Genomic DNA, 55269 nt, shown 5'->3' on the forward strand with positions numbered 1-55269 from the left:
CGCCGCCCAGCACCACGCGCACGTGACACCAGCCGCTGAAGGCCAGGCGGAAGTGATAGAGCCGGTGATCCAGCGGTTGCCCGGCGACCGTGATGGCGATGCCCTTGAGCTCGGTGAAGTCGGAGAGCCCCCGCAACCCAGGGCCGTGGGTCTGCGGGAACATCACCTCCTTGTCCGGCCCGTGCGCGGCTCGCCAGCCCTTGACCCGGCGCTGCAGGGTACGCAGCAGGCTGTCCGGATACTGACCGGGGAACTGCTCCTGAAGCCACTCCAGCAGCGTCAGTGCCTGAAGATCCGGGGTGGCCGCTAACTGCGGAACGAGCACTTCGCCCCATACGTCAGCGAAGGGGTCTGGCCGGGTCCGCCATTGGCGAGGTGCCGGCGGTTCGGGGGATTCGGCACGGCGTTCGAGGCGGCGGGCGGTGCTGACCGAGAGACCGGCCTTGGCGGCAGCGACATCTTGGGTCTGGCCTTGCTGACGTTGCGACATGTAGAGCGTGACCTGTTGGCTGGTGACCGCCATACCGGCTCCCTGGTGGGTCGGGACAAGCAGTCAAGCTTAGGGCAACCGGTCAGAATAGTTGTCGTCCACCGGCCAGAGTAATTGTCGCTCTATACTCCCGGGATTGGGTGTTCTGTGAAGGCGAGCACAGGCTCTTCCTTCTGTCAGAGGTAAAGTGCTGCAGACACGTCAAGATCTCGTCTGAAGCTAACCTCTACGATCCAGCCTACGAGGAATACTTCGAAAAGCTGGTGAAGCGGCAGATGGCCTCCAACGCGATTCCCAAGTTGAACCGCATCTGGAGAGCGCAGAAAGGGAAGTGTCCAGTGTGCGATCAGCCCATCACGACCGAGACCAAGTGGGATGTACACCACAAGGTCTGGAAGAGTCTTGGGGGCAGTGACGCACTGGACAACTTGGTGCTATTGCACGAGAATTGCCACAATCTGATTCACTCACGTGGTTTTACGTCGTGGGAGAAAGGAATTGTGGACCTTGGTCGCCGGTCTGGTCAGAGTTGACCAGGCTTCGTGACTGCTTGAGCCGGATGCAGGGAAACTTGCACGTCCGGTTCTGAGGGGGGGACCTAGCCGCGAGGCTACGTCCCTACCCGACTTAAGACGAGGGTTCGATTCCCTTCACCCGCTCCAGGCATCATCCAACTAGTTGATCATCCAGATTTTTCCTACCTTTCATACGGCCCTGGTCAAGCGCGTGGCCGAGATGTGCGAACGTTACGAGCGCCCCGTGGCGACCTGGCAGCAGGCCCGCGAGATTCTCCAGCTCGACATGCCCTGAACCACGACCGGGTTTCGCGAACACGGCCGCCCGGCCCATCCCGGGCAGCCTGGCAATGAGTCACTCCATGGCACTGTTTCTACTCGTCTTCGCCGTCTGCCTGCTGGTCTTCGGCGGCATGATCGCCATCCTGTTGTTCTCCCGCACGCCCCGCTACCGCACCGAGCCCCGCCATCTGCTCGACCTGTTCGACAAGGCACTGGAGGACCGTGTCGACGAGGGCGAATGGAACGCCATCATCGACTACCCGATTCGCCATGACGACTACCTGGACGGCGTACGCCGGCGGGCCCGTCGACTGATGGAGGAGCACGGCCGCCACTGGCGCAAGGCACAGGGCAGGCCGCTGCTCGACAGCACCGGGCGGGAGGAACTCGCCGCGCTGCGCAAGCACCTCGCCGCCCATGCCGACCTGCAGGAGCGCCGGCGCCATGAGACATGAGTTCCGCCACCGCTTCGGCTAGAATGTGGGCTCATGCCGACACCGTCCGGGACGGGGACCGCCATGCCCAGCTTCATCCGCCAGATTCCCCTCGACACCGCCACCCAGCACCACGACCACGACTTTCACCAGGTCGTGATCGGGCTGCGTGGCCAGGCGGAATTCGAGATCGAGGGGCTGGGCGGCTCGATCACGGCGCTGTCGGGCTGCATCGTGCCGGCCAACCACGTGCATTACTACGCCGGCACCGGCGACAATCGCCAGCTGATCCTCGACCTGCCCGCCCAGGCCCCGTCGCTGACCGGCTTCCACCACGAGCTGGCACGACTGTTCGACGCTCCGCGCTTCTTCACCCTGGATGATCCGCTCAGGCGCTATCTCGACTTCCTGCTCCACGAACTGGCCGTTTCCCCGGCCTCGGCGACCGCCACCCAGGGCGACCGCCTGGCCGCCACCCTGCTGGGCTGCCTGCACGCCCGCCTGGCCGGTGGAGCCGAGCCCGACCACCACCGGCTGGACCTGAAACACCTCGACCGCTTCATCGAGCGTCACCTCTCGAGCCGCCTGAGCGTGGGTGACCTGGCCCGCGAGGCCTGCCTGAGCGAGGCCCACTTCCGCCACTGCTTCCGACAGCAGACGGGGCTCAGCCCCTGGCAGTACGTGCGACGCAAGCGCCTCGCATCGGCACGGCGGCTGCTGGCCGAGAGCCGGCTGCCGCTCTCCGAGGTCGCCGCCCTCACCGGTTTCGCCAACCAGAGCGCCCTCTCCAACGCCTGTCGCGAAGCCTTCGGCCAGTCACCCAGCATGCTGCGACGGGTCGGGCATCCCGCGTCGTCGCGGACTGCGGCGCTCGCCGGACATTAGACCAAGGTCGCATTCCGGGGCGCCCACGCACCGATAACCGCAGAATCGACAAGAATCTCCGCGGAATCGGCAAGCAGCCATGCCCATCGCCTCCTAAAGTCAGGGTAAAGCCGTTTTACCTGGCGCATCACGCCTGCCACGAATCCGGCCCACCGCGTCAGACGACTCCACCAGGAATTCTTTCATGCTCAATTCCAACAACATGCTGAATGCCACCACCTGGCAGCAGGATCTCGACACCCTCTTCGCCCGCATCAGCGACCACTACGTGGTCGACGAGGACGCCTTCGTCGGCGAGCTGATCGACACCCTCAGCGCCAACCCCGAGGACTTCCGTCGCATCGCCGGCAAGACCGCCGAGCTGGTACGCGAGGTCCGGGAGATGGATACCGCCGTCGACACCATCGACGAGTTGCTCCAGCAGTACAGCCTCGATAACCACGAGGGGCTGATGCTGATGTGCCTCGCCGAGGCGATGCTGCGCATCCCCGACAAGGCCACCGCCGATGCCCTGATCGAGGACAAGCTGGGCCCGGCCGACTGGAAGGCCCACCTCGGCCAGAGCGAGTCCTGGATGGTCAACGCCTCCACCTGGGGCCTGCTGATGACCGGCCGGGTGGTGACCCTGGACAAGCCGAAGGACGGCAAGCCCTCGAGCTTCATCAACAGGCTGGTCAATCGCATGGGCGAGCCGGTGATCCGCCGCGCCATGGTCGAGGCCATGAAGATCATGGGCAGGCAGTTCGTACTGGGCCGCGACATCGACGAGGCGCTCAAGCGCTCCAAGCCGCTGTTCGACAAGGGCTACACCTACTCCTACGATATGCTCGGCGAGGCCGCCCGCACCCGCCGCGACGCCAAGCGCTACTTCGACGACTATGCCCGGGCCATCGAGCGGGTCGGCAAGACCAGCCGCTCGCTGTCCGCCAAGACGCCCACCCCCTCGATCTCGATCAAGCTCTCGGCGCTCCATCCGCGCTACGAGTTCGGCCGTCGCGAGCAGGTGCTCGAGGAGCTGGTCGGCAGCGTGCTCGAGCTGGCCGGCCTGGCGCGGGAGCTGGGCGTGGCGGTGACCATCGATGCCGAGGAGGTCGACCGCCTGGAGCTGTCCCTGGAGGTGTTCCGCGCCGTCTACGAGAGCAGCATCTGCCGGGGCTGGGGCAAGTTCGGCCTGGTGGTGCAGGCCTATTCCAAGCGCGCCCTGCCGGTGCTGCACTACCTCAACCGCCTGGCCGAGTATCAGGGCGACGAGATCCCGCTGCGCCTGGTCAAGGGTGCCTACTGGGACAGCGAGATCAAGGAGTCGCAGCAACTCGGCGTGGACGGCTACCCGGTCTACACCCGCAAGGCCGCCACCGACGTGGCCTACCTGGTCTGCGCACGCTTCCTGCTCTCCGACGCAACGCGTGGGCGAATCTTCCCGCAGTTCGCCACTCACAACGCCCATACCATCAGCGCCATCCTGGAGCAGGCCAACGAGGTCTCGCGCGCCTTCGAGTTCCAGCGCCTGCATGGCATGGGCGAGGCGCTCTACGACGCCGCCCTGAAGCGCGCTCCCCGGGGCACCTACTGCCGCATCTACGCGCCGGTCGGCGCCCACAAGGACCTGCTGCCCTACCTGGTGCGTCGCCTGCTGGAGAACGGCGCCAACTCCTCCTTCGTCCACCAGCTGGTCGACCCCAAGGTGCCGGTGGAATCGCTGTGCGTGCACCCGGTGGAGACCCTCAAGCAGCACAAGACCTATGCCAACAACAGGATTCCCTTGCCCAAGGACATCTATGGCCCTGACCGTCGGAACTCGAAGGGAGTGAACCTGAACATCAACAGCCAGTACCAGCCGCTGATGGACGCCATGGCCAAGCACATGGACACCCGGTACGAGGCCCGCCCCCTGCTGGCCTTCGACGTGGCCACCGACCCGGCCCTGGTCCACGAGGTCACCAGTCCCCATGATCGCCGCCAGACCGTCGGCAGCGTGCTGTGGACCAGCAAGGAGCAGGCACAGCAGGCCCTGGACGCCGCCTGGGCAGCCTTCCCCCGCTGGGACGAGACCCCGGTGGCCGAGCGGGCGGCCATCCTGCGCCGCTTCGCCGACCTGATGGAGGAACACCTGGCCGAGCTGATGGCGCTGTGCTCCCGCGAGGGCGGCAAGCTGCTCACCGACGGCGTCGACGAGATCCGCGAGGCGGTGGACTTCTGCCGCTACTACGCGACCCGCGCCGAGGAACTGTTCGCCAACCCGACCCGCCTGCCCGGGCCGACCGGCGAGTCCAACGACCTGGTGATGGGCGGCAAGGGCGTGTTCGCGGCGATCAGCCCCTGGAACTTCCCGGTGGCGATCTTCTGCGGCCAACTGGTCGCCACCGCGGTGGCCGGCAACACCGTGCTGGCCAAGCCCGCCGAGCAGACCTCGATCGTCGCCCACCGCGTCGTCGAGCTGCTCTTTGAAGCCGGCATGCCGCGCGACGTGGTCCAGCTGCTGCCCGGCGACGGCCCCACCGTGGGCAGCGTGCTGACCTCCGACCCGCGCATCACCGGCGTGGTGTTCACCGGCGGCACCGACACCGCCCAGATCATCAACCGCGCCCTGGCGGCACGGGAGAACGCCCCGCTGCCGACCCTGATCGCCGAGACCGGCGGCATGAACGCCATGATCGTCGACTCCACCGCCCTGCCCGAGCAGGTGGTGGCCGACGTCATCCAGTCCGCCTTCCAGAGTGCCGGCCAGCGCTGCTCGGCGCTGCGCGTGCTCTACCTGCAGGACGATGTCGCCGACCGGGTGATCGAGATCCTCGAGGGCGCCATGGATGAGCTGCATGTCGGCGACCCCCGCGAGCTGGGCACCGACGTCGGCCCGGTCATCGACGAGGATGCCCGCAAGGGCCTCATGGCGCATATCGAGAAGCTCAAGGGCGAAGGCCGCCTGCTGGCCGAGACACGGCTCGATCCGGCCCACACCGCCCACGGTACCTTCATCGCGCCCACGGCCTTCCGCATCGACGGCATCGATGCCCTGGAGCGGGAGCAGTTCGGTCCGGTCCTGCACATCGTGCGCTACAAGGCCAGCGAGATCGACAAGGTGATCGACTCGATCAACGGCCGTGGCTACGGGTTGACGTTCGGCGTGCACAGCCGCAACGAATCCTTTGCCGAGCTGATAGCGCAGAAGATTCGGGCTGGCAATGTCTATGTCAACCGCAATATCATCGGCGCCGTCGTCGGGGTCCAGCCCTTCGGTGGCCAGGGCCTCTCCGGCACAGGTCCCAAGGCGGGTGGTCCTCACTACCTGCTGCGGTTTGCCACGGAAAAGACGGTGACCGTCAACACCGCTGCCCTGGGCGGCAACGCGTCACTGCTCGCGCTGGGAGACGAGTGATCCCCACTCGTCATCAACGACAACAAGGCTGAAGGAACCTCCCCCATGGTTGATAACAACGCCACCATCGGCTTCACGTTCGCGCTCTACCTGATCGTGATGCTCGCCATCGGCGTTCTGGACTCCATGCGTGCCAACAACCTGTCGGAGCTACGTCCGGCCTAATAATCTGGAGAAGTTTTTATGGCTATTGGTGTTTGGATCAGTCTTTTTGCTTACTTTGCGCTCATGATCGCCATCGGCTTTTATGCCATGCGCAAATCTACGTCTACGTCTGAAGATTACATGCTGGGTGGCCGAGCCCTCAGCCCGCAAGTGGCGGCCCTGTCGGCCGGTGCTTCGGACATGAGCGGCTGGTTGCTGCTGGGTTTGCCCGGGGCACTGTTTGCATCTGGCTTGGGTCAGGCCTGGATCGGTATCGGTCTGCTCGTGGGTGCGTTCTTCAACTGGACTCTGGTCGCACCACGCCTTCGCGAACAGACGGTACACTATGGTAATGCGATAACCATTCCAGAATTCCTGGCAAACCGGTTCCCGACTCGGGCCATGTCACTGAGAACGGTATCCGCTATCGTCATAGTCGTCTTTTTCGCGGTTTACACGGCGTCAGGCCTGGTGGCAGGCGGCAAGTTGTTCGAAAGCGCGTTTTCCGGAGTTATCAACATTGGTGGCCTGAGCGACTACGCTGCGGGCATCATCATCACACTCGGCGTGGTACTTGCCTATACGGTTGTCGGCGGCTTCCTGGCCGTGAGCATGACGGACTTCGTGCAAGGCTGCATCATGATGCTGGCCTTGGTGATCATGCCGGCGGTTGTGCTCTTTGGCGAAGGTGGTGGCGGTTTCGCCCAGGCATCACAGACCCTGAATGAAGTCGATCCTACGCTACTATCGTGGACGGAGGGACTGACCTTTATCGGCTGGCTGTCTGCGGTGACCTGGGGGCTGGGTTATTTCGGGCAGCCGCACATCATCGTGCGCTTCATGGCCATCCGGACGCTGAAGGATGTCCCTGTGGCCCGTAACATCGGTATGAGCTGGATGCTCATCTCCCTGATCGGTGCGATCTCTCTGGGTGTGTTCGGCCGGGCCTATGCGATCCGCAATGGTATGGATGTCCAGGATCCGGAAACGATCTTTATCATCCTGGCGGATCTGCTGTTCCATCCGCTGATCACCGGCTTCCTCTATGCTGCCCTGCTTGCTGCGATCATGAGCACCATTTCCAGCCAGCTTCTGGTGTCGTCTTCATCACTGACCGAGGACTTCTATCGCCTGTTCCTGCGTAAAGAGGCTACGGAGAAGGAGACCGTCGGCGTAGGCCGGATCAGTGTCGTCCTGGTGGGTTTGGTTGCAGCCGTCATTGCGTCTGATCCGGACTCTCAGGTCCTGGGGCTGGTCAGTAACGCCTGGGCAGGCTTTGGTGCGGCATTCGGCCCGCTAATCATCCTGTCGCTGATGTGGTCGCGCACGAACGGTGCTGGCGCAATCGCGGGCATGGTTGTGGGTGCCGTCACCGTGATGATCTGGATTTCACTGGGCTGGAACGGAGAGTTCATGGGGGGGGCCGGTGTGTACGAGATCATTCCTGGCTTCATCGCTTCCTTCATTGCCATCCTGGTGGTGAGCAGTGTTACCGCAGATGCCGGTGAATATCAGCAAATCCATCGCTAAATGAGTGCACAAACCGGTTAGAACGAGGCCGCCCACCGGGCGGCCTCATGCGTTATCGGGCCCCTCAGGCGGTCAGGGATCGCACCGCCAGCAGCAGGGCGAAGCTCCCCAGCGCCGCCAGGTTCCAGGGCGGCGAGACGGCGCGCCGCAGCCAGCGCCGGCGCGACGGCGGTTCCAGCGGCCCGATGAACCCCGCCCCCAGCGCCCAGGCCCCCAGCAGGACCGCCGGCAGTCGCAGCGGCCACGCCAGCCCCTGGATCAACGACGGCTGCAGCAGCAGCCAGACGGCCAGCGCCGCCGCCAGCAGTAGTGCCCCCAGGGTCCAGCCGTTCCCTTGCGGTGATATCGCGACGCGCATGCTCGCCCCTCCCGGCTCGCCAAGCCCTCCCCTCCTAGTCAAGACGATTCCGGCCGAACTGGCGAGTCACACCTGCTGCAGTGCAGAAATATTTGTACAAGTTTTGCAACACCTCATTATCCTATCGCCGCCGCCCTGAGGGAGAACATCGGTGATACACTCGCTATATCAGGATCGCCACGGCCATAACAATTTTTTACAAGACTTTTAGAAACAGCGTTTCCTATAATGGGAACGTCCAATGCCCGCCGGGCTATCCGGTGAGAAGTTTCTGGCTCGAACTAATGGAGGAATCCCCTCATGAGCAAGACCAAACTGATCTCTGCCGTCGCCATCGCTGCCGGCTGCGCCTTCGCCAGCCAGGCCGCCCTGGCCTATAGCGCCGGTGACATCTTCGTCCGTGGCGGCATCGGCAAGTCCGACACCCGCTCCGACAACGGCGTCGTCGACAGCATCAGCAGCGGCGAGCGCGGCTTCACCTACGGTGCCGGCTACCTGTTCCACGACAAGATCGGCGTCGAGCTCAACGGTTCCGAGAAGATCGAGCATGACTTCTCCGCCGGCGACCTGTCCGGCAGCTTCGACCGCATGCCGGTCAACCTGCTGGTCAACTACTACCCGCTGGGTGGCCTCGACTCCCGTGTCCAGCCCTACGTCGGCGCCGGCCTCAACTACACTCGCTTCTCCGGCGAGCCGGAAGGCATCGACGCCCGCCGCAACTACGGTGCCGTGGGTCAGGTGGGTATCGATCTGGCCGTGACCGACAACTTCATGCTCAACGGCTTCGCCAACTACGCCGACGTCGAATCCCGCCTGTCGGTGGACGGCGAGCGCATCGGCAAAGCCAAGGTCGACCCGATGACCATCGGCGGCGGCGTGACCCTGCGCTTCTGAGCGCACCGCCCGTCATGACGAGGCCCGCCAAAATTGGCGGGCCTCGTGGCGTTTCCGGGTAGCGACACGACGTCAGCGGGGCGCATGCCGCGACAACCCCAGTTGCCCCAGGGCGTGGTCGTCGAGGCCGGCCACGGCCTCCACCGCCGCCAGGCGGCGGTGGTAGTCGGGGGTCAGGAAGGGCTCGCCGGCCAGCAGGTGCTCGAGGTACTCCCGGGCCGGCCGCAGCGCCTCGGCGGTGGTGCCCTGCGCGGCGATATAGACCCAGGCCTCGATGGCACCCTCGCGGGTCGTCACCGGCAGGCGATGGCGATCGTACTCGCGAGGATAGCCCTCGAAGGGATCCATCAGCCGGATCTGTTCCGGGTGCTCGAGCTCGAACAGCGCCCCCTCGACCCGCGCCCCCGTCACCGGTGCCACGTTGGCATGGGCGATGCCCACGACCTTCGAGGCCTTGTCGAAGCGCAGGGCATGGTCGTGCAGGACCCCGGCGAGCACGCGGCGAGTATCGCCGATGCGCGCCGCGACCCGGGCCGGGTTCATGTTGCTGCCATAGGCGAAGTAGTAAGGCATGTCAGGTTCGGCTCCCGGTACTAGTTTTCGGTGACGAGGCGATCGATCTCCTCGACCACCTTGCGCATCAGCAACCGCTCGCTGGTCCGGGCCCCCTGCTGGGCCAGGTAGGCGTCCACCGCCGGCGCCACCTCGCACTTCGCCGGCAGGGGCGCGGCCTCCTCGACCAGGGCGTCCAGGCGAACGATGAACACGAAGCGCAGCCACTGGGGCAGCGCCATGGTGTCCACGCAGAAGGGTTGCACGCTCTCGAAGGCCTCGGGGTCGGGGCGCTCCATGCTCCACAGGTTGGTGGCCCTCATGGTGGCCTCGAGCTCCCGCAGTGCCTGCTCGAGCTCCTCGTGAACGGTCATGGGGTGTCCCTCCGGTATGTCTGTCCCTTCATTATCTCGCGCCCACCCGGTGAGGGCCAACCGGGATCAGAGGCCCCCCCGAAGCCGATGCTCGACCCACTCGGGCCCCAGGGAGGAGGTCGGTTCGTCGAACAGGATCACCTCGACCCGGGCCACGGCCAATAACCGCTGATTATGCCTGCCATAGGCCAGCGGTGCAGGAAGTTCATTCACAGAATCCCTGAACGTCCCTGTGGATAATCGTTGGAAAGGTGTGTCATACGCCGGTAAGCCGGGCCTTCGCCACCGCTGATCAGGAATTGACCAGCGCGGTCCCGCCGCCCTGCTCGCTGCGGGCTGACAGGACGCAGGCGCCACGGTAGAGTGCACGGTCCGAGAGGAGGGAGCATGCAACCGATTCACAGCCTTCATGATTTCTTCGTGCGCAGCGGCGCCGAGGTGTACCTCTACCACCTGGGGCGACGCGTCGAGCCCTGCCCCCTGGCGACCCTGGCCGCCTTCGAGGCCGATGAGCTCGCCTGGCCAACCCCCTGGCGGGGCGAGGCGCGCCTCGGCCTGGTGTTCCGCCTGGGTGACGTGCGAGATCCGCTGATCTGGTTCCTGGCGCTGCCCCTCGACGAACAGGGCCGGTTGGTGCCGGCACCGCGAGACGCCTTCGTCCAGCGCCTGCTCGAGACCCTGGGCCGCAGCGTCTCGGCCGTGGGCCGCGGGGATGGCGCCGAGGTCGACAACCTGATGCAGGACAACCCGCTGGCCTTCACGCCCGCCCTGCCCTTCCAGGCCATGCTGCACGCCCGGGCCAGCCTCGACCTGGGCCTGCCAGCCAGCCAGCACCTGGAGCCGGTGGAGGCCTATCTGAGCGGCCAGCAGGCGCTCGACTGGCAGGCGCTCGGCCTGCAGGGCCTGGCCGACTTCGCCGTGCGCATGGACGAGGAGGCGAGCCGAAGCCTGGCCGCTCGCCTCCCCGAGCTGCCCGGCCAGGTACTCGTCTCGCTGTGCTACTGTCTCGAACATGTGACCATCGACGACGACCTCGCCCGGGCACTGCGCCAGCGCGGGGAGGCGGCCGCCTCCGCCGGTGACATCGAAGGCTTCTGTGCCTGCGTGCGCGCCATGGGCGGCGCCTCGGCGACAATCGCCGGCCCCTGGTTCGACGCACTGCTCGACGACCCGGACGCCTGCGGCCCCGACCTGCTGGCGGCCATCGCCGGCCGTGGCTGGACGCACCTCGAGCACGGCGAGCGCCTGCCGCGCTTCCTCACGCGCCTCGCGGAGCAGCGGGAGGTCGACTTCGCCGCCCTGGTACGCGACCTGGCGCTGGTGCCACGGCTGCGCCTGCCGGTACTGATGACGCTGCGCGAGGCCGAGGTTGACAGCGCCATCGGTCGTCGACTGGCCGGGCTGTCACGCTGAGCGCAGAGACCTGGGAGCGAGACGATGAAAGAACTGCCCTACACGCCCAAGGCGGTGATCGGCCGTCGCGAGATGATCACCCTGCCGGAGCTGCACCTGACCCTGTGTGCCAAGGCCGACACCGGGGCTCGTACGTCGGCGCTGCATGCCGAGGACATCGAGTCCTATGAAGAGGACGACCACCTCTGGGTCAGCTTCACCACCCGCAGTGCCGGCCCCGGAACCCCGGCGCACGTCTATCGCCTGCACCTGCATGACCGGCGCCTCGTGACCAGCTCCAACGGCCAGGCCGAGTGGCGCTACGTGATCCGCACACCGATGCGCCTGGGCGATCTCGAGTACCCGGTGGAGCTGACCCTGTCCGACCGGCGCAACATGCGCCACCCCATGCTGCTGGGACGCCGCGCCCTGCGCCGCCTCCTGGTGGCCCCCGGCGCCGCCTTCCTGCACGGCGAACCCTGACCCCCCGGCAATCGACCCGGAGTCCTGCATGCATATCGCGCTGCTGTCACGCAACCGCAACCTCTACTCCACCCGCCGACTGGTGGAAGCGGCCGAGCAACGGGGCCATACCGCTCGGGTGGTGGACACCCTGCGCTGCTACATGAACATCGCCTCGCATCGGCCCTCGATGCACTACAAGGGGCAGGAGATCGAACCGTTCGGCGCGGTGATCCCGCGCATCGGCTCCTCGGTAACCTTCTACGGCTGCGCGGTGCTGCGCCAGTTCGAGATGATGGGCACCTATGTGCTCAACGACTCGGTGGCCATCACCCGCTCCCGGGACAAGCTGCGCTCGCTGCAGCTGCTCTCGCGCAAGGGGCTGGGCCTGCCGATCACCGGCTTCGCCCACTCGCCGGACGACATTCCCGACCTGATCACCATGGTCAAGGGGGCCCCCCTGGTGATCAAGCTGCTGGAGGGCACCCAGGGCATCGGCGTGGTGCTGGCCGAGACCAACCAGGCGGCCGAGAGCGTGATCCAGGCCTTCATGGGCATGAAGGCCAACATCATGGTCCAGGAGTACATCAAGGAGGCCAGAGGGGCCGACATCCGCTGCTTCGTGATCGGCGACAAGGTGGTGGCATCGATGAAGCGTCAGGCGGCCGATGGCGAGTTCCGCTCCAACCTGCACCGCGGCGGCACCGCCAGCGTGATCCGCATCACCCCGGAGGAGCGTTCCACGGCGATCCGTGCCGCCAAGGCCATGGGGCTGCGGGTGGCGGGCGTCGACCTGTTGCGCTCCAACCACGGCCCGGTGATCATGGAGGTGAATTCCTCGCCGGGCCTACAGGGCATCGAGGACGCCACCGGCAAGGACATCGCCGGCCTGATCATCGAGCACATCGAGAAGAACGCCGCCACCCCGCGCAAGGCCCCCCCTAAACCCAAGGGTTAATTGCGGGAAAAGCGCCCGAACTTGTAAAAAGGGGAAATTAATCGCTCCCGGGGGTAGCAAAACAGTGTTTCCCCCGCCACAATCGCCGTCACCGGAGGAGGTGACCGCTCATGTTTCTCGACAATCGCCAAGTGGCGATGGACAGCGCCCTCGAGGCGCTGGCCGACAGCATCGACTACTTTCAGGACAATCTGGAGCGCCTGCGCCCATCCCTGCGCGACGCCCTCAAGCCCCACTACGAAGCCAGGGCGAAGTCGATGCACGAGTTGCAGGAGCTGGCCCGCAAGCACCTCGCCCTGCTGCCTCGGGATGCCGATGTCGAGCGAGACGACTACATGTGGCTGTGGAGTCGGCTGAAGAGCTTCGTCGGCAACGACAGCCAGGTGCTGATCGGCGAGCTGCTCGAACAGGAGCGGGTACTGATGCAGGCGCTCTCCACCCTCTTCACCCATCCCCTGCCCGAGCCAATCGAGCCGGTGATCGAGGAGTGTTTGAAGGGCTGCCGGGCACTGATCCGCGAGCTCTACGCCTCCCAGCAGCGTCAGCGCCGCTGACCGCCGGCCACCTACTCCTCGACGGCGGCTCCGTCCAGCACCCACGCCTCCCAGGAGCGGGGCGCGATCTCCAGCGGCTCCAGCGGGCCGAGGAAGTAGGGCTCTCGGCCCCAGACGTAGAGATCCCCCAGGGTCGCCACCCGGGCGATCCATTCCCGCGCCTGCAGCCGCCAGACTCCCCTCACCGGCCGCGACGGCACCGCACAGCCGGTCACCTCGAGCCCCAGGGTGTCGGCAATGTACAGCGCCCGCGGCAGATGCCACGCCTGGGTGATCAACAGCGCCCTCTCCACGCCGAACACGTCACGCGCCCGGGTCAGGGTGTCGAAGGTACTGAAGCCCGCATAGTCCAGGGTCATGTCCTCGTCGCGGACATGGCGCCCACGCAGGTCGCGCCACATGGTCACGGGCTCGTTGTAGAAACGGGTGCGATTGTCGCCGGAGAGCAGCAGGTGGTCGACCCGGTCGAGGCGAATCAGGCGTGCCGAGGCGCTCATGCGGGCATCGAAGTGAGGGTTGCGGACGCCGCTGCGGGTCCAGTGGGAGGTGCCGAAGACGATGCCGACCCGCTCCGCACCGCACAGCGGCAGTTCGTGCTCGATGCGCGCCTGGGTCTTGCCGAGCACCCAGAGGTTGCCGGCCACGAACAGCAGTGTCGCCAGGAGCAGCAACGCCCCCAGCGACATCAGCAACACCTTGAAGAACCTCAACAGCAGCGCGTGCATCGAACTCCCCGGCCGGAAACAGAGATACCGCAAGCACAGATTCATGTCGCGAGCGAAGAGAGGCTGGCCGTCGCCGGAGCAGAGCAACCGGAGTTGACTGGCGGCTCAATGAGGATGGCGAGCACCGCCGACGGTCAGCTTTTCACGAAGGGCTCGAGCGCAGCAATGAATCGGGCTTGCGGTTAGAACATGCCCAGTTCCAGCTTGGCTTCGTCGCTCATCATCTCACGGCTCCAGGGTGGGTCGAAGACGATCTCGGTGTGCACCTTGCTGATCTGCGGGGCGCCGAGAATCTTGTTGCGGGCATCGGCGGCGATCACGTCGCCCATGCCACAGCCCGGTGCGGTCAGGGTCATGCGGATGGTGACGATGCGCTCGCCGGTGATCAGCCGCTCGATGCGACAGCCGTAGACCAGGCCAAGGTCGACGATGTTGACCGGGATCTCCGGATCGAAGCAGGTGCGCAACTGGTCCCAGACGAACTGCTCGATCTCGTCGTCGGAGGCCGTCTCGGGCAGGGTCGGGCGCGGCAAGGCCTCGAGCCCCAGGGCATCCAGGTTGGCCCCCTCGATCAGGTAGAGCCGCCCCTCGAAGCCAACGCTGACCGAGCTGCCCTTGGCCTGCATCACGCTGACGAGGCTGTCCTCGACCAGGGTCACGGTCTTGCCGAAGGGAATGGAGATCGCCTCCACGTCGCGCTGCAGCGGCAGCGTCTGGCCCTTCTCGAGGCTGGCAATCTGCTCGATAGTGCTCATGGGGCTCCTTAGCGCACCATGCCGATGACCCGCTCCAGGGCCTCGGCGAAGACATCGACTTCTTCCAGGGTGTTATAGGCGGCGAACGAGGCCCGGCAGGTGGCATCGACGCCGAAGTGCGTCAGCAGCGGCTGGGCACAGTGGTGGCCGGTGCGGATCGCCACGCCGAGCTGATCGATCAGCAGGCCGATGTCCTGGGAGTGAGCCCCGTCGACCACGAACGACAGCACGCCGGCCTTGCCCGGTGCGGTGCCGAGGATGCGCAGGCCGTCGATGCGCAAGACACGTGCGGTGGCGTGCGCCAGCAGGCGCTGCTCCCAGGCGCCGATGGCCTCGAGGCCCAGGGCGTCGACCCACTTCAGCGCGGCGCCCAGGGCGATCACCTCGGCGATGGCCGGGGTGCCGGCCTCGAACTTGTGGGGAATCGCGGCGAAGGTGGTGGGCGTCTCGAAGGAGACGCTCCGGATCATCTCGCCACCGCCCTGCCAGGGTGGCATTGCCTCGAGCAGCCCGGCCTTGCCGTAGAGCACGCCCGCCCCGGTTGGCCCGTAGACTTTGTGCCCCGAGAAGGCATAGAAATCGGCATCGATATCGCGCACGTCCACCTTCTGGTGGGGCGCCGCCTGGGCACCGTCGACCAGGATCAGGGCCCCCTCGGCGTGGGCGATCGCCGCCATCTCGCGCACCGGGTTGACGGTACCGAAGGCATTGGAGACATGGTTCACCGCCACCAGTCGGGTGCGTGCGGTGAAAAGCCGACGGTAGGCGTCGAGGTCCAGCACGCCCCGCTCGTCCACCGGAATCACCTTGATCACGATGCCGAGCTCACTGGCCAGCAGCTGCCAGGGCACGATGTTGGAATGGTGCTCGAGCAGCGACACCAGCACCTCGTCGCCCGGCGTCAGGTTGGCCCGGCCCCAGGCGCCTGCCACCAGGTTGATCGCCTCGGTGGTGCCGCGGGTGAAGACGATCTCGCGGCTCTCGGCGGCGTTGAGGAAGGCCCGCACGGTCTCTCGGGTGCCCTCGAAGGCGGCGGTGGCCTCGTCGGCGAGGGTGTGCAGCCCGCGGTGGATGTTGGCGTTGTAGCGGCCGTAGTAGTCGTCGAATACCTCGATCACCTGCCGCGGGGTCTGGCTGGTGGCGGCGTTGTCGAGATACACCAGCGGCCTGCCGTGTACCTGGCGCGCCAGGATCGGGAAATCCGCGCGGACCGCTGTCACGTCGAGGGACGGAACATCAAGTGTGGTGCTGGTGGCCAGGTCAGTCATGGCTGCTTCCCCTCCTCATTGCTCGCCGAGTGCCACGGCGGTTTCCACCAGGCCGGCCAGGTTGAAGCGTTCGGGCAGCTTGCCGGCCACGGCCAGCTCGACCCGTTCGGACACGGCATCGAGATCCACCTGCTCCATCACCTCGCCGGCGAAGGCCAGGGTCAGCAGGCCGCGGGCGGTCTGCTCGTCGATGCCGCGGGTGCGCAGGGCGTAGATCGCCTCCTCGTCGAGCTGGCCGGTGGTGGCGCCGTGGGAGCACTTGACGTCGTCGGCATAGATCTCGAGTTCGGGCTTGGTGTCGATCTCGGCGCGGTCGGAGAGCAGCAGGTTGGCGTTGTTCTGGTACGCCTCGATCTTCTGGCTGTCGCGCTTGACGATCACCTTGCCGTTGAACACGCCATGGGCGCGGTCGTCGAGAATGCCCTTGTAGTTCTCGTCGGAGAAGGTGTAGGGCGCGTTGTGGTTGACCAGGGTGTGGTTGTCCACGTGCTGGCGCCCCTGGCCGTAGAAGAGGCCGTTGAAGTGGGTCTCCGCCCCCTGACCGTTGAGGTCCGCCACCAGGTCGGTGCGCACCAGGCCGCCGCCCAGGTTCAGGTTGAACGAGGTGAAGCGGCTGTCGCGGGCCTGCTCCACCTGGATGCTGGCCACGTGCAGGTCGCCGAGCGGCGCCTCCTGCAGCTTGTAGTGGGTCAGGATGGCCCCGCGATCCAGCATGATCTCCTCCACCAGGTTGGTGAAGTTGGTCGCGGCCTCCTCGCCCACATGGTGCTCGATCACCGTGGCCTGGCTGCGCCCGCCCGCCTCGACCAGGATGCGCGGGTGGCTCATCACCGGCGCCTCGCCGGCCCGGGAGAGGAACTGCAGGATGATCGGCTTCTCGACCACGGTGCCCGGCGCCAGGCGCAGTACCGCACCCTCCTCCATGAAGGCGGTGTTGAGCGCCGAGAAGGGCGAGAACTCGACCCCGGTGAGCCGCCCCAGCGGACCGCCCACGGCCTCGTGGTTCTCGACCAGCGCCTGCGACAGCGGCAGCAGCTGCACGCCGGCGGGCAGGTCGTCGAGCCGGGAGAGCGCCGCGGAGAAGACCCCGTCGACGAAGGTCAGGCGGTGCGCCTCGATGGGCAGCGTCAGGGCCGCCGCCGAGGCCTGGGAAAACTCGCCTTCGGTGGCCAGGGCGAAGTCGCCCCGGGCGATGGCGCGCACGTCGGTGTACTTCCACTGCTCGACGCGGCGATGGGGAAAGCCCATGGCCTCGAAGCGGGCGGCGCCGGCCTGGCGCCGGGCGGCGATCCAGGTCGGTTCGGGCCCTCGTGAAGCGGCGCGCTCGGCCAGGCGGTCGAGGAAGCGCGTCACATCGTTCTGAACATCGCTCATGCGGCGGTTTCCTCCAGCAGCCATTCGTAGCCGCGGGCCTCGAGCTCGCGGGCCAGCCCGGCATCGCCGCTCTTGACGATGCGGCCGTCGACCAGCACGTGGACCTTGTCGGGCACCACGAAGTCCAGCAGGCGCTGGTAGTGGGTCACCAGCAGGATGCCGCGATCCTCGGCGCGCAGGCTGTTGACGCCGTCGGCGACCACGCGCATGGCGTCGATATCGAGGCCGGAGTCGATCTCGTCGAGCATCGCCAGCCGCGGCTGCAGCACCAGCATCTGCAGGATCTCGTTGCGCTTCTTCTCGCCGCCGGAGAACCCCTCGTTGACGGCACGCTGCAGGAAGCTGGTGTCCATCTTCATGAAGGCGACCTTCTCCTTGATCAGCTTCATGAACTCCGGCGCCGGGATCTCCCCCTCGCCGCGGGCCGCACGCTGGGCGTTGAGCGCCGCCTTGAGCAGGTAGATGTTCTTGACCCCGGGGATCTCCACCGGGTACTGGAAGCCCAGCAGCAGCCCGGCCTGGGCCCGCTCCTCGATCTCCATCTCCAGGACGTCCCGGCCCTCGAAGGTGATGGAGCCGGCGGTCACCTCATAGCCGTCCTTGCCGGCGATCACCGCGGACAGGGTCGACTTGCCGGCCCCGTTGGGGCCCATGATGGCGTGGACTTCCCCGGCGTTGACGGTCAGGCTGAGGCCCTTGAGGATTTCGGAACCCTCGACCGTGACGTGCAGATCCTTGACTTCGAGCATGTTGATTACCTTTGATCCAGTTTGCGCCGCCCGCGCGGCGCCGATACGTTCGGTGGTTTCCGCGGCGGCCTAGCCAACCGCCCCTTCGAGGGTGACATTCAGCAGCGCCTCGGCCTCGACGGCGAACTCCATCGGCAGCTCCTGGAAGACGTCCTTGCAGAAGCCGTTGACGATCATGCTGACCGCATCCTCCTCGGAGATACCGCGGCTCTGGCAGTAGAACAGCTGGTCCTCGCCGATCTTGGAGGTGGTCGCCTCGTGCTCGACGGTGGCGCTGCTGTTGCCGATCTCCTGATAGGGGAAGGTGTGGGCGCCGCACCGGTCGCCGATCAGCAGGGAGTCGCACTGGGTGAAGTTGCGCGCGTTCTTCGCCCGCGGCCCCACCTTGACCAACCCCCGATAGGACTGGTTGGCGCGTCCGGCGGAGATGCCCTTGGAGACGATGTAGGAGCGGGTGCCCTCGCCGATATGAATCATCTTGGTGCCGGTGTCGGCCTGCTGGCGGCCGTTGGTCACCGCCACGGAGTAGAACTCGCCGATGCTGTCGCGGCCGCGCAGCACGCAGGACGGATACTTCCAGGTGATGGCGGAGCCGGTCTCGACCTGGGTCCAGCTGATGCGCGAGCGGTCGCCGCGGCAGTCGCCACGCTTGGTGACGAAGTTGTAGATGCCGCCCTTGCCGTCCTCGTCGCCGGGGTACCAGTTCTGCACCGTGGAGTACTTGATGTAGGCGTCCTCCAGGGCCACCAGCTCGACCACCGCGGCGTGGAGCTGGTTCTCGTCGCGCATCGGCGCGGTGCAGCCCTCCAGGTACGACACCTGGGCGCGGCTCTCGCAGATGATCAGGGTGCGCTCGAACTGGCCGGTGTTGGCGGCGTTGATGCGGAAGTAGGTCGAGAGCTCCATGGGGCAGGTCACGCCCTCGGGCACGAACACGAAGGAGCCGTCGGTGAACACCGCCGAATTGAGCGCCGCGAAGTAGTTGTCCCCCTGGGGCACCACGGTGCCCAGGTACTGCTTGACCAGCTCCGGGTACTCGCGAATCGCCTCGGAGATCGAGCAGAAGATCACCCCCGCCTCGTGCAGCTTCTCCTTGAAGGTGGTGGCCACCGAGACGGAGTCGAACACCGCGTCAACCGCTACCCCGGCCAGCGCCGCCCGCTCGTGCAGCGGAATGCCCAGCTTCTCGTAGGTCTCGAGCAGCTTGGGGTCGACCTCGTCGAGGCTCTGGGGACGGTCCTCCGGCCGCTTGGGCGCGCTGTAGTAGGAGATCGCCTGGTAGTCGATGGCCGGGTAGTCCAGGTGCGCCCAGGAGGGCGGCGTCATCTTCAGCCACTGATGGTAGGCCTTGAGGCGCCACTCGAGCATCCACTCCGGCTCGCCCTTCTTGTTCGAGATGAAGGCGATGGTGCTCTCGTCGAGACCGGGCGGTACCGTGTCGCTCTCGATGTCGGTCACGAACCCTTCCTTGTAGTCGCGACGGACGAGCTGTTCCATTTCCTGACTTGCCATGATGCTTCCCCTCCCGGGCGGTTGGGTCGGCGAGCCGTGCTCGCCTCGGGTAATGAATCCGGTTCGGTGGGCTCAGGCCGTGTCGGCGGCCAGGCTCACGCTCTGTATGGGTAGCTGCACCGGCAGCTTGAGCGGCGCGGTATCGGCCAGGTGGGCCAGCGTCACGCTGTCGAGCAGGGTGCGCACCCCCAGTGAAACGCGCTGCCAGTTGTCGGCGACCCCGCAGGTGGCGGCGAGATCACAGTCGCCCTCGGCGTGGCTGCATTCGGTCATCGCTACCGGCCCCTCGATGGCGGTGATGATGTCGATGGCGGTGATCTTTGATGCCGGCCGCGCCAGGGAGTACCCCCCCTGGGCGCCGCGGTGCGATTCCAGCAATCCCGCCTTGACCAGCATCTTCAGGGTCTTGCTGACCGTGGGATGCGGCAGCTGCACCGCCTCGGCGAGCTCCGCCGCCGCATGCGACTGGTCGGGGTGCCTGGCGATATGCGCCATCACCACCGCGGCATAGTCGGTCAGCCGTGAAAGCTTGAGCATGCCTGACTCCTCAGGGCGCAGGTCTGAACGGACCCGCGATCGATTGGGGACCATTTTAGTCCTGTATGATTTCGATGTGAAGCCCCCCGACCACTTCTCGTGCGCAAGCGGCAGGATGCCGGCATGATCAGCGCCGATCCCATCAAAAACGCCAATCATTCTCATTTGCCACCGCTATCGATCCCCCACCACACATGGATCGGAACCATCCATTCCACGCACTGCAGATCGTCATCCATTGCCAAAACAAATAGATAACCGGCTCTGCTAAGCTTGTGGCATTCGAACGGGTCAAGTCGATGGGCGTGGCGGAGGGCATCACCAACCTCTCGCACGCCGCTATCGCCCGCGCTCGCTGATCCGCGCGTTGATGGCCGGCTACCGGTAATGGGTTAACCTGAAGCCAGTACGGCACGCATCCTGCCCCAGCCATGGAGCCTCCCATGACCGATGTCCCGCACAACGCCCCCGGCCAGCACTGGAGCGCCAATGGCTATGCCCAGCACGCCGACTTCGTACCGGCCCTGGGGAGCGCCGTGGCCGAACTGCTGGCACCACGACCCGGCGAGCGTATCCTCGACCTGGGCTGTGGCGACGGCGCCCTGAGCGAGGTGCTGGCCGAGTCCGGTGCCACCCTGGTCGGGGTCGATGCCTCGGCCGACATGGTCGACGCCGCCCGGGCCCGTGGCCTGGATGCCCGGGTGGTGGATGCCCACAACCTGCCCTTCGATCACGAGTTCGACGCCGTCTTCAGCAACGCCGCCCTGCACTGGATGCTCAACCACGAGGCGGTGGTCGCCGGCGTCCGGCGGGCGCTGAAGCCGGGCGGACGCTTCGTCGCCGAGTTCGGCGGCCACGGCAATGTCGCCGCCATCTGCACCGCCCTGCTGGCGGCCCTGCAGGTTCGCGGCATCAGCGGCAAGGCCCGTTTCCCCTGGTACTTCCCCACCGCCGAGGAGTATCGCGACTGCCTGGAGGCCGCCGGCTTCAGGGTCGAGACCCTCGAGCTGATTCCCCGCCCCACGCCCTTGCCCACCGGCATGGCCGGCTGGCTCGCCACCTTCGCCAACCCCTTCCTGCACGGCCTCGAGGATGACGTGCGCGAGGCGGTGCTGGACGACGCCCTCGCCTGGCTGGCCCCCAGCCTGTGCGACAGCCACGGCAACTGGACGGCCGACTATGTGCGGCTGAGACTCAAGGCACACTGCTGACGGGAGGCACCGCCATGACCCGGGGCCCGATCACGGTCTTCGGCGGCACCGGTTTCCTGGGCCGCGCCATCGTCCGCGAGCTGGCGGACGCCGGCCAGGCGGTGCGCATCGCCGCCCGCCACCCGGCCCTGCCCGACTGGGCCGAGGACGGCGACCGGCTCGAGCCCGTCACCGCCGATATCCGTGACGAGGCCAGCACGGCCGCCGCCCTTGCCGGCGCCAGCGCCGCGGTCAATGCGGTGAGCCTCTATGTAGAGTCCCGCCAGGCGAGCTTCGAGGCCATCCATGTGGAAGGCGCAAGCCGCCTGGCGCGCCTGGCGCGACAGGCCGGTATCGAGCGGCTGGTGCAGATCTCCGGCATCGGCGCTACCCCGCACTCGGCCTCGGCCTATGTGCGTGCCCGGGCCCGGGGTGAAGCCGCCGTGCTCGAGGCCCTGCCCAGGGCGATCATCGTGCGTCCCAGCGTGCTGTTCGGCCCCGGCGACGCCTTCCTCTCCACCCTCGCCGGCCTCACTCGCCTGCCGCTGATCCCGCTGTTCGGCAACGGCGAGACCCGGCTGCAGCCGGTGCATGTGGTGGACGTCGCCCGGGCCCTGATCCGGCTGCTCGGCGAGCCGCTCACCGAGCGCCGGCTGTTCGAGCTGGGCGGGCCGGACGTGATGCGCTACCGCGAGATCCTCGAACTGGTGCTGGCTCACCTGAAGCGCGACCGGCGGCTGCTGCCGGTGCCCTTCGTCGCCTGGCGGACGCTGGCGGCACTGGCCTCGGCCCTGCCCAGCCCTCCCCTGACCCGCGACCAGGTGATCCTGATGCAGCGGGACAACCTCGTCGGTGACGGCGTCGGCACCTTCGACGACCTGGGCATCGGCCCGCGTTCGCTGCGCGATAGCCTGCCGGAGTGCCTGGCCACCGAGTGAGTTCATCGACACCCGTTCCCCCCGACGACCCTGCCCCGTCTATGCTGTAGCCACACACTTCGCCTGAATCGCCTTTTCGCTGCACACCCATGGAGCTTGTATTGTGGCCGACGAGAACAGCGTGATCGCCTTCTATGACGAGCGGATGCTGGCCCATGAACCGGATATCGAGGTGCCTTTCCTGCCGGGTCGCATGGACGATCGTATCCGCTCACTGTTGTCGGAGCTGGGCGTCCCCTGGAAGTATCCGGAACACCCCGCCAGGCTCACCGCCATCCGGCATCTTCTGGAACTCGAGCCGGTTCCCGGCGTGACCTTCGAGTCGGGCATGGCGGCGACGCGGGAGCAGCTGGGGCGCGTGCACACCAGTTCCTACCTGGACCACATCTTCGAGCTTCGCGGCCAGAGTGCCTGGCTGGATGTGGACACCACGGCCGTGTCACCCGGTAGCGTCGACGCCGCCGAGGTGGCCGCCGGCACGGCGATCGCCGCCGTCGAGGCCGTCGTCGCGGGAAGAGCCGAGAGCAGTTTCGCGCTGGTGAGACCCCCCGGTCACCATGCCGAGCCGGTGCGCGCCCGCGGCTTCTGCCTGTTCAACAATGTGGCGGTGGCCGCCGCTCATGCCCGCACGGCACTGGGCTGTGCGCGAGTGATGATCGTCGACTGGGATGCCCACCACGGCAACGGCACCCAGGATATCTTCTGGGCCGACCCGGATGTGCTGTTCTTCGACCTGCACCGCGCCGCCCCCTTCTATCCCGGCACGGGGAGTCTCGAGGAGATCGGCATGGGCCTGGGGGATGGCACCAACGTCAATGTTCCTCTCCCCGCCGACGCCGGCGACGCCGCCTACCTCAAGGCCTTTCGCGAGATCCTGGTACCGGCGGCCGACTGGTTCCAGCCCGACCTGATCCTGGTCTCGACCGGTTTCGATCCGCACAGCCATGACCTGGCCCTGGAGGTCTCCTATGACGGCTTCGCCGCCATGACCGGCATCCTCAAGGCCCTGGCCCGCCGGCACTGCCAGGGACGCCTGGTCTTCGTGCTGGAGGGCGGCTACAACCTGATCTCGCTGTCACGCGGTGTCAGGTCGGTGCTGCGGGTGCTGGCCGGCGACGAGCCGCCGGAACCCGGCCAGCGGGGCATCGCCGAGGTCGAGGCCGCGGCGGGCTTTCACCGCGCTGCCTTCGTCGGGCCACCCCCGGACTGACCCGGCGAACGCAGGGAACGGGGCCGGCCAGCCTCGCAGGTGGCACGCAAGCGACTTCCCGGATCACGATGCCGGGCTCGGGCCGGCGGAGTCAGTCGCCCAGGGCGGCGAGTCGCTCGGCCTGGACCACCTCGATCCAGTAGCCATCGCGGTCCTTGACGAAGACCACGTTCTTCATCTTGCCCTGGTCCGAGCGCTTGACGAACTCGACCTCGTTGGCGTCGAACCAGGCCTCGGCCGCCTCGAGATCGGGTACCGAGAAGCAGATATGGCCGAAGCCCTGGGGCTCGGCGTTGCCGTCGTGGTAGGCGAAGTCCGCCTGCTCCTCGGTGCCCCAGTTGTGGGTCAACTCCAGCACGCCGCGCTGGCTGAAGGTCCAGACCGTGCGCTCGCCGGTCGCTTCGGGCACGGTCTCGCCGGCTTCCGGCCGGGCCAGGAAGTAGAGCGAGAATTGCATCTCCTCGAAATCCAGCCGGCGCAGCACGCGCATGCCGAACACCCGGGTATAGAAGGCCAGCGCCCTCTCCGGGTCCTTTACCCGCAGCATGGTGTGGTTGAGGCGAAAGCCGTCGGACTCCGCTGTCGGCGACTGCACGCCGGGATACTGCTCACCCTGAAAGCTCATCTTGATCTCCTTTTCGCTGCACAGTGCGCGGGCACCCCGCCAGGCCGGGTGCCCGCTATCGGATTCAGGCCTCGTCTACCCGCCATGGTGGCCGTACTGGCCCAGGGCCCCGGTGAAGGGCTCCCAGGCACAGGGATCGAGAAAGGCTGCCATGAACGGCGGGCCCGGCGCCAGGGTCTCCCCTCGCCACCGGGCTATCCACGCCACTCGAGGACCAGCCGCCCGTGCGCGTCGAGCCGCACCCCGGTGCCGAACCGCCGCCCTTCCCGATTCAGCATCCGGCACAGCCACTGCGCCTCGTCGGGCGTCGCCCGGTTCAGGCGAAAGTGACGCAGCCGCATGGGCACCAGGACCAGCCGCGCCAGGCGGCCATCGGCCAGCCCGAGCGTCGGCAAGTAGAGCAGCACCAGATCACTGCGGAAGCCCTCGTGCCCGGAGATGCCTTCATAGTCATTGATCAGGTCGCCGCAGCCGTAGAGGATCAGCTTGCCGCGGTGCACCTCGATGCCCAGGGGGTGATGGGAAGAGTGCCCCCAGACGAGATCGATGCCGGCCTCGTCGACGAGCCGATGGGCAAAACGCCGATGCGCGCGAGGAATCTCGTAGCCCCAGTTGCCGCCCCAGTGCAGCGAGACCACGGCGAGGTCCCCCGGCTCCCGACGCCTGGCGATCTCGGTTGCAATGGCACCCACGGCATCGGCCGTGAGCTCGGGCAACAGGTGGATGCCGGGCCGCTCATCGGTGGCCGCCCAGGCCCTGGGGATGCCGCTGCTGGGTGCCCCCAGGGCCAGCAGCCATACCCGACCCCCCGGCACGTCGAAGGGCACCGGCGCCAGCGCCTCTGCGCGGCGGCGCCCGGCCCCCACGGTGCGCAATCCGGCGCCTTCGAGCACCTCCAGGGTCTCGACGAGGCCATCCGGCCCCCAGTCGAGCACATGGTTGTTGGCCAGCACGCAGCCCTCCACCCCGGCGGCACCGAGCACGGGCAGGTTGGCCGGATGCATGCGGTAGTTGATGCCCTTGGGCTGGGCATCGTCGCTGGTGGTGACCGCCGTCTCCAGGTTGACCAGCCGCAGGTCCGGCGCCAGGCGGTCCAGTTCCTCCAGGGCATCGCCCCAGATGTAGGCGAAGTCCTGGGGCCGGGGGATGGGGCCGGTCGCCCGTTCGGCCAGCGAGACATAGCCGATGGCCGACGTCATGTACGATTCGAAGAGTCGGGGATCGCCGGGATGGGGCAAGACCTGGTCGATGCCGCGCCCGGTCATCACATCCCCGGTCAGCCACAGGGTCGTATCGGTCGCGTCGCGACGTGGGGAAGCCATCGGTGCATGCCTCCGTTATCGGATTCTCTGCGCCTCTTCCCCGGCCAGGGCCTGCTGGTGCTCGTACTCGCGCCGCTTCTGGTCGAGGTAGGTGGCCCGGTCGATCTCGAAGAGCTGGCGGGGGTAGCGCATCGTCAGGGTGAACCAGCGCTGCAGGCTGGCGTCGAGCCGTTCGGCCTCGGGCAGCATGCGGGTATCCAGATGCGCCTCGAGGGCCAGGTAGAAACGCATGACGTTGCGCTCGATCATGCCCCGGGTGCCGCCCACATGGGTCGGCTGCCCGTCCGCTCCCGTGCCTTCCAGCGTGAACCCCACACGATCGCGCCCACCGAAGGTGAAATAGCCACGCAGGGCGAGCCGCGCCCGCATGCCGAAGACCAGGGAGTAGCGCAGCTGGACCAGGCTGTGATCGTCGTCATCGGGCACCGCCCGCAACTGCAGGCGAAAGGCGCGGGTGCCGTAGGGCCCCTCGTCCCCCTCCAGTGCCACATCCAGGTAGCGCGGCTGGCGGGCGACGACCCGCCATCGCAGGTCGAGACGCTCGGCGTCCGCCGGGTTGGCCTGGTCCTGGCGCCCCACGAAAAGCGCCAGGGCAATGCCCTCGGCGCTCCCCCCCGGCCCGTGAAGGCAGCCCTTGACGTTCAGGTGCAGGAAGAGGATCTCGCACCAGGCCGCGGGCGAGGCGAGCTCCTCGGCGAGGCGCTCGAAGGGGTAATGGACCCGGGCGTGGACGCGGCCGCTCACCGAGTAGCTGCGCGCTTCCGACTCGACCTGCAGGGGCTCGTCGAAAGGGGAGCCGGCAATCACCTCCCGCCAGCTATCGCGCAGCCAGTCGTCCTGGGCCACGGCTGGTCCCGGCAGCAGCCAAGCCGGCCACGCCCAGAGCACCAGCCACACCGCCCAGGCGAGGCGATCCGCCCGGTCCGGGGGTATTCGCCGATATCCTCGTTCCATAGCGCCGGCGACTCCTGGATAAGGCCCTCCATCGGTGCGATGCATTCGGGCGCCTGGAGCACCTCCAGCTCGACGCCTCGGGAGCGCAGCAGCGCTTCCTCGCCGAGGAAGGTGCGGCTCTCGCCGATCACCACCCTCGGGATGCCGTAGAGCAGTGCTGCCCAGCTGCACCCGCCGGTTGCGCCCACGGTCGATGCCCACGCCCCGGTGCACCAGCACCGAGCCGATGGGAATGCCCCCTTCGGCGAGCCCCTGGCGGGCCTCCTCCCGGGCGGCCTGCATGTCCATGTCCACTCGTGAGGCTCCTGAGGCGGGACCATGCGAGTAGAGTACGTCGCCCTGCCCCCTCTCGCCAGGCCCCGTTTCGCCTGGCGCAGACAGCCCATGACGGCCACTCTTGCTAGGGAAGTTCGTGAAGAGGGAGGTATTTGCCCATGGAGCCCGAGAACATGACCGATCGCCCGATCCCGCCCCGCATCCTGGTCTTCGCCGGCAGCGCCCGGGAGGACTCTTTCAACAAGCAGCTGGCCCGCCTGGCCGCCGATCGCATCGAGGCGCTGGGCGGCGAGCCCACCTTCATCGACCTGCGCGACTACCCGTTGCCGCTCTACGACGGCGACCTGGAGGCCGAGAGCGGCCTGCCCGAGAACGCCCTGGCTCTGCGCAGGCTACTGGCCGAGCACCAGGGCCTGCTGATCGCCTCGCCGGAGTACAACGGCTTCATCACGCCACTGCTCAAGAACACCATCGACTGGCTCACCCGCCCCCATGAAGGCGACAGCGGGCTCAAGCTGTTCCAGGGGCGGGTCGCCGCGGTGGTCTCCGCCTCCCCCGGCGGGCTCGGTGGTATCCGCAGCCTGGCGCTGATCCGCCAGTTACTGGGCAATATCGGCGTGACGGTGCTGCCCGACCAGCTCGCCGTCGCCCGGGCCGCGGAGGCCTTCGATGACGACGGCAGCCTGGCAAGCGACGGCCAGCAGCAGAAGCTGGACACCATCTGCCGGCGGCTGATCGACACACTGGTCAGGCTCGGCGCCTGAGGCCCGCGATCCGGCGGGCCGGCCCGCAAAGTCAGCCATACTGACAGCGGAGCTTGGCAACCGGAGGCATCGGCATGGCGCAGGACGCACTCGATGGCCCTTTTCGTCATCGCTACCTGACCCACGAGGCGCTGACGCGACAGCTCGAGGAGTGGGCGCAGGCCTTCCCGCAGCTGGCTCGCCTGCAGAGCATCGGTACCACCCCCCAGGGGCGCGACATCTGGGTGCTGACCATCGGCCCCGAGCCGGAGCGTCGACGCCCCGGCGTCTGGGTCGACGGCAACATGCACGGAACCGAGCTGGCCGGCTCCAGTGTCGCCCTGGCCGTGGCCGAGGCAGCCCTGGCGCTGCACCTCGACCCCGAGGCCCTGCCAGGTGGCTGGCCCGAGCACCAGCGCCGCTTCCTGCGCGAGGTGCTGTTCTACGTCTGCCCGCGCATCTCGCCGGACGGCGCCGAGCAGGTGCTGCGCCAGCGCGGGTTCGTGCGCTCCGCCCCACGGCGCACCCCGGACAGCCCCGCCAGGCCCCACTGGCGTACCGAGGACCTGGACGGCGACGGCCAGTGCCGCTACCTGCGCCGACACGACGAGGCCGGCGACTTCGTCGAGTCGCCCGGCCACCCCGGCCTGATGCTGCCGCGCCGGGTGGAAGACCCGCCGCCCTACTGGCGCCTCTATCCCGAGGGCGTGATCGCACACTGGGACGGCGTGACGATCCCCGAACCCGACTGGCTGCGCGATACGCCGGACTTCAACCGCCACTTCCCCTGGGGCTGGCGGCCGGAGCCCGATCAGCTCGGCGCCGGCCACTACCCCGGCGACGAGCCCGAGCCCCGTGCCGTCATCGACTTCGCCCTCGCCCACCCCAACCTCTATGCCTGGCTGAACCTGCACACCTTCGGCGGCGTGTTCATCCGCCCGCTCGCCGATGCCCCCGACGATCGCATGGACCAGCACGACCTCGCCCTCTACCGGCAACTGGCCGCCTGGGGCCAGTCGCTGGTCGGCTACCCCACCGTCAGTGGCTTCGAGGAGTTCACCTACGAGCCGGACACCCCGCTGCACGGCGACCTCACCGACTTTGCCTACCATCAGCGAGGCTGCGTGGCCCAGGTCTGCGAACTCTGGGACCTCTTCCACCGGCTCGGCCGCCCCCGGCCCGAGCGTTTCATCGATCACTACACCGCCTTCGACCGCGAGGAGATGGAACGACTGGCACAGTGGGACCTCGTCAACAACCACGGTCGCCTGTTCCACCCCTGGCACCCCCTGGACCATCCGCAGCTGGGGGCGGTGGAGGTCGGTGGGCTGGATGCCTGCATCGGCATCTGGAACCCGCCGCCGGAGATCCTGCCGGCGATCTGCAACGGCCTGGTCACCTACTGGCTCCAAGTCGCCTCCCTCCTGCCGCGGCTGGTGATCGAGGCGGTGCGCTGCACATCCCTCGGCGACGGCTACCACGAGCTGACGGTGACAGTGGCCAACCACGGCTACCTGCCGAGCTATGGCGTGCAGGCCGCCCGCGAACGGCCCTGGAACAGCGGTGTCGAGGCCACGGCCAGCGCCGTGGGCTGCCGGCTGCATGACCCCGGCCAGGCTCGCCAGGTGCTGGGTCACCTGGAGGGCTGGGGCCGCGGGCTGGGCGACACCGCCCAGATGCCCTGGTTCCAGCGCTCCCGAGGCAACGGCCACCAGGCCCGTGTATGCTGGGTGATCCTGGGCGAGGGCGAGGTGACCGTGCGGATCGGCAGCCCGCGGCTGGGTGAGGTGCACCAGACGATCCCGCTCCCCGGGGAGTCCGGTGCACCGGGCGCCTGCTGAGCGGCCGCGACGCCTCTGCCCATGCGGCGGGTGATGCCCCCAAAGGAGGAGCATGCGATGGACATAGCACTGAAGGACGTCACCCGCGAGAACTTCGAGGCCGTCATTGCGCTGGAGGTAGCGATATCGCAGCGTGACTATGTCGCTGACAATCTGTACTCCATTGCCGAAGCGAGCTTCCATCCGACCTATCAGCCTCGCGCCATCTATTGCGACGGGGAAGTGGTCGGCTTTCTCATGTACGAATCCTTCGACCACGACGACCGGCCGCCTGCCTACAACATCTTCCGTCTCATGGTCGACCGACACCATCAGGGAAGAGGCATCGGGCACAGGGCCATGCAGTGCGTGCTGGACGAGATCAGGGCACAGGGCCCCTTCGAGCGGATCGCGATCTGCTATGTACCCACCAACCAGGTCGCCCGGGACTTCTACGCCAGCCTCGGCTTCCAGGAGACGGGGCTGAGCGAGGAGACCGGCGAGGTCATCGCCGAGATCCGGGGGTGACGATATCGCTCCCCCGTCGCCGCTCCGGGCAGGCGCCCGGCGTCAATCGCCACCCTGCCCGGCGGCGCCGAGCAGGCCCTCGAGCTCGCTCTCCCTGACGCCGAGCATGAGCAGGATCTGCCGTTGGGCGGCCTCGAGAAGGTTCCGCCGTTCCTCCTCCTCGGGCAGGCTCTTGGCGATGGCGACGGCGCCCACCAGGGAGGCGAGGATGGCGCGAGACTTCTCGGCGATGACCTGGCGATCGGGCTCGAAGGGCAGTTGCTTCAGGCGGCTCAGGGCGATGAGCCGGGTTTCCAGCATCTTCCTCATGCGCTGGTAGGAGGCCTCGAACAGGGTCCTGATCTCGGCGTTCTCGTTGCCTATCTCATTGAACAGCACCGTTTCCGGCCCCGGCTTGTGCTTGCGCTCCAGCTCCTGGAGGTTCCAGTAATTGGCCACCAGGGCCGTCAGGTGCTTCACTGACAAGGGCCCCTTGACCAGTCGCGCCGCGCGGCTGCCCTCCAGGGTTTCATGGACGGAGGCATTGTAGAGGGCCTCCTTCGATGCGAAGTGGGCATAGAAGGCGCCATGGGTCATCTTCGCCAGCTTCATGATCTGCCCGATGGAGACCTTGTCGAAGCCATGGCGACAGAACAACTCGGTGGCGGACGTCAGGATGCGCTCCCTGGATCTCGCCTTGTGCGCTGCTGAATATGGCATGACCACCTCGCCGTCACGAGACTGAATATTATCTTGATCATATCTAGCCCGATGCTAAGTTGGCCGCGACCCTTGACCTTCAGGAGACACCATGGAATCACCGATCGTCATCACGGGCATGGGCATGATCAGTCCCCTCGGATGCGGCGTCAAGGCAGCATGGCGCCGCCTGCTCGAGGGGCGTTCGGGCATCGGCCCGATCACCCGCTTCGACACCGGCGACCTGCCGATCAAGATCGCGGGGCTGGTCCCCACGATCGGCGACGACACCGAGGCCGGCTTCGACCTCGACCGGGTCGCCGACAGCAAGGAGCGCCGCAAGCTGGAGCTGTTCAGCCTCTACGCCCTGGCCGCCGCCCAACAGGCGCTGACCCAGGCCGGCTGGTTCCCCGAGGACGAGGCCGGACAGCAGGCCACCGCAACCATCGTGGGCACGGGAATCGGCGGCCTTCCCACCATCACCCAGGCGCAGGACACCCTGGTGCAGCGCGGCTACCGGCGCCTCTCCCCCTTCACCGTGCCGGCCTTCCTGGCCAACATGGCGGCGGGCAACCTCTCCATCCGGTACGGCTTCCGGGGCCCGCTGGGCTGCCCGGTCACGGCGTGCGCGGCGGGCCTCCAGGCCATCGGCGACGGCATGCGCCTGTTGCGCAGCGGCGAGGCCGATGTCGCCCTGGTGGGCGGCGCCGAGGCCTGTGTCGACCCGCTCTCGCTGGCCGGCTTCCACGCGCTGAAGGCGCTCTCCACCGAACGGGATGAGCCCACCCGAGCCTCGCGGCCCTTCGACCGGGCACGCAACGGCTTCGTAATCGGCGAGGGAGCGGGACTGATGGTGATCGAGACCCTGGCGCACGCCGAGGCGCGTGGTGCGACGCCGCTCGCGATCCTCAGCGGGTACGGCACCAGCGCCGACGCCTACCACATCACCGCCGGACCGGAAGATGGTGCCGGCGCCGCCGCGGCCATCCGGGCCGCCCTGCGCATGGCACAGCTGTCGCCCGAGGAGATCGGCTACATCAACGCCCACGCCACCTCGACGCCCGTGGGCGACCGCGCCGAGATCGCCTCGCTCAGGAGCGTGTTCGGGGATAGGCTCGCGGGCATCCCGATCTCCTCCACCAAGTCGGCCACCGGCCACCTGCTGGGCGCCGCCGGCGGTATCGAAAGCATCTTCTCCAGCCTGGCGGTGATGCAGGACCGGCTCCCCCCGACCCTGAACCTGGAGACCCCCGACGACGACATGCGGGACCTGGACTTCGTGCCCGGGGCGGCGCGCGACCAGCTCACCCGGCACGTCCTGTGCAACGGCTTCGGCTTCGGCGGGGTGAACGCCGCCCTGATCGTCAGCAAGGTGTAGGGGCACACCCGGGGAGGACGGCGAGGCGGCCCCCGGTCACGGAAGCCGCCCTTCCCGGGCCAGACGCCGCCGCACCCAGCGGCGGTAGGCCCGTTCCAGCAGCGCCTTCACCCCGGGCAGGTCGAGCAACCAGGCCAGCGGCCTGAGCCGCGGCACCCGGCGCATCAGCAGGATATAGGCGTCGATGCCTTCCACGATGCGCCCGCGGTGATCCTCCACATGCAGCGACAGCAACGCCTCGCGGGGCTCCACGCCCCGCTCTCGCAGCCGGGCCGCGTTATCGGTGACATCGATCCACTCCACCGCCTCGGCCGCCCCGCCGGCCCACCGTTCATAGCGCGCCCGGTCGCGCCGGCAGCCGGGACAGACGGCGTCGTAGTAGACCTTGAGGAGGGGCAGATCGCTCATGGGGGCTCCCATCGCCGGCGGTGTCGGCCAATGTCGGGGTACGCCTCAGAGCGTACCATGACCCAGCCGCCCGGGCTTCCTGAGAACCCAGGTGCCTTCTTCATCTCCCGGGTTTCGGATATCGTGGATTGACCCGTTGACGCACACCTCTGTCGGGAGCGAGGTTCACCGTGGCACTCGAACCGGGACGGCTCTGGCGCAGCCGCTTCAAGAATGGCCTGCAGACCCTGCTGATCATGGCCGGACTGGCCCTGGTGCTCTCCGTGCCGGGCTATCTCCTCGCCGGCGCCAGCGGCGTGCTCCTGTGCCTCGCGTCGGCGCTGCTGGCGGTGTATTTCAGCGGCTGGATCCCGGCCCGCCTGATCCTGGCCAACGCCGGCGCCGGGCTGCTCCGCCCTCACCAGGCCCCGGAACTCTATCGGGTCCTCGATATCCTCTATCGTCGGGCCGGCCTGGAGATCGCCCCGCTGCTCTACTACGCCCCGTCGCGTGACCTCAACGCCTTCGCCGTGGGTAGCCGGCACGACGGCGGCATTGCGGTCACCGAGGGCCTGCTGCGGGCGCTGGACCTGCGCCAACTGGCCGGCGTGCTCGCCCACGAGGTGAGCCACCTGCGCCACGGCGACACCCGAGTGATGTCGATGGCCGCCGCCATGACCCGCCTGACAATCTGGGTGACGACCCTGGTGCAGATCAGCCTGCTGGTGATGCTGCCCCTGGTCATGGCCGGGGAGCTCGTCGTGCCGTGGCTGCCACTGCTGCTGCTGGCCCTTGCCCCGACCCTCAGCACCCTGCTGCAGCTCGCGCTCTCCCGCAACCGCGAATACACCGCCGACCTGGAAGCCGCCGCCCTCACCGGCGACCCCCACGGCCTCGCTTCGGCCCTGGACGTGCTGGAGCGCTACCACGGCAGCTGGCTGACGACGATGTACGGCCGCTACCAGCCCGCCTGGCTCGACTGGCTGCGCACCCACCCGCCGACGGAAACGCGCATCCGCCGGCTGCGGGCGCTCGGCGCGCGGCCCCGACAGGCCGGCCCCCCTCCGGTCATCCGCCCCCCCGCCGAGGAGCCCCCGATCATCCTCGAACGCCCCGGCCCGCTGGGCGGACGCTACTGGATCCTGCGGCGCTGACGGGCCTCCTGGTCGCGCCAGCCCTCGGCGATCTCCGCCTTGCTGTGGCTGACCAAGTTCCATCAGCGCAGGATCCCCTCACCCAGTGGCTCGCCGCCCCCCCCATGGCCTCGCAAGGCGGGAGTCGCATGGTCACCCGATTTTCCTCCGCACCTGGTCCAACGCCTCGGTCAGCACCGGCGCCATGGCGATGGCGTTGCTCTCGTGGGCGATGCAGTCGGTGCTCCAGATCTCGCCGACGCCGGCGGCCTTGATCACCGCCAGCGCATCGCCGGCGAAGAGCGCATGGGTGATGGCCACATCGACCGAGGCGGCGCCGGCGGCGAGGACTTGCTCGGCGGCGCGGGCGAGCGTGTGGCCGGAGCTGGCGACGTCGTCCATCAGCACCACCCGGCGGTCGGAAAGGTCCAGGTCGGGAAGCTGGATCTCCACCTCCCAGTCGCCGTGGCGCACCTTGCGGCATACGCCGAAGTCGAAGCCGGTGACCTCGGCGGCACCCTGCACCCACTGCCGCGCCTCCTCGTCGGGGCCGAGCAGCAGCGCCTCGCGGCGTTTCCTGGCGATCAGCTCGGCCAGGCGTGGTGCGCCGGAGAGCGCGATGGCGTGCTCGATGGGGATCGCCTGGTCGAGGCGATCGATGCGGTGCAGGTGCGGATCCACGGTGATCACGGCGTCGAACAGCTCGGCGAGAAAGCCGCCGATGATAGTCTGGCTGACGATCTCGCCGGGGTGGAAGGCGATGTCCTGGCGCATGTAGGCCAGGTATGGCGCCACCAGCACCAGGCGTGTCACGCCCTGCTGCCGGGCATGGCGGGCGAGCAGCAGCAGCTCGATCAGCTTGTCGTTGGGGCGGTCGAGGCTGCGGTAGATCACCAGGGTGTCGGGAAAGGTGCCGGCCTCGGCGAAGGGAAGCCGGAGTTTGAGCTCCTCGTCGGGGAAGCGGTGGCGGTCGACGGCATGGGCGGCCAGGCCGGCGGTCTCGGCCAGGCGGGTGGCGGGGGCCGCCTCGTCGGGGAAATGGAGCAGTGCAATGGTCATCAGAACTCCACGTTCAAACGGGTGATCTCGTCGGCGCGTCCGAGGGTGACGCCGCTGTCGCGCTCGCTGGACCGGTGGGCGAAGGCAAGCTCGTTGCGGTAGGCGGCATGCACGCGGTAGAGCGGCTGGCCGGCCCCTACCGTATCGCCGATGCGCACGAACGCATCGACCCCGGCACCGGCGGCCATGGGGGCGCCGGCCAGGTGGGCGATGCGCGCCAGCTTGAGGTTATCGATGGCGGTGACCACGCCGGCCGCGGGCGCCACGACCTCGAAGCTCTGGGGCGCCAGCGGCGGGTCGTCCGGGTCGAAGGGCTTCTCGCCCTGGGCGCGGATGATCGCCTGCATCTTCTCGAGTGCCCGGCCGGAGTCGAGGATGTCCCGGGCGATGCCGAAGCCGTCGCCGCCGCGCACGTCGGGGTCGAACTCCAGCATCCGCCCGGCCAGGCGCAACGACTTCTGGCGCAGGTCCATGGGCGCCTCGGGGTGGTTGGCGAGCACGCGCATCACGTCGCGGGCCTCGAGCACCGGGCCGATGCCACGGCCGATGGGCTGGCTGCCGTCGGTGATCACCACGTCCAGGGTCAGCCCCAGGCACTTGGCGACGAACTCGAACAGCCGGCGCAGCTGCCGGGCCTCGGGCATCGAGCGCACCTTGGCGTGGGGCCCCACGGGGATATCGAGCAGCAAATGGGTGGAGCCGGCGGCGGCCTTCTTGGAGAGGATGGAGGCGACCATCTGGCCGGGCGAGTCGATGGCGAGCGGCCGCTCCACCGAGATCAACACGTCGTCGGCGGGCGAGAGCTGGCTGGTGCCTCCCCAGGCCAGGCAGCCACGATGGGTGCGCACGATATCGCCCAGGTCATCGAAGGGCAGGTCCACCCTGGCCAGCACCTCCATGGTGTCGGCGGTGCCCGAGGGCGAGGTGATCGCCCGCGACGAGGTCTTGGGGCAGAGCAGGCCATGGGCGGCGACGATGGGCACCACCAGCATGGAGGTACGGTTGCCGGGAATGCCGCCGATGCAGTGCTTGTCGACCACCGGGTGTTCGTGCCAGTCGAGCCGGCGTCCGACGCGACTCATGGCGTCGCTGAGGTAGAACACCTCCTCGCGGTCGAGCTCGCCACGGTTGCAGGCGACCACGAAGGCGGTCAATTCGATCTTGGAGTAACGCAGCTCGGCGATGTCGTGGATGATGTCGCGGAAGTCATCCCGGGAGAGACGCTCGCCGACGAGCTTGCGATGCAGGGCGGGAATCGAGGCCGGCGGCTCGGCCTGGGAGACGCTGACCGGCTGGCCCTCCCCCGCCCCCAGCGAGGCGTAGGCGTCCTCCGAGAGACCGAGCTGGTCGCAACCGACGATGGCGGTGTCATCCACCACGTTGAGGCTCGCCAGGATGCGCTGGCCGTTGGCGCGCACCTCGACCTTGGAGAGCGCCTGGAAGCCCTCGGCACGATACAGCGCGCAGTCGCGGTGCAGGTAGGCGACGTTCTCGCGGTAGGTGTCGATGCCCACGCGCTTCAGCTTGAGCGGCGAGAGGGTATCGTCCAGCGCGTCGGGGCGGGTCTTCTTCATGGCGCCTTCCATGCAGCAGGAGCCGGCGCGCCGGCCGACCCCCTGTCACGTGTGTGACGGATGGCTCCATCCTAGCAGTGCCCCGATAAGGCGTCATTTGATCGGGCGCAAGAGCGCCCGGCTCGTCCCCTGCCGAGGCGAAGGCGCGGTCTCTCAGACCTCGCGGCCCAGCAGGGCCTTGTCGAACGGGTAGCGCGAGAAGTCGAAGTAGTAGCCATCTCGCTGGTTCGCTGCCGGCCACACCACTTTGGAGTTGCGCAGGAAGTAGCCGAGCATGTTGCGCGACCCGGTGCGAGACGCCGCCTTGGGCGTTAGGCTGGCTGAACAGACATGAAACCCGACAGGACAGGACAGGACAGGACAGGACATGAGATTCGCGATCATGGGCAGCGGTGGCGTCGGCGGCTATTTCGGCGCACGCCTGGCCGCGGCCGGCGAGGAGGTCACCTTCATCGCCCGCGGTGAGCATCTGGCGGCCATCCGCCGCGACGGACTGAAGGTCTCGAGTATCAAGGGTGACGTCACCATTGCCCCGGCCAGCGCCACCGATGACCCCGCAGCCGTGGGCGTGGTGGACTGCGTACTGGTCGCGGTGAAGGCATGGCAGGTGCATGAGGCCGCCGAGGCGATTCGTCCCATGGTCGGCCCCGAGACCCTGGTGGTGCCACTGGAGAACGGCGTCGAGGCGGCCGACATCCTGGCCGGGGTGCTGGGCAAGGGGCCGGTGCTCGACGGCCTGTGCGGCATCCTCGCCTGGCGTGAGAGTCCGGGTCATATCCGCCATGCCGGAGTCGATCCCTTCGTGCGCTTCGGCGAACGTGACAACCGGGCGAGCGAGCGCACCGCCCGGCTCAAGGCCGCCTTCGACAGGGCCGAGGGGGTGAGCGCCGAGGTCCCCGACGACATCCAGACGAGCGTGTGGAGCAAGTTCCTGTTCATCTGCGCCATGAGTGGCATCGGCAGCATCAGCCGCGCGACGATCGGCGAGACCCGCACCCTGTCCGAGACCCGCGCGCTGATCGAACGGATACTGGCCGAGATCGAGGCCGTGGCCCGGGCCTGCGGGGTGGCGCTGCCGGGCGACGCCGTGGCCCGGGCGATGCAGTTCATCGACGCCCTGCCTCCCGAAAGCACCGCCTCCATGCAGCGTGACATCATGGCCGGTCGGCCCTCCGAGCTGGAGTCCCAGAACGGCGCCGTGGTGAGGCTTGGACTGCAGTACGGCGTGGCCACCCCGGTCAATGCGGTGATCTACGCCGCTCTGCTGCCCCAGGAGAGAAAGGCCCGGGAGAACGCATGACGCTCCGCCGTGACGGGAAGGCCGCGTCACGGCGGGGGAGATCGGCCTCCTAGCCGCGCCGATAGGTTCCCACCAACCGGTTCATGCCCAGCAGGTGAGGCTCGACCTGCTTGAGCAGCTCGGCCAGCGACAGCCCTTCCGGCAGATCGGTGGCCTTGTCCAGGGCCAGCACCCAGAAGTAGTACTGGTGCACGCCGTGACCCTCCGGGGGCATGGGGCCACCGTAACTGGACTTGCCGAAGTCGTTCAGGCCACTGGTGCCTGCCGTGGTGCCCTCCTCCAGTGAGGTGGTCGATGCCGGCAGGTTGTAGAGCACCCAGTGCACGAAGCCGTAGCTGCCGTTCTGCACCAGGGGGGCATCCGGGTCATGGCAGATCACCGCGAAACCCTTGGTGCCCTCCGGTGCATCGCGCCAGGCCAATGCCGGCGAGACATCCTCGCCCTCGCCGGTGTGCTTCACCGGGATCGCGCCCTGCGCCTTGAAGGCGGAGCTTTCCAGTTGCATGGTCGAAAGTGCAAAGGCCATGACGATCAACCTCCTTGCTCGTTGAGTTGGCGGATTACGTGGGCGGGACGCCTCAGCGTCGGAGAAAGAGGATAGACTGTCAAATCATGAAACGCCTGCTGATCGTGGCCCATGCGCCCTCCCCCAATACGCTCAGGCTGCGCGAGGCCGCCGAGCGCGGCGCCCGCCACCCGGACATCGAGGCCGTCGAGGTGGTGGTCAAGCCACCGCTCGAGGCGGGACCCGGCGACGTGCGCGCCTGCGACGCCATCCTGATGGGCACTACCGAGAACCTCGGCTACATGAGCGGCGCCCTGAAGGACTTCTTCGACCGCAGCTACTACCCGGTGCTGGAGGAGAAGCAGGGGCTGCCCTGCGCGCTCTACATTCGCGCCGGCCGTGACGGCACCGGCACCCGCCGGGCGGTGGAGAGCATCGTTACCGGGCTGCGCTGGCGATGGGCACAGGAGCCGCTCATCCTGCGCGGCGAGTGGCAGGAGGGATTCGCCGACCAGGTCGAGGAGCTCGGCCTCTACCTCGCCGCCGGGCTCGACAGCGGGATCCTGTAAGGCATCCCCCCGTCGAGTAGCGGGTGTGCCAGGTGGCCGGAGAGCGGCACCGTGCGGGGCAGGCGGCTATGCTTGGCTTGAGCGAGGTCATTCGGCTTCGCGCACCTTCCCTGACGGCACGCACGCCGCCGCCCGGCGGGCCGATGACCTCAACGGAGGGACGCCCATGCACACCGACAGAACAACACCGCCGTGCGCCCCTGCTCGTCTCGCCCGGGCAAGCTGCCTGGCGAGCCTGCTGGCCGGGCTGCTGATACCGGGAGGCGGCTTCGCCGAGGAGGAGCGCATCATCATCGGCACGGCGAGTTCGGCCGGTGTCTACCATGTCACCGGACGCGCCATCTGTCGGCTTCTCGAGCCCCCCTGCACCGCCCGGATCAGCGACGGCTCGGCCGCGAACCTCCAGGCGGTGCGCGAGGGCGAGGTGACCGTCGCCCTGGCCCAGTCGGACCTCCAGCATTATGCCGTTTCGGGCATCGAGGGGTTCAGCGATGTCGGGCCGGACGACTCGCTGCGGTCGCTCTTCTCGGTCCATGGCGAACCCTTCACCCTGGTGGTCCGCCGCGACAGCGGCATCCGGGAGTTCGACGACCTGCGACAGCGTGCCGTCAATGTCGGCAACCCCGGCTCGGGCCAGCGCGGTACCATGATGAAACTGCTCGAGACCAGGGGCTGGACCCTCGATGACTTCAGCCTGGCCAACGACCTGCCCGCCGACCAGCAGTCGCTGGAGCTGTGCCACGGCAACGTCGATGCCATGGTCTATACGGTGGGGCATCCCAACGATTCGGTGGCACAGGCGATCCGGCTCTGCGACGCGGCCATCATCGACGTGGGTGGCGAGGCGGTCGACCGACTGGTCGAGGAGACCCCCTACTTCACCCGGGCCACGATTCCCGCCGGCATCTACGCTCCCGACCAGCCGGCCGTCGAGACCTTCGGCGTGAGGGCCACCCTGGTCGCCTCGGCGGAGACCGACCCCGAGACCATCCATACCATCGTCGCGGCGGTCTTCGACGATCTCGATCACTTCAAGTCCTTCCATCCGGCCTATGGCGAACTGACGGTCGAGTCGATGATCCGGGAAGGACTCACGGCCCCGCTGCACGAGGGCGCCCTGCGCTACTACCGGGAGCGCGGCTGGATCGAGGGCGACGAGGATGAGGACGACACGCCCGACGAGAGCGAGGATACCGCGGAAGAGACGGCGCCCGACGAGCCGGACGACGGGGGCGAGGGCACCGACTGAGCGGCGAAATGGCCTGCCACCAACGACGACGGCACCCCGCGAGGTGCCGTCGTCGTTCAGGGTCCTGCTACAGCCCGGTGTCGCCCTGCAGCTACTTCAGCCGCTCGAAGACGGTGGCCACGCCCTGCCCCATGCCGATGCACATGGTGGCCAGACCAAGGGTGGTGTCACGCTGCTGCATCACGTTGAGCAGGGTGGTGCAGATGCGTGCCCCGGAGCAGCCCAGCGGGTGGCCCAGGGCGATGGCACCGCCGTTGAGGTTGACCTTGTCGTCCAGGGCATCGAGGAACCCGAGGTCCTTGAGCACCGGTATCCCCTGGGCGGCGAAGGCCTCGTTGAGCTCCACGGTCTGGATGTCGTCGCTGGTCAAACCCGCCGTCTTGAGCGCCGTCATCGAGGCCGGCACCGGGCCGTAGCCCATGATCGAGGGATCGCAGCCGGCCACCCCGGTGGAGAGCACCCGGGCGATGGGGGTGAGGCCCAGGGCCAGGGCGCGCTCGTGGCTCATCACCGCCATGCCGGCGGCACCCACGGAGAGCGCCGAGGAGGTACCGGCGGTGACGGTGCCCCCCCGCGGGTCGAAGACCGGCTTGAGCTCGGCCATCTTCTCCAGGCTGGCATCGGCGCGGATCACCTCGTCGCGGTCGACCCGCACCTTGAAGCCGCGCTGGTCGTGGCCCTCGATGCCGATGATCTCGTTGTCGAAGTAACCCTTCTCCATGGCGGCCTGGGCGCGCTGGTGGGAGCGCACGCCGAACCGATCCTGCTCCTCGCGGGTGACGCCGTGCATCTTGCCCAGCAGCTCGGCGGTCAGGCCCATCATCATGGCGGCCTTGGCGGTGTGCTTGCTGACCGCCGGGTTGACGTCGGCGCCGTGCATCATGGAGACGTGCTCCATGTGCTCGACGCCACCGATGATGTAGAAATCGCCCATGCCGGCCTTGATGTTGGCCGCGGCGATATGCAGCGCACTCATCGAGGAGCCGCACAGGCGGTTGACGGTCTGGGCCGGCACGCTGCTCGGGATTCCGGTCATGACCGCGGCGTTGCGGGCGATGTTGTAGCCCTGCTCGAGGGTCTGGTTGACGCACCCCCAGATCACGTCGTCGACCTCGGCCGGGTCGAGGCCCGGGTTGCGCTCGAATAGCGCCTGCATGACGGCGGCGGAGAGGTTCTCGGCGCGCACGTGGCGGAAGGCACCGTTCTTCGCCTTGGCCATGGCGGTACGCACGGCGTCGACCACCACGATGTCTCTCGGATTCAAATTCATTCTTCCATCTCCTGTTCGTGGTGGGTTCAGCCCTGGGTCTTGGTGGAATAGAAGCGCTCGCCGGCCTGGGCCATCTGGCGCAGCCTGTCGGTGGGGGCGTAGAGCGGTCCCAGTTCCTCGGCCAGCCCCTCGGCCCGTTCGACGAACGCCGCCACGCCCATGGCGTCGATGTAGCGCAGTGCGCCACCGCGGAACGGCGGGAAGCCGATGCCGTAGATCAGCGCCATATCGGCTTCTGCGGCGCTGCCCACGATGCCATCCTCGAGGCAACGCACCGTCTCCAGGCACAGCGGCACCATCATGCGGGCGATGATCTCCTCGTCGCTGAACTCGCGGCTCTCCTTGGCCACGCCCTTGACCAGCGCGATGGCGGCCTCGTCGCTGACCTTCCGCGGCTTGCCCTTCCTGTCTTCCTCATAGGCGTAGAAGCCCTTGTCGTTCTTCTGGCCCAGGCGCTCCTTCTCGACCATCAGTTGGATGACACTCTTGCCACCCTCGCCGCCCATGCTGGCCATGCGCTCAGGGAAGCCTTCGGCCATCACCTCGCCCGCGTGCACCGCGGTGTCCATGCCGACCACGTCGAGCAGGTAGGCGGGGCCCATGGGCCAGCCGAATTTCTCCATCACCTTGTCGACGCGCTGGAAGTCGGCGCCCTGCTCGACCAGTTGGCTGAAGCCGCCGAAGTAGGGGAAGAGCACGCGATTGACCAGGAACCCCGGGCAGTCGTTGACCACGATGGGCGTCTTGCCCATGGCGCGGGCGTAGGCCACGGTGGCCGCTACGGCGGCGTCACCGGTCTTCTCGCCGCGGATCACCTCGACCAACGGCATGCGGTGCACCGGGTTGAAGAAATGCATGCCGCAGAAGTTCTCCGGGCGCTCGAGGTTCCTGGCCAGGCGAGTGATCGAGATCGTCGAGGTGTTGGAGGTGAGGATGGTCCCCTCGCCGACCACGCCTTCCACCTCGGTGAGCACCGCCTCCTTGACCTTGGGGTTCTCGACCACCGCCTCGACCACCAGGTCGACGCTGCCGAAGTCGCCATAGGAGAGGGTCGGGCGGATGTTGGTGAGCCGCTCGGCCATCTGCTCGGTAGTCAGCTTGCCCCGTTCGACCTGCTTGGCGAACAGCTTGCGGGCCTCCCTGAGCCCCAGCTCGATGGCCTCGCCCTTGATGTCCTTCATCAGGATCGGCGTGCCCTTGGAGGCGCTCTGGTAGGCGATGCCGCCGCCCATGATGCCGGCGCCCAGCACCGCGCTCTGCTTGACGGCTTGGGCCTGCTTCTCATACTTGCCGGCCTTCTTCTTGACCAGCTGGTCGTTGAGGAAGAGCCCCACCAGGTTGTAGCAGACCTCGGTCAGGGCCAGCTTGGCGAAGGCCTTGGCCTCGATCGCCTGGGCGCGGCCGCGCGCCTCGCCGGCGCCCTTCTGAATCACCTTGATCGCTTCGATAGGTGCCGGGTAGTGCGGGCCCGCCTTGCCGGCCACATAGCCCTTGGCGGTCTCGAAGGCCATCATCTGCTCAATGGGACCCAGCTTCAGCGGGCCGGTCTTCTCCTCCCGGCGGGCCAGGTAGTCGAGATCGCCGGCTTTGGCCCGGACCAGGATGTCCAGCGCCGCCGCCTCGAGTTCCTCGCCCGGCACCACGACGTCCACGGCGCCCATCTTCAGGGCGTCGGCCGCCTTGTTCTCGCTGCCGCCGGCGATCCACTCGATGGCGTTGTCGGCGCCGATCAGGCGCGGCAGGCGCACGCAGCCGCCCCAGCCCGGCAGGATGCCCAGCTTGGTCTCGGGCAGGCCGATCTTCGCGCCCTCGGCCATCACGCGGAAGTCGGTGGCCAGGGCCACCTCGCAGCCGCCACCCAGCGCCAGGCCGTTGATGGCGGTGACGGTGGGGAACGGCAGGTCCTCGATGGCGTTGAAGATGCCATGCACCCGCTCGAGCATGGCCTCGATCTGGTCCTCTCCCTGCTCGAACATGCCATGGAACTCGGTGATGTCGGCGCCGACGATGAAGACGTCCTTGGCACTGCCGATCACCAGCCCCGCGAGGCCGCTCTCGGCCTGGAGCGCCTCGACCACCTCTTCCAGCTCGGCGATCACCGCGCTGGAGAGCTTGTTGATGGACTCGTCCTTCAGATCGAAGGTGAGCGTGGCGATGTCGTCGCCGCTGCGCGCCACCGAGATGGCCTTGCCTTGATAGATCATCCGCGAATCTCCACGATTTCATACGGTCGTTTGAATGCGCACAGCTTGGTCCACTCCGACGGCGACGTCAAGCCCCCGCTCTCCTTGCCCCGCCCGCCACGACGACCCGCGACGATATGACAGGTCCCCGTCGCCCGGACCAAGCTGGTAGGATCCGAGTCTGGTTCTGTTCAGGGTAGTCGACACCCCCATGCCTCCTCCCTCCGGTTCTTCCCCGGCCCCCACCAGCCTCGACTCACCGCGGCTGCACCGGCTGCATGAACGCATCGAGCGGTTGATCGAGCATATTCGTCCCTGGAGTTGGCTGTGGCCGCCGATCGCCTTCGCCGCCGGCCTTGGTAGCTTCTTCCTGGTCGACCGCCAGCAGTGGCTGGGAGCGCTGCTCGCCCTGGGGATGCTGCTGGCCTGGTTGCTGCTGCTCTCGGAGAGCCTGATCGGCCGCCTCATGGCCCGCCGCGGCTACCCCACCCTGCCCCGCGGGGTCACCACCTTCATCGCCCAGATGATCCACCAGGAGACCCTGTTCTTCTGCCTACCGTTCCTGCTGGCCACCACCGTCTGGGCCAGCGGCCAGGCGCTGTTCACCCTGCTGTTACTGGCCATGGCGGTACTCTCGATTCTCGACCCCCTCTATTACAAGCTGGCCGATCGCCAGCGCTGGCTCTACTTCGCCTTCCACGCCCAATGCGTCTTCCTGGTGGTGCTGGTGACCCTGCCGACCCTGCTGCATCTGAGCACCGGGCAGAGCCTCAAGCTGGCGCTGGCCGCCATGCTGCTCTTCAGCCTGCCGAGCCTGCTGCACCTGTTCCGTCCCCGTCGGCCTCGCGGCTGGCTGGCGTTGCTCGCCCTCGTGGGCATGCTGGCCACCCTGGCCTGGGCCGGCCGGGTCTGGGTGCCGCCGGCGAACCTCTGGATCACCGCCACGGCACTCTCGCCCGGCTTCGACACCGATGCCCGCGAGCCCCGCGACAGCCTGCGCCTGACCCCCCGCGCGCTGCAGGCCTCCGGCCTCTATGCCTACACGGCGATCCGCGCACCGCGCGGGTTGCGCGAGGAGGTCTTCCACGTCTGGCGGCACGAGGGCGAGGCGATCGACCGGATCCCGCTGGTGATCGAGGGCGGGCGCGAACAGGGCTACCGGGCCTGGAGTCACAAGCAGAACTTCCCCGAGCACGTGGCGGGCCGCTGGCGTATCGACGTGATGACCGACAGCGGCCAGCGCATCGGCGTGCTGCGCTTCACGGTGAACGAAAAGAGCGGGACCCTGGCCGACGGACGCATCCAGTCGCCCCCGGGGCTGCCCGGGCTCGACTGGCGCCGGCTGATACCGGGCCAAGGGCAGGCGGCTTCGGAAGCGGACGACGCCCCGCGGGAAGGACGCAGCACCGAGGAGACGGATCGGGACGAGACCGAGGGTGACGCCGCACCGGCGGAGGGTCGTGAAGAGGCTGCCGAGCGTCGTGCCGGGGAGGAAGCCAGCGAGGCAGACGCCGCGGCCCGGGCGGCCGACGAGGACGATCCGGCGGCAGACGAACGGTAAGCGTGCTTGCATTGCACGCTGGGTCTACGGACAATCCAGCGAAGCCAACCGGAACCCAGAGTCCCATGCATCAGAACATCGGCTTACAGCTGACCCGAGTCCCGCGTCTGTGGCGCGCCGTCATCGATCAACGTCTGGCCCCCCTGGGGCTGACCCAGACCCGTTGGGTCACTCTCTACACCCTGTGGCGACTCGGCGACGGCCAGCCCCAGTGCGACCTGGCCCGCGCCATCGGGGTCGAGGCCCCGTCGCTGGTGCGCACCCTGGACCAGCTCTCCGAGCAGGGGCTGATCGCGCGCCAGCCCTGCGACCAGGACCGCCGCACCAAGCGTGTCTACCTCACCCCCGAAGCCACGCCTCTTCTCGAGCGCATCGATGCGGTGGTGACCCAGGCCCGTACCGAGATGCTGGCCGGGCTCAGCGACGAGGACGTGGAGCAGCTCGCCGGCCTGCTCTCGCGCATCGAGGACAACGGCCTGGCCATCCAGGCCCGCGAAGCGGGCGACTGAAGCCCGTCACGTCCGGCGATCGACGGAAACGTCCGACATCCCGGGATCGTCGGGGCGCCCGGCCAGGCCGTCGCGCAGGGCCGTGAAGTCCTCCAGGTAGGTGGCGAAACGCGAAAAGTCCTGGGACTCCCACCACCAGAGGGTCAGGGCGCGGTGATTCGACTCGATCACCAGGGCATCCCGGGGCAGTCGCGACAGCAGCCCCTTGAAGCGCTCCTCGAGGGCCTCGGGCAGTGGCCGCAACGGCTCCTTTCGCCAGCGCCAGCCGTGGGCATAGGGCTTGAGCGAGTCGGCGGACTCGCTGTCACGCACCAGCACGAAGTCCGGGCCGGGCCGTTCCTGGGGATAGTGCCAGCGGTAGGCCGGCATGGCGGTTCGGGTGTCGTGCAGCGGCGGCGTTTCCAGCTTGATCGAGAGGCCGGTCTTCATCGCTTCGCTGCGCAGGTCGGCGACCCGTCGCTGGCGCGGGCTCGGCCTGAGCCACATCACCGGCGAAACCACCAGCATCAGAACGAACAGTATGATCAGCCAGGTCATGCTCTCTCCCGAATGGCGCTTGATGCGCAAATCTTGATGCAAGTCGTTGTCGTGGTTCGTCAGGCGTCCTAGAGTGGAAGCATCACCAGTTGCTGGACGTCTGCCGGAGATCCACACCATGAGCAACGAGTATCGTCACGTCCTGGTCGCCGTCGACCTGACCAAGGACTCCCACAAGGTACTGGAACGCGCCGTACAGATCGCCGAACGCAACCAGGCCAAGCTCTCGATCATGCACACCCTCGAGCCGCTGGGCTTCGCCTATGGCGGCGACATCCCCATGGATCTCACCAGCATCCAGGATCAGCTCGACGAGCACGCCAAGCAGCGCCTGGCCGAGATCGCCGACCCCCACGTGGCCAGAGAGGACCAGCACGTCCTGGTGGGCATGCCCGACACCGAGATCCACCGTTTTGCCGAGGAACAGGGGGTCGACCTGATCGTGGTCGGCTCCCACGGCCGCCATGGCTTCGCCCTGCTGCTGGGCTCCACCTCCACCGGCGTGCTGCACGGTGCCCAGTGCGACGTGCTGGCCGTGCGGGTGGGCAAGAAGGGCGAAGAGAGCGCCGAGTAGCCTCATTCTTTCCGAGTATCAGTCACATCATCCTTTAGAAAGCGAAGGATTCGCGTCACGAGCGAAGGTAGGCGGACCGCCGCCGGAGCGCAGCCACCGGAGTGTAGCCTGCTACATGAGGACGGCGAGCACCGCCGGCGGTCAGCTTTTTTTCATCAAGAGCCCGAGCGCAGTAGCGAATCATCGCTTTCTCACTCGCCGGCGGCCATCGCCTCCAACTCCATCCACCGCTCCATGGCGGCATCCAGCTCGGCCTGCCGGTCACTCAGTGCCTGCAGGATCGCAGTGACGCTGTCGGCATCCTGCTGGTAGAACGACGGCTCCCCCACCCGGGCCTCGAACACGGCCACCTCGGCTTCGAGCCGCTCGATCTCGGCCGGCAGGCCGTCGAGCTCGCGCTGCAGCTTGTAGGAGAGCTTGGCCGGCTTCCTCACCGCCGTCGCCTTCGGGGCCGGCTTCGCCTGTCCGGCCATCTCCTCGGTGGTCCGGGCCGGCTCGGCCCCCTGGCGCGCCGCGCCCTCCCAGGGGGCCGGGGGCAGCTTGCCGCCCTGGCGCACCCAGTCGCTGTAGCCGCCCACGTACTCGCTTACCCGCCCCTCCCCCTCGAAGGCCAGCACGCTGGTCACCACGTTGTCCATGAAGGCGCGGTCATGGGAGACCAGCAGCAGGGTGCCGTCGAAGTCGAGCAGCAGCTCCTCGAGCAGCTCCAGTGTCTCGACGTCGAGGTCGTTGGTCGGCTCGTCGAGCACCAGCACGTTGGCCGGCTGGGTGAACAGCTTGGCCAGCAGCAGGCGGTTCGATTCGCCGCCGGAGAGTGCCTTGACCGGCTGGCGCACCCGCTCCGGGGTGAACAGGAAGTCCTGCAGGTAGCTCATCACGTGGCGGTCCCGGCCCCCCACCGTGACCCGGTCGCTGCCCTGGGCCACGTTGTCGTAGACGCTCTTCTCGGGCTCGAGCCCCGCACGCAGCTGGTCGAAGTAGGCCACCTGCAGCTTGGTGCCGAACTGCACCTGGCCCTCGGTGGGCTCGAGCTCGCCGAGCAGGATCTTCAGCAGGGTGGTCTTGCCGGCACCGTTGCGGCCGATGAAGCCGATGCGGTCGCCACGCTGGATCTCCAGGCTGAGGTCGCGGATCACCACCTCATCGCCGAAATACCGGGAGACGCCCTTCAGCTCGACCACCCGCTTGCCGGTGCGCTCGCCGCTGTCCACCGACAGATTGGCCTTGCCCTGGCGCTCGCGACGCTCGCTGCGTTCGCGGCGCAGCTGCTCCAGCGCCCGCACACGCCCCTCGTTGCGGGTGCGCCGGGCCTTGATGCCCTGGCGGATCCACGCCTCCTCCTGGGCCAGCTTCTTGTCGAACTCGGCGTTCTCGCGGGCCTCGACCTCCAGCTCATGGGTCTTCTGTTCCTGGTATTTCGCGTAGTCGCCGGGGTAACGCCCCAGCCGCCCGCGGTCGAGCTCGAGGATCGCCGTGGCCAGCTTCGACAGGAAGGTCCGGTCGTGGGTGATGAACAGCACCGCCCCGTTGAAGGCGGCGAGCTGCTCTTCCAGCCAGGCGATGGTGTCGAGGTCCAGGTGGTTGGTCGGCTCGTCGAGCAGCAGCAGGTCGGGCTCGGCGACCAGCGCCCGGGCCAGCGCCACGCGGCGCCGCCAGCCACCGGAGAGCGCGGCCATCTCGGCGTCGGCCGGCAGGCCGAGGCGGGTCAGCACCACGTCGATGCGCTGGTGGAAGGTCCAGCCGTCGATGGCCTCGAGCCGGGTCTGAAGCTGCTCCATGCGACGCATGTCCGGGTCGGCCTCGTGAATCAGGTGATGATACTCGGACAACAGCTTGCCGGCCTCGGGCAGCCCCTCGGCGACCGCGTCGAAGATGGTCTGGCCGGTGGCCTCGGGCAGGTCCTGGGCGAGCACGCCGATCTTCAGCCCCGGCGCGCGCCAGATGCTGCCGCCGTCGGGAAGGATCTCGCCGGCGACCAGCTTGAGCAGGGTCGACTTGCCGGTGCCGTTGCGCCCCACCAGCGCGAGGCGCTCGCCCTTCTCCAGCACCAGGTCGGCGCCGTCGAGCAGCACATGGGTACCATAGGACAGTTGCAGCCGTTCCAGACGTAGCAGGGTCACTCGCTCACCTCATCGCATTCCGAAGGCGGCTAGTGTAACGCATGGCCGGCTCGAGGTGATCCCGGTCGCGTGTCCCGGGCCCCGATCCCGAGTACAATGCGGCGCGCCCGGATTGCTCCGGCCTTCAAGACCAGAGGAGTTCCGCCTTGGTGGATCCGACCGAGACCTTCGACGATTTCCTGCCCGAGGCGCTGCGGCTGCGCTCGCCGGCGCCGCTGGTGGACATCGGTGCCAACCTGACCCACGCCAGCTTTTCCCGTGACCTCGAGGCGGTACTGGCTCGCGCCCGGGCGGCCAACGTCACCACCCTGATCCTCACCGGCACCGACCGGGAGCATGCCGAGCAGGCGGTGGAGCTCGCCCGCCGCCTTCCCGGCCTGTACGCCACCGCGGGGGTACACCCCCATGACGCCAGCCGCTGGGACGCCGCGCTGGCGCGGGCCATGGGGGCGCTGCATCGCCTACCCGAGGTGGTGGCGGTGGGCGAGTGCGGCCTGGATTTCAATCGCAACTTCTCCACCCCCGCCGAGCAGGAGCGTGCCTTCGAGGCCCAACTGGACCTGGCGGCGCAGAGCGGCAAGCCGCTGTTCCTCCACGAGCGGGATGCCGGCCGGCGCATGCGCGAGATGCTGCACGCCTGGCGCGACGACCTCGCCGATGCCGTGGTGCACTGTTTCACGGCGGACCGCGACACCCTCTACGGCTACCTCGATCTCGACCTGCACATCGGCCTCACCGGCTGGCTCTGCGACGAGCGCCGGGGCCATCATCTGCGCGAGCTCGTCGGCGAGATCCCACTGAACCGTCTGATGGTGGAAACCGATTGTCCCTACCTGCTGCCGCGCAATTTACCTGCCAAACTCAAGGGTAGACGTCACGAGCCGGCATTGTTGCCGTGGATCGTGCGGGAAATCGCCCACTGGCGAGGCATCGCGGAACTCGAGATGGCCCGCGCCGCCACGGCCACCACCCGGGCCTTCTTCCGCCTGCCGGCCGACCGGGCACAACAAGACGCTCAACCCGAGGAGCAATGACATGGACGAGGTTCCCGGCTTCATCGCCGTGGAGACCGGCGACGACGGCGGCCTGCCGCTGGCCGTCGCCTGGACGCTGCGCGATGGACGCATCAAGCACACCCTGATCCAGCCCGATGACGACTGGCTGAACGAGGAACTGGTTTCGCTGGGCGGGTACAGTCTCGAGGAGCTCAACAGCATCGGCGTGAGCCCGCTGGACGTGATCCGTGAGCTGGAGAACGACCACTTCAGCGAGACGCTCTACACCGCCGGTGTCGGTGACGACGAGGCCGCGCTCTCGCGACTCTTCGACACCTATGGCCTGGACCCCTTCGTCGAGCTGGCCCCGGCGGAGACCCTCTATGCCGCCCTGGACCCCGGCGACTGGTCGCGGGCCCGGGGCGAGCTGTTCGGCGAACTGGGGCTGGAGCCGCTGCGGCCGGAGCACGAGGTCGAGGTGATGCTGCTACTGCACCAACGCCTGGGGCTTCCCGACTAAGCGCCTAACCAACCACCAGGTTCCGCTGCGCCTCGATGCCCATGCTGATCAACAGCGGGTCCTCTGCCTGGCGGGCCTGGAAGGCCGCCTTGTCGTCCAGCCCCTGCCAGCCGAGCTGGATCAGTGCCTGGGCCGTGGCGCCGCCCAGGGTGGCACCGGGGCCGGGAATCACGATGCGGTCCGGCGCGAACTCGCGCACCCCGACGCGCAGCGCCGCGGTGAAGTCATAGGGCGCCACCAGCTGTTCGCCGAGGGTGTAGTCCCAGAGCGCCCGGGGGTCACAGCTCCAGGGCGTCCAGACATGGCCGCGACCGTCGACCAGCGGCACCCGCGGCGCCCGGAACGGGGCGGCGGTGAACCGCTCACGGGCGGCGTCCCTCACCTCCCGCTGCAGCGGGGTATGGAAGGCGGCATGCTGAGGCAGCCGCAAGGGGAAGCGCTCCCGCGGCGGCAGCGCCTCGCTCAGCGCGGCCAGCCCCGCCTCGTTGCCGCCGAACACCAGCATGCCGCCCAGCTCGATCGACAGGTAGAGCTCGCGCTCCTCCTCGCCGTGCAGCCGCCCGATCAGCGCCAGCAGCTCACGGCGCCGCGACCATTGCGGCCGCCACTGCTCGTCCACCCACGGGTAGAGCAGCTGACCGCCGATCAGGGCTTCCTGCATCATCAGCCCCATGCTGCCGATCAGCGTGAAGGCCTCCTCGTGCTCCAGGGCGCCCCCCGCCGCCAAGGCGATATACCACCCCATGGAGTTGCCGGTGACCGCGACGATCTCGTAGCGCCCGGGGTCGATGGCCAGCAGGTCGGCGAGGGCACAGGCGTGGATCAGCGGCGCGGCGTGCTCGCCTCGCCCGTGCAGGCTCTGGCGAAAGGGCATCTCGCCGTCCAGCTCGCTCAGGGTCGGCAGCCCCGCCTCGCGCCGCCGGGCGTCGAAGCGCGCCAGCCACTCGCTTCCGGCGGCGTGCCGGAGCAGGCTACCCCATTCGGTCTGGTTGTAGGTACCGCGTCCCGGACAGACGACCAGCAACCGTTCGCGCGTCCCGCTCATGCCTCATCGCTCCCTGCCAGTGTTCCCTGGGCCGCCTCGTCGGCAGCCCTTTCCTCCTTGCAACCGGACCTCACCAGGTGTCGCGCCCGCTCGGCGATCGCCTCGCTCGACGGCAGGGTCACGGTGGCGGCCCGGCCCAGCGGAATGAAGCTGTCCTCGGCGGTCAGGCGATGCAGGCGGCGGCTCTCCACGCCACGCTCGACCAGGGCGGTGACCAGTTCCTCGCTGATCGAGCCCGAGCGCCGGCACTCATCCACCACCAGGACCTGGTCGCAGTCGACCACCCGGTGATACACGGCGTCGTGGTCGATGGCGGTGAGCCAGCGCAGGTCGACGATGCGCGGGGCAATGCCTTCGGCCTCGAGCCGCGCGGCGGCCTGACGGGCGAGGTAGACCCCGTTGCCATAGGTGACGATGGCGAGCTCGTGCCCCTCGCCCCAACAGCCGAGCTCACCCACCGGCAGGCGATGTTCCGGCCCCGGGTCGGCGAAGCACCACCGCTGGTCGCCCTCCTCCAGCAGATCGCGATGGTGGTAGAGGGCGATGGGCTCGAGCAGGACCACGATGCGCTGCTCCTCGTCGGCCAGGCGCACCGCCTCCTGCAGCAGCCCCACGGCGTCGGCGGCATTGGACGGGCACGCCACCAGCAGGCCGGGGATGTCGCGCAGCACGGCGATGGCGTTGTCGTTGTGGAAGTGGCCGCCGAAGCCCTTCTGGTAGCCGAGCCCGGCGATGCGCACCACCATGGGGTTGGTGTATTGACCGTTGGAGAAGAAGCTCAGGGTGGCGGCCTCTCCGCGCAGCTGATCCTCGGCGTTGTGGAGGTAGGCGAGGAACTGGATCTCGAGGATCGGAACCAGGCCGTTGTGGCTCAGGCCGATACCGAGCCCCAGGATGCTCTGCTCGTCGAGCAGGGTGTCGATCACCCGATGGGGGCCGAACTGCGCCTGCAGCCGCTGGGTGACGCCGTAGACGCCGCCCTTGCGGCCGATGTCCTCGCCGGCCATCACCAGGTGCGGGTAGCTGGCCATCAGGCGCTGCAGCGCCTGGTTGAGCAGCTTGGCCATGGGTGCGGGCGTGGCGTCCACCACCTCCTCCCGGGGGCGGCGTCGACCGGGCCGGGGCGGCGGCACGATGCTCGCCATGACCTGCTCGGCGGTTGCCAGCCTGGGGCGGCGAATCGCCTCCTCGGCCACATGGGCGACGCGCTCGCCCACCGACCGATAGAGGGCCGCGATGGCATCGGTGTCGAGCACGCCATGTCGCTGCAGCAGGCCGGCGCTGACCAGCAGCGGGTCGCGGGCCTCGTCGGCCTTGATGCGCTGCGGCGTCATGTAGGCCTGCTGGGCATCGGAGCCGGCATGGCCGAACAGTCGCACGCAGCGCATGTGCAGGAACACCGGCTGCTTGCGGGTCCGGGCGATGCGCTCCGCCTCACGGGCGGCACGCCAGGTGTCGAGCAGGTCGAGGCCATCGCAGCTCAGGTAGTGGAAGCCGGGGCGTGCGCGCATGCCGGCCTCGATCCAGCCCCGGGGCGTCGAGGTCGAGATGCCGATGCCGTTGTCCTCGCAGATCATCACCAGCGGCATGGGCGTACCCTGGTAGGCCGCCCAGGCGGCGGCATTGAGCGCCCCCTGGGCGGTGGAGTGGTTGAAGGAGGCGTCGCCGAAGCTGCACAGCACCACGCTGTCGGCGGGCCACTCGCCGCCCCCGCCCAGGCGCCGCCACAGGCCGAGGCTGTAGGCGGCGCCCACCGCCTTGGGCAGGTGCGAGGCGATGGTGCTGGTCTGGGGGGGCACGTTGAGGGCACGGGACCCCAGCACCTTGTGCCGGCCGCCCGAGATGGGGTCATCGGCCGAGGCGGCGAAGCTCAGCAGCAGGTCCCACAGCGGTGTCTGCCCCGGCACGGCGCGGCTGCGCTGGATCAGGAAGGCGGCGTCACGGTAGTGCAGGAAGGCGGGATCGGTCGCCCGGAACGCCCGGGCGATGGCGGCGTTGCCCTCGTGGCCGGCGCTGCCGATGGTGTAGAAGGCCTCGCCCCGGGCCTGCAGCCGCCGGGCATGCAGGTCCAGGTGGCGACTCATGAGCTGGGACTCGAACAGCTCGGCCAGGGCGGTGGCACTCAGGCCGACATCGCCCAGCCGCCAGGACCGTTCGGGTCGGGGCCAGTCGCCGTCACGCAGGGCGGCGTAGAAGCGGTTCTCCTGGGGCAGGCGGTCCCGGGGCGGGCTGTGGTGAGGCGGGCTGTGATGGGGCGGGCTGTGATGGGGCGGGCTGTGATGGGGCAAAGGGGCGGCCACGATGAAAGACTCCCGTCGGCATGGTGTATTGCCTATAGCCTAGCGCGCGAGCCTGACAAAGGAATAATATCGATATCCTGCACCAGCTACAGGATAACCCTATGGATGTACGCAGCCTGCGCTACTTCATCGCCGCCTTCGAGGGCGGTTCGATCAGCGCCGCCGCCCGGCGCTGCCACGTGGCCCAGCCGTCGATCTCGGCGGCGCTGAGCCAACTGGAAGAGCGGCTCGGCACGACGCTGTTCGAACGTCACCGCCGCGGCATCACCCCCACCGAGGAGGGACAGCGGCTCTATCCGCTGGCACAGCAGGTCAGCGAGGACCTGCAGGCGATCACGCGGCTGTTTCGCCGCCCCTCGCCGACCATGCCGGTGCGCCTCGGGCTGATGCGCTCGCTGGGGGCCAGCCGCATGACGACGCTGCTCAAGGAGTACATCGGCCAGGGCGACAACCTGGCGCTGACCCTGGTCAATCCGGAGGAGCCCTGCGACGCCCGCATCATCGGCGAGCAGGAGCTGGCGCCCCAGGAGGCGTTTCAGCCGATCTGGTACGACCGCTACCGACTGGCCCTGCCCGGCGGGCACCCGCTGCTGCTGAAGGGCAGGATCACGCTCGACGACCTCGCGGAACTGCCCGTCATCTGGCGCCACCCCTGTGCCGCCATGGAGCGGCTGGCCGACGCCCTCAACGAGGCCGGCGTGCGCTGCCAGGTCAGGGCGCGACTGCGCACCATCGAGTACACCCTGGGGCTGGTGGCCGCCGGCATCGGCGCCTCCCTGGTGCCGGCCTGGCCGGAGATTCTCGCCCGCCACGACGTCCAGTGCCGCCCCCTCGAGGGCCTGGACATTCACCAGACCATCGGCGTGGCCTACCCGGCCCGCGGCGCCACCCCGGCCCTGGCGCCATTGCTGGCGCTGGGTCAGCAGGCCTGGGAAGCGAGGGGGCGGGCCGGTGTCGCCAGGTGACGGCGCCCCGCCTCGAGGGCCCTGGCCAGATCGAGGCCGCCGCGATAGAAGCCCTCGAGCGCCGTGCGGAAGGCCTCCGCCCGGGCCGGCAGGCCCTCGCGCTCATAGCGCGCCGCCCGCGCTTCGACCCGCGCACGGAAGGCGTCACGATCGACTGCCACCTCCCCGCCCAGGTTGTCGACGCTGACATGGAAGCGCAGCCCGCAGGCCTGCGAGAAGAGCAATTCCAGGGCCTGGGGCGCCACCTCGACGGCCTCGAAGCCCTGCTGTTCGGCGGCGTCGCGTCCGTCGGGCAGGTACCAGTAGCCGTAGTCCTCCAGCTCGCGCCGCCGGGCACCGGCGATGCACCAGTGACTGATCTCGTGGAGCGCGCTGGCGTAGAAGCCGCGGGCGAAGATCACCCGATGCCAGGGACAGGCAGCGTCGGCCGGCAGGTAGAGAGGCTCGTCGCCACCACGCACCAGCCGGGTTCCGAAGGGCTCCCGGAAGAGGCCGTCGAACAGCGTGATGACATCCTCGAGTCGATGGGTCACACAAGCTCCCTGTAGGCGGAATCGGGCCAGGAAAGCGGGCCATTATAGGGGTACGACGGCCGAGGCGAAAATTGGCAACGGCTGATAGACTAACCGGTTCGCCCCGCGGTGTCGGGGCCATCTCTCGACCCATGCCTGGAGCACTCCCCTTGGCCCAGTTTGCCTCCGACCTTCTGGCCGCCAGTCGCAAGGAAGCGCGACCCCTGATCCGCCTCGCCCTGCCCATCTGCGGCGCCCAGCTCGCCCAGGCCGGCATGAGCGTCGTCGACGTGATGATGACCGGCCGGTTGAGCGCCACCGACCTGGCCGCGGTATCCGTGGGCTCCAGCCTGTGGCTGCCGCTGATGCTGTTCATGACCGGCACCCTGATGGGGCTCACGCCCATCGTCGCCCAGCTGCTCGGGGGCGGACGCCTCGCCGGTATCCGCCCCAACGTCCACCAGGCGCTGTGGGTGGCCCTGGTGCTCGGCATCGCCGCCGCGGGGCTGCTGTGGTTCTCGGTGATGCCGATCTTTCGCCTGTTGGGCGTTCCCGGTGAGGTCGCCAGCGGCGCGGCCGCCTACCTCGCGGCGGTGGCCTTCGGCATGCCGGGGGTGGCG

At 68.1% G+C, this 55269-nt stretch carries 57 protein-coding genes (1 of these 57 only partly in view); 29 read left to right on the forward strand and 28 right to left on the reverse strand.

Annotated features, from left to right (window positions below; genetic code table 11):
* A partial coding sequence (locus tag MKP05_RS17350) for an IS21 family transposase (RefSeq protein WP_500684156.1) occupies nt 1–523 on the reverse strand: 523 nt, incomplete at its 3' end.
* A 242-nt stretch (nt 524–765) separates the two neighbouring features.
* Here MKP05_RS17350 and MKP05_RS21965 point away from each other — a divergent pair.
* From MKP05_RS21965 to putP, 6 genes are all read left to right on the forward strand, one after another.
* The gene (locus MKP05_RS21965; RefSeq protein WP_369127981.1) at nt 766–1023 is read left to right on the forward strand and encodes an HNH endonuclease signature motif containing protein; all 258 of its coding nucleotides are present in this window, start codon (nt 766–768) and stop codon (nt 1021–1023) included.
* A 145-nt stretch (nt 1024–1168) separates the two neighbouring features.
* Nucleotides 1169–1300 carry a 3-keto-5-aminohexanoate cleavage protein gene (locus MKP05_RS17355; RefSeq protein WP_240569447.1) on the forward strand — a complete coding sequence of 44 codons (132 nt, stop codon included), beginning with the start codon at nt 1169–1171 and terminating at the stop codon, nt 1298–1300.
* A gap of 67 nt (nt 1301–1367) precedes the next feature.
* Nucleotides 1368–1742: a hypothetical protein gene (locus MKP05_RS17360; RefSeq protein ID WP_240569448.1), complete on the forward strand. Its 375-nt coding sequence runs from the start codon at nt 1368–1370 to the stop codon at nt 1740–1742.
* A gap of 63 nt (nt 1743–1805) precedes the next feature.
* Nucleotides 1806–2606 carry a helix-turn-helix transcriptional regulator gene (locus MKP05_RS17365; protein WP_240569449.1) on the forward strand — a complete coding sequence of 267 codons (801 nt, stop codon included), beginning with the start codon at nt 1806–1808 and terminating at the stop codon, nt 2604–2606.
* A gap of 184 nt (nt 2607–2790) precedes the next feature.
* A complete protein-coding gene (gene putA, locus MKP05_RS17370) occupies nt 2791–5982 on the forward strand; it encodes a bifunctional proline dehydrogenase/L-glutamate gamma-semialdehyde dehydrogenase PutA (RefSeq protein WP_240569450.1) in 3192 nt (1063 codons plus the stop codon).
* Nucleotides 5983–6165: 183 nt separating this feature from the next.
* On the forward strand, nt 6166–7656 hold the full coding sequence (gene putP / locus MKP05_RS17375; RefSeq protein ID WP_240569451.1) for a sodium/proline symporter PutP: 1491 nt from the start codon (nt 6166–6168) through the stop codon (nt 7654–7656).
* A 64-nt stretch (nt 7657–7720) separates the two neighbouring features.
* Here putP and MKP05_RS17380 read toward each other — a convergent pair whose 3' ends face one another.
* Nucleotides 7721–8014, reverse strand: a complete 294-nt coding sequence (locus tag MKP05_RS17380; protein ID WP_240569452.1) for a hypothetical protein — start codon at nt 8012–8014, stop codon at nt 7721–7723.
* Nucleotides 8015–8314: 300 nt separating this feature from the next.
* Here MKP05_RS17380 and MKP05_RS17385 point away from each other — a divergent pair, with 300 nt between their 5' ends.
* Nucleotides 8315–8908: an OmpW/AlkL family protein gene (locus MKP05_RS17385; RefSeq protein ID WP_110281989.1), complete on the forward strand. Its 594-nt coding sequence runs from the start codon at nt 8315–8317 to the stop codon at nt 8906–8908.
* A gap of 72 nt (nt 8909–8980) precedes the next feature.
* On the opposite strand, the gene MKP05_RS17390 is transcribed toward MKP05_RS17385, so the two are convergent.
* From MKP05_RS17390 to MKP05_RS17400, 3 genes are all read right to left on the reverse strand, one after another.
* Nucleotides 8981–9481 carry a gamma-glutamylcyclotransferase family protein gene (locus MKP05_RS17390; protein WP_110281990.1) on the reverse strand — a complete coding sequence of 167 codons (501 nt, stop codon included), beginning with the start codon at nt 9479–9481 and terminating at the stop codon, nt 8981–8983.
* Nucleotides 9482–9501: 20 nt separating this feature from the next.
* The gene (locus tag MKP05_RS17395) at nt 9502–9834 is read right to left on the reverse strand and encodes a YqcC family protein (protein ID WP_110281991.1); all 333 of its coding nucleotides are present in this window, start codon (nt 9832–9834) and stop codon (nt 9502–9504) included.
* A gap of 66 nt (nt 9835–9900) precedes the next feature.
* A complete protein-coding gene (locus tag MKP05_RS17400; RefSeq protein WP_240569453.1) occupies nt 9901–10047 on the reverse strand; it encodes a hypothetical protein in 147 nt (48 codons plus the stop codon).
* A gap of 174 nt (nt 10048–10221) precedes the next feature.
* Between MKP05_RS17400 and MKP05_RS17405 the strand changes: the two genes are divergently transcribed.
* The 4 genes from MKP05_RS17405 to MKP05_RS17420 all read left to right on the forward strand — a co-directional run bounded on the left by MKP05_RS17405 (nt 10222) and on the right by MKP05_RS17420 (nt 13200).
* A complete protein-coding gene (locus MKP05_RS17405; RefSeq protein ID WP_240569454.1) occupies nt 10222–11247 on the forward strand; it encodes a DUF3549 family protein in 1026 nt (341 codons plus the stop codon).
* Nucleotides 11248–11271: 24 nt separating this feature from the next.
* On the forward strand, nt 11272–11709 hold the full coding sequence (locus MKP05_RS17410; protein WP_110281993.1) for an ATP-dependent zinc protease family protein: 438 nt from the start codon (nt 11272–11274) through the stop codon (nt 11707–11709).
* A 28-nt stretch (nt 11710–11737) separates the two neighbouring features.
* The gene (gene rimK, locus MKP05_RS17415; RefSeq protein WP_110281994.1) at nt 11738–12646 is read left to right on the forward strand and encodes a 30S ribosomal protein S6--L-glutamate ligase; all 909 of its coding nucleotides are present in this window, start codon (nt 11738–11740) and stop codon (nt 12644–12646) included.
* A 110-nt stretch (nt 12647–12756) separates the two neighbouring features.
* Nucleotides 12757–13200 carry a hypothetical protein gene (locus MKP05_RS17420; protein ID WP_110281995.1) on the forward strand — a complete coding sequence of 148 codons (444 nt, stop codon included), beginning with the start codon at nt 12757–12759 and terminating at the stop codon, nt 13198–13200.
* A gap of 11 nt (nt 13201–13211) precedes the next feature.
* Here the strand turns inward: MKP05_RS17420 and MKP05_RS17425 are convergent, their stop codons facing one another.
* The 7 genes from MKP05_RS17425 to MKP05_RS17455 all read right to left on the reverse strand — a co-directional run bounded on the left by MKP05_RS17425 (nt 13212) and on the right by MKP05_RS17455 (nt 20120).
* Entirely contained in the window at nt 13212–13925 is a 714-nt protein-coding gene (locus tag MKP05_RS17425) for a SanA/YdcF family protein (protein ID WP_240569455.1), read from the reverse strand.
* Nucleotides 13926–14107: 182 nt separating this feature from the next.
* Nucleotides 14108–14680, reverse strand: coding sequence for a putative Fe-S cluster assembly protein SufT (sufT, locus tag MKP05_RS17430; RefSeq protein WP_110281997.1), 573 nt, complete (start codon nt 14678–14680; stop codon nt 14108–14110).
* 8 nt (nt 14681–14688) lie between these two features.
* Entirely contained in the window at nt 14689–15948 is a 1260-nt protein-coding gene (locus MKP05_RS17435) for a cysteine desulfurase (protein WP_110281998.1), read from the reverse strand.
* 15 nt (nt 15949–15963) lie between these two features.
* Nucleotides 15964–17322 (reverse strand): Fe-S cluster assembly protein SufD, encoded by a 1359-nt coding sequence (sufD, locus tag MKP05_RS17440; RefSeq protein WP_240569456.1) that lies wholly within the window; start codon nt 17320–17322, stop codon nt 15964–15966.
* Nucleotides 17319–18071 carry a Fe-S cluster assembly ATPase SufC gene (gene sufC / locus MKP05_RS17445; protein WP_110282000.1) on the reverse strand — a complete coding sequence of 251 codons (753 nt, stop codon included), beginning with the start codon at nt 18069–18071 and terminating at the stop codon, nt 17319–17321. The genes sufD and sufC overlap by 4 nt, the downstream gene beginning before the upstream one ends.
* Before the next feature lie 69 nt (nt 18072–18140).
* Complete coding sequence (gene sufB, locus MKP05_RS17450; protein WP_110282001.1) at nt 18141–19583, reverse strand: Fe-S cluster assembly protein SufB; 1443 nt, start codon at nt 19581–19583, stop codon at nt 18141–18143.
* Between the two features lie 72 nt (nt 19584–19655).
* On the reverse strand, nt 19656–20120 hold the full coding sequence (locus MKP05_RS17455) for an SUF system Fe-S cluster assembly regulator (RefSeq protein WP_110282002.1): 465 nt from the start codon (nt 20118–20120) through the stop codon (nt 19656–19658).
* Nucleotides 20121–20563: 443 nt separating this feature from the next.
* On the opposite strand from MKP05_RS17455, the gene MKP05_RS17460 reads away from it, so the two are divergent.
* From MKP05_RS17460 to MKP05_RS17470, 3 genes are all read left to right on the forward strand, one after another.
* Nucleotides 20564–21331 (forward strand): class I SAM-dependent methyltransferase, encoded by a 768-nt coding sequence (locus tag MKP05_RS17460; RefSeq protein ID WP_240569457.1) that lies wholly within the window; start codon nt 20564–20566, stop codon nt 21329–21331.
* Nucleotides 21332–21345: 14 nt separating this feature from the next.
* Nucleotides 21346–22248 (forward strand): complex I NDUFA9 subunit family protein, encoded by a 903-nt coding sequence (locus MKP05_RS17465; protein WP_240569458.1) that lies wholly within the window; start codon nt 21346–21348, stop codon nt 22246–22248.
* A gap of 103 nt (nt 22249–22351) precedes the next feature.
* Entirely contained in the window at nt 22352–23458 is a 1107-nt protein-coding gene (locus MKP05_RS17470) for a histone deacetylase family protein (RefSeq protein ID WP_240569459.1), read from the forward strand.
* Between the two features lie 91 nt (nt 23459–23549).
* Here the strand turns inward: MKP05_RS17470 and gloA are convergent, their stop codons facing one another.
* From gloA to MKP05_RS17485, 3 genes are all read right to left on the reverse strand, one after another.
* Entirely contained in the window at nt 23550–24083 is a 534-nt protein-coding gene (gene gloA, locus MKP05_RS17475; protein WP_240569460.1) for a lactoylglutathione lyase, read from the reverse strand.
* Nucleotides 24084–24277: 194 nt separating this feature from the next.
* Nucleotides 24278–25405 (reverse strand): CapA family protein, encoded by a 1128-nt coding sequence (locus MKP05_RS17480; RefSeq protein ID WP_240569461.1) that lies wholly within the window; start codon nt 25403–25405, stop codon nt 24278–24280.
* A gap of 15 nt (nt 25406–25420) precedes the next feature.
* Nucleotides 25421–26359 carry a hypothetical protein gene (locus tag MKP05_RS17485; RefSeq protein ID WP_240569462.1) on the reverse strand — a complete coding sequence of 313 codons (939 nt, stop codon included), beginning with the start codon at nt 26357–26359 and terminating at the stop codon, nt 25421–25423.
* A gap of 449 nt (nt 26360–26808) precedes the next feature.
* Here MKP05_RS17485 and MKP05_RS17490 point away from each other — a divergent pair, with 449 nt between their 5' ends.
* The 3 genes from MKP05_RS17490 to MKP05_RS17500 all read left to right on the forward strand — a co-directional run bounded on the left by MKP05_RS17490 (nt 26809) and on the right by MKP05_RS17500 (nt 29726).
* On the forward strand, nt 26809–27399 hold the full coding sequence (locus tag MKP05_RS17490; RefSeq protein ID WP_219999868.1) for an NADPH-dependent FMN reductase: 591 nt from the start codon (nt 26809–26811) through the stop codon (nt 27397–27399).
* 74 nt (nt 27400–27473) lie between these two features.
* Nucleotides 27474–29219 carry a M14 family metallopeptidase gene (locus MKP05_RS17495; RefSeq protein ID WP_240569463.1) on the forward strand — a complete coding sequence of 582 codons (1746 nt, stop codon included), beginning with the start codon at nt 27474–27476 and terminating at the stop codon, nt 29217–29219.
* A 57-nt stretch (nt 29220–29276) separates the two neighbouring features.
* On the forward strand, nt 29277–29726 hold the full coding sequence (locus MKP05_RS17500; RefSeq protein ID WP_240569464.1) for a GNAT family N-acetyltransferase: 450 nt from the start codon (nt 29277–29279) through the stop codon (nt 29724–29726).
* A 42-nt stretch (nt 29727–29768) separates the two neighbouring features.
* Here the strand turns inward: MKP05_RS17500 and MKP05_RS17505 are convergent, their stop codons facing one another.
* Nucleotides 29769–30425: a TetR/AcrR family transcriptional regulator gene (locus MKP05_RS17505; protein ID WP_110282011.1), complete on the reverse strand. Its 657-nt coding sequence runs from the start codon at nt 30423–30425 to the stop codon at nt 29769–29771.
* Nucleotides 30426–30516: 91 nt separating this feature from the next.
* On the opposite strand from MKP05_RS17505, the gene fabF reads away from it, so the two are divergent.
* Entirely contained in the window at nt 30517–31782 is a 1266-nt protein-coding gene (gene fabF, locus MKP05_RS17510) for a beta-ketoacyl-ACP synthase II (RefSeq protein WP_110282012.1), read from the forward strand.
* Between the two features lie 36 nt (nt 31783–31818).
* Here the strand turns inward: fabF and MKP05_RS17515 are convergent, their stop codons facing one another.
* Complete coding sequence (locus tag MKP05_RS17515; RefSeq protein ID WP_110282013.1) at nt 31819–32190, reverse strand: thiol-disulfide oxidoreductase DCC family protein; 372 nt, start codon at nt 32188–32190, stop codon at nt 31819–31821.
* Nucleotides 32191–32360: 170 nt separating this feature from the next.
* Between MKP05_RS17515 and MKP05_RS17520 the strand changes: the two genes are divergently transcribed.
* On the forward strand, nt 32361–33323 hold the full coding sequence (locus MKP05_RS17520) for a zinc metalloprotease HtpX (RefSeq protein ID WP_240569465.1): 963 nt from the start codon (nt 32361–32363) through the stop codon (nt 33321–33323).
* Nucleotides 33324–33455: 132 nt separating this feature from the next.
* Here the strand turns inward: MKP05_RS17520 and MKP05_RS17525 are convergent, their stop codons facing one another.
* The 3 genes from MKP05_RS17525 to MKP05_RS21825 form a co-directional block, all read right to left on the reverse strand.
* Nucleotides 33456–34361: a ribose-phosphate diphosphokinase gene (locus tag MKP05_RS17525; RefSeq protein WP_240569466.1), complete on the reverse strand. Its 906-nt coding sequence runs from the start codon at nt 34359–34361 to the stop codon at nt 33456–33458.
* Nucleotides 34361–35935 (reverse strand): thymidine phosphorylase family protein, encoded by a 1575-nt coding sequence (locus MKP05_RS17530; protein WP_240569467.1) that lies wholly within the window; start codon nt 35933–35935, stop codon nt 34361–34363. The genes MKP05_RS17525 and MKP05_RS17530 overlap by 1 nt, the downstream gene beginning before the upstream one ends.
* Before the next feature lie 153 nt (nt 35936–36088).
* Nucleotides 36089–36211, reverse strand: a complete 123-nt coding sequence (locus tag MKP05_RS21825; protein WP_276316663.1) for a hypothetical protein — start codon at nt 36209–36211, stop codon at nt 36089–36091.
* Between the two features lie 91 nt (nt 36212–36302).
* Here MKP05_RS21825 and MKP05_RS17535 point away from each other — a divergent pair, with 91 nt between their 5' ends.
* Nucleotides 36303–37235 carry a 2-dehydropantoate 2-reductase gene (locus tag MKP05_RS17535; RefSeq protein ID WP_240569468.1) on the forward strand — a complete coding sequence of 311 codons (933 nt, stop codon included), beginning with the start codon at nt 36303–36305 and terminating at the stop codon, nt 37233–37235.
* 49 nt (nt 37236–37284) lie between these two features.
* Here the strand turns inward: MKP05_RS17535 and MKP05_RS17540 are convergent, their stop codons facing one another.
* Nucleotides 37285–37761: a YbhB/YbcL family Raf kinase inhibitor-like protein gene (locus MKP05_RS17540; protein WP_110282017.1), complete on the reverse strand. Its 477-nt coding sequence runs from the start codon at nt 37759–37761 to the stop codon at nt 37285–37287.
* Nucleotides 37762–37847: 86 nt separating this feature from the next.
* Between MKP05_RS17540 and MKP05_RS17545 the strand changes: the two genes are divergently transcribed.
* Nucleotides 37848–38309, forward strand: a complete 462-nt coding sequence (locus MKP05_RS17545; protein WP_240569469.1) for a flavodoxin family protein — start codon at nt 37848–37850, stop codon at nt 38307–38309.
* 166 nt (nt 38310–38475) lie between these two features.
* Nucleotides 38476–39558, forward strand: coding sequence for a TAXI family TRAP transporter solute-binding subunit (locus MKP05_RS17550; protein ID WP_240569470.1), 1083 nt, complete (start codon nt 38476–38478; stop codon nt 39556–39558).
* A 91-nt stretch (nt 39559–39649) separates the two neighbouring features.
* On the opposite strand, the gene fadA is transcribed toward MKP05_RS17550, so the two are convergent.
* The gene (gene fadA, locus MKP05_RS17555; RefSeq protein WP_240569471.1) at nt 39650–40828 is read right to left on the reverse strand and encodes an acetyl-CoA C-acyltransferase FadA; all 1179 of its coding nucleotides are present in this window, start codon (nt 40826–40828) and stop codon (nt 39650–39652) included.
* Nucleotides 40829–40854: 26 nt separating this feature from the next.
* A complete protein-coding gene (gene fadB, locus MKP05_RS17560) occupies nt 40855–43032 on the reverse strand; it encodes a fatty acid oxidation complex subunit alpha FadB (protein WP_240569472.1) in 2178 nt (725 codons plus the stop codon).
* A 190-nt stretch (nt 43033–43222) separates the two neighbouring features.
* On the opposite strand from fadB, the gene MKP05_RS17565 reads away from it, so the two are divergent.
* Both MKP05_RS17565 and slyA read left to right on the forward strand, forming a co-directional pair.
* Complete coding sequence (locus tag MKP05_RS17565) at nt 43223–44572, forward strand: DUF5924 family protein (RefSeq protein WP_240569473.1); 1350 nt, start codon at nt 43223–43225, stop codon at nt 44570–44572.
* A 65-nt stretch (nt 44573–44637) separates the two neighbouring features.
* A complete protein-coding gene (slyA, locus tag MKP05_RS17570) occupies nt 44638–45081 on the forward strand; it encodes a transcriptional regulator SlyA (RefSeq protein ID WP_240569474.1) in 444 nt (147 codons plus the stop codon).
* A 6-nt stretch (nt 45082–45087) separates the two neighbouring features.
* Here slyA and MKP05_RS17575 read toward each other — a convergent pair whose 3' ends face one another.
* Nucleotides 45088–45618 carry a preprotein translocase subunit YajC gene (locus MKP05_RS17575; RefSeq protein WP_240569475.1) on the reverse strand — a complete coding sequence of 177 codons (531 nt, stop codon included), beginning with the start codon at nt 45616–45618 and terminating at the stop codon, nt 45088–45090.
* A gap of 118 nt (nt 45619–45736) precedes the next feature.
* Here MKP05_RS17575 and MKP05_RS17580 point away from each other — a divergent pair, with 118 nt between their 5' ends.
* Nucleotides 45737–46192 (forward strand): universal stress protein, encoded by a 456-nt coding sequence (locus MKP05_RS17580; protein ID WP_240569476.1) that lies wholly within the window; start codon nt 45737–45739, stop codon nt 46190–46192.
* Nucleotides 46193–46383: 191 nt separating this feature from the next.
* Here MKP05_RS17580 and MKP05_RS17585 read toward each other — a convergent pair whose 3' ends face one another.
* Nucleotides 46384–48312, reverse strand: coding sequence for an ATP-binding cassette domain-containing protein (locus MKP05_RS17585; RefSeq protein ID WP_240569477.1), 1929 nt, complete (start codon nt 48310–48312; stop codon nt 46384–46386).
* A gap of 146 nt (nt 48313–48458) precedes the next feature.
* Between MKP05_RS17585 and MKP05_RS17590 the strand changes: the two genes are divergently transcribed.
* Together MKP05_RS17590 and MKP05_RS17595 are read left to right on the forward strand one after the other, a co-directional pair.
* A complete protein-coding gene (locus MKP05_RS17590) occupies nt 48459–49346 on the forward strand; it encodes a TatD family hydrolase (protein WP_240569478.1) in 888 nt (295 codons plus the stop codon).
* Between the two features lies 1 nt (nt 49347).
* Nucleotides 49348–49827 carry a hypothetical protein gene (locus tag MKP05_RS17595; protein WP_110282028.1) on the forward strand — a complete coding sequence of 160 codons (480 nt, stop codon included), beginning with the start codon at nt 49348–49350 and terminating at the stop codon, nt 49825–49827.
* 4 nt (nt 49828–49831) lie between these two features.
* Here MKP05_RS17595 and MKP05_RS17600 read toward each other — a convergent pair whose 3' ends face one another.
* Together MKP05_RS17600 and MKP05_RS17605 are read right to left on the reverse strand one after the other, a co-directional pair.
* On the reverse strand, nt 49832–50872 hold the full coding sequence (locus tag MKP05_RS17600) for an ACP S-malonyltransferase (RefSeq protein ID WP_240569479.1): 1041 nt from the start codon (nt 50870–50872) through the stop codon (nt 49832–49834).
* On the reverse strand, nt 50869–53172 hold the full coding sequence (locus MKP05_RS17605; protein WP_240569480.1) for a thiamine pyrophosphate-dependent enzyme: 2304 nt from the start codon (nt 53170–53172) through the stop codon (nt 50869–50871). Before MKP05_RS17605 ends, MKP05_RS17600 begins: the two co-directional genes overlap by 4 nt.
* Before the next feature lie 101 nt (nt 53173–53273).
* Between MKP05_RS17605 and MKP05_RS17610 the strand changes: the two genes are divergently transcribed.
* Complete coding sequence (locus tag MKP05_RS17610) at nt 53274–54137, forward strand: LysR family transcriptional regulator (protein ID WP_240569481.1); 864 nt, start codon at nt 53274–53276, stop codon at nt 54135–54137.
* On the opposite strand, the gene MKP05_RS17615 is transcribed toward MKP05_RS17610, so the two are convergent.
* The gene (locus tag MKP05_RS17615) at nt 54092–54670 is read right to left on the reverse strand and encodes an elongation factor P hydroxylase (RefSeq protein ID WP_240569482.1); all 579 of its coding nucleotides are present in this window, start codon (nt 54668–54670) and stop codon (nt 54092–54094) included. The genes MKP05_RS17610 and MKP05_RS17615 overlap by 46 nt on opposite strands.
* Before the next feature lie 149 nt (nt 54671–54819).
* Here MKP05_RS17615 and MKP05_RS17620 point away from each other — a divergent pair, with 149 nt between their 5' ends.
* Nucleotides 54820–55269 carry the 5' portion of an MATE family efflux transporter gene (locus MKP05_RS17620; protein WP_240569483.1) on the forward strand. 999 nt of this gene lie beyond the right edge of the window, so only the first 450 of its 1449 coding nucleotides appear in the window; the start codon lies at nt 54820–54822; its stop codon lies beyond the right edge, outside the window.

The organism is Halomonas flagellata (assembly GCF_022487945.1).
Taxonomy (GTDB): Bacteria; Pseudomonadota; Gammaproteobacteria; order Pseudomonadales; family Halomonadaceae; genus Halomonas; species Halomonas flagellata.

Coding starts and splice junctions, on each gene's coding strand:
- MKP05_RS21965 (WP_369127981.1), top strand. CDS start 766: ATGGCCTCCAACGCGATTCCCAAGTTGAACCGCATCTGGAGAGCGCAG.
- MKP05_RS17360 (WP_240569448.1), top strand. CDS start 1,368: ATGGCACTGTTTCTACTCGTCTTCGCCGTCTGCCTGCTGGTCTTCGGC.
- MKP05_RS17365 (WP_240569449.1), top strand. CDS start 1,806: ATGCCCAGCTTCATCCGCCAGATTCCCCTCGACACCGCCACCCAGCAC.
- putA (WP_240569450.1), top strand. CDS start 2,791: ATGCTCAATTCCAACAACATGCTGAATGCCACCACCTGGCAGCAGGAT.
- putP (WP_240569451.1), top strand. CDS start 6,166: ATGGCTATTGGTGTTTGGATCAGTCTTTTTGCTTACTTTGCGCTCATG.
- MKP05_RS17380 (WP_240569452.1), bottom strand. CDS start 8,014: ATGCGCGTCGCGATATCACCGCAAGGGAACGGCTGGACCCTGGGGGCA.
- MKP05_RS17385 (WP_110281989.1), top strand. CDS start 8,315: ATGAGCAAGACCAAACTGATCTCTGCCGTCGCCATCGCTGCCGGCTGC.
- MKP05_RS17390 (WP_110281990.1), bottom strand. CDS start 9,481: ATGCCTTACTACTTCGCCTATGGCAGCAACATGAACCCGGCCCGGGTC.
- MKP05_RS17395 (WP_110281991.1), bottom strand. CDS start 9,834: ATGACCGTTCACGAGGAGCTCGAGCAGGCACTGCGGGAGCTCGAGGCC.
- MKP05_RS17405 (WP_240569454.1), top strand. CDS start 10,222: ATGCAACCGATTCACAGCCTTCATGATTTCTTCGTGCGCAGCGGCGCC.
- MKP05_RS17410 (WP_110281993.1), top strand. CDS start 11,272: ATGAAAGAACTGCCCTACACGCCCAAGGCGGTGATCGGCCGTCGCGAG.
- rimK (WP_110281994.1), top strand. CDS start 11,738: ATGCATATCGCGCTGCTGTCACGCAACCGCAACCTCTACTCCACCCGC.
- MKP05_RS17420 (WP_110281995.1), top strand. CDS start 12,757: ATGTTTCTCGACAATCGCCAAGTGGCGATGGACAGCGCCCTCGAGGCG.
- MKP05_RS17425 (WP_240569455.1), bottom strand. CDS start 13,925: ATGCACGCGCTGCTGTTGAGGTTCTTCAAGGTGTTGCTGATGTCGCTG.
- sufT (WP_110281997.1), bottom strand. CDS start 14,680: ATGAGCACTATCGAGCAGATTGCCAGCCTCGAGAAGGGCCAGACGCTG.
- MKP05_RS17435 (WP_110281998.1), bottom strand. CDS start 15,948: ATGACTGACCTGGCCACCAGCACCACACTTGATGTTCCGTCCCTCGAC.
- sufD (WP_240569456.1), bottom strand. CDS start 17,322: ATGAGCGATGTTCAGAACGATGTGACGCGCTTCCTCGACCGCCTGGCC.
- sufC (WP_110282000.1), bottom strand. CDS start 18,071: ATGCTCGAAGTCAAGGATCTGCACGTCACGGTCGAGGGTTCCGAAATC.
- sufB (WP_110282001.1), bottom strand. CDS start 19,583: ATGGCAAGTCAGGAAATGGAACAGCTCGTCCGTCGCGACTACAAGGAA.
- MKP05_RS17455 (WP_110282002.1), bottom strand. CDS start 20,120: ATGCTCAAGCTTTCACGGCTGACCGACTATGCCGCGGTGGTGATGGCG.
- MKP05_RS17460 (WP_240569457.1), top strand. CDS start 20,564: ATGACCGATGTCCCGCACAACGCCCCCGGCCAGCACTGGAGCGCCAAT.
- MKP05_RS17465 (WP_240569458.1), top strand. CDS start 21,346: ATGACCCGGGGCCCGATCACGGTCTTCGGCGGCACCGGTTTCCTGGGC.
- gloA (WP_240569460.1), bottom strand. CDS start 24,083: ATGAGCTTTCAGGGTGAGCAGTATCCCGGCGTGCAGTCGCCGACAGCG.
- MKP05_RS17480 (WP_240569461.1), bottom strand. CDS start 25,405: ATGGCTTCCCCACGTCGCGACGCGACCGATACGACCCTGTGGCTGACC.
- MKP05_RS17485 (WP_240569462.1), bottom strand. CDS start 26,359: ATGGAACGAGGATATCGGCGAATACCCCCGGACCGGGCGGATCGCCTC.
- MKP05_RS17490 (WP_219999868.1), top strand. CDS start 26,809: ATGACCGATCGCCCGATCCCGCCCCGCATCCTGGTCTTCGCCGGCAGC.
- MKP05_RS17495 (WP_240569463.1), top strand. CDS start 27,474: ATGGCGCAGGACGCACTCGATGGCCCTTTTCGTCATCGCTACCTGACC.
- MKP05_RS17500 (WP_240569464.1), top strand. CDS start 29,277: ATGGACATAGCACTGAAGGACGTCACCCGCGAGAACTTCGAGGCCGTC.
- MKP05_RS17505 (WP_110282011.1), bottom strand. CDS start 30,425: ATGCCATATTCAGCAGCGCACAAGGCGAGATCCAGGGAGCGCATCCTG.
- fabF (WP_110282012.1), top strand. CDS start 30,517: ATGGAATCACCGATCGTCATCACGGGCATGGGCATGATCAGTCCCCTC.
- MKP05_RS17515 (WP_110282013.1), bottom strand. CDS start 32,190: ATGAGCGATCTGCCCCTCCTCAAGGTCTACTACGACGCCGTCTGTCCC.
- MKP05_RS17525 (WP_240569466.1), bottom strand. CDS start 34,361: ATGACCATTGCACTGCTCCATTTCCCCGACGAGGCGGCCCCCGCCACC.
- MKP05_RS17530 (WP_240569467.1), bottom strand. CDS start 35,935: ATGAAGAAGACCCGCCCCGACGCGCTGGACGATACCCTCTCGCCGCTC.
- MKP05_RS21825 (WP_276316663.1), bottom strand. CDS start 36,211: ATGCTCGGCTACTTCCTGCGCAACTCCAAAGTGGTGTGGCCGGCAGCG.
- MKP05_RS17535 (WP_240569468.1), top strand. CDS start 36,303: ATGAGATTCGCGATCATGGGCAGCGGTGGCGTCGGCGGCTATTTCGGC.
- MKP05_RS17540 (WP_110282017.1), bottom strand. CDS start 37,761: ATGGCCTTTGCACTTTCGACCATGCAACTGGAAAGCTCCGCCTTCAAG.
- MKP05_RS17545 (WP_240569469.1), top strand. CDS start 37,848: ATGAAACGCCTGCTGATCGTGGCCCATGCGCCCTCCCCCAATACGCTC.
- MKP05_RS17550 (WP_240569470.1), top strand. CDS start 38,476: ATGCACACCGACAGAACAACACCGCCGTGCGCCCCTGCTCGTCTCGCC.
- fadA (WP_240569471.1), bottom strand. CDS start 40,828: ATGAATTTGAATCCGAGAGACATCGTGGTGGTCGACGCCGTGCGTACC.
- fadB (WP_240569472.1), bottom strand. CDS start 43,032: ATGATCTATCAAGGCAAGGCCATCTCGGTGGCGCGCAGCGGCGACGAC.
- MKP05_RS17565 (WP_240569473.1), top strand. CDS start 43,223: ATGCCTCCTCCCTCCGGTTCTTCCCCGGCCCCCACCAGCCTCGACTCA.
- slyA (WP_240569474.1), top strand. CDS start 44,638: ATGCATCAGAACATCGGCTTACAGCTGACCCGAGTCCCGCGTCTGTGG.
- MKP05_RS17575 (WP_240569475.1), bottom strand. CDS start 45,618: ATGACCTGGCTGATCATACTGTTCGTTCTGATGCTGGTGGTTTCGCCG.
- MKP05_RS17580 (WP_240569476.1), top strand. CDS start 45,737: ATGAGCAACGAGTATCGTCACGTCCTGGTCGCCGTCGACCTGACCAAG.
- MKP05_RS17595 (WP_110282028.1), top strand. CDS start 49,348: ATGGACGAGGTTCCCGGCTTCATCGCCGTGGAGACCGGCGACGACGGC.
- MKP05_RS17600 (WP_240569479.1), bottom strand. CDS start 50,872: ATGAGCGGGACGCGCGAACGGTTGCTGGTCGTCTGTCCGGGACGCGGT.
- MKP05_RS17610 (WP_240569481.1), top strand. CDS start 53,274: ATGGATGTACGCAGCCTGCGCTACTTCATCGCCGCCTTCGAGGGCGGT.